Source organism: Neobacillus sp. BF23-41 (assembly GCF_041106275.1).
In genome coordinates, this window is record NZ_JBGBPR010000007.1 from 46,262 (window position 1) to 103,932 (window position 57,671).

Sequence of the window (57,671 nt, forward strand, 5' to 3'; positions counted from 1 at the left end):
AATGTTTAGTGTTGTAGTAAACGACCCCCTCATCTTTCGTGAGAAGTACGATATGATCTTCACTAGCATCCATTAACTTCCCAATTCTGGATTCTGGTCCGCCTCGATCAACCTTGATTACTTTTCCTATAAAAGATCTACTGCTGTCTTTATTCATAAAAAATTCTCCTTTTACTCCATTACTAATATTTTTAATGTGGACCATGGAAAGGCGAACAATTTCCTTATTATTGACCAAAGTAACAATATCTTTACTTACATCACAGAGTACACCTTCTAACTTCTCAGGACCGACACGATTAATTTTTACCCATTTTAATTTCAATGAGGCAAGCAGGTCATGGAAATTAGCCGCCTTCTTAAATTTTAAATCTTTAGGAACTTCAATGTTGAATTTCTTCTCCCTCTTCATATTATCTTTAAAACTTTTAAAATGTTTAGTGTTGTAGTAAACGACCCCCTCATCTTTCGTGAGAAGTACGATATGATCTTCACTAGCATCCATTAACCTCCCAATTCTGGATTCTGGTCCGCCTCGATCCACCCTAATTACTTTTCCTATAAAAGATTTTATGTTGTCTTTATTCATAAAAAATTCTCCTCTATAAATTTAATAATTATATTTACACTGCATCTATATGTATCACGGCATGATGTTGTCCTAATAAAATAGCCTGTTTATTCTTAACTTAAGAGAAAAATGGGAAATAAAAATGATATGATACAAGACAATCTACTAGTGAAGGACCTGCATATTTTAAAATTGAAGATCCAGATGGTAATCCCATTCTTGTAGATCAGCACCGCTGAAAAGGATAGCAAGACCATTTGAACCGTCCCTATGGAGTTTTGGCAACAAACTTGATCGCTAAGTATCTGGGATTTCTTGGTTTAATAAAAAAGCCCTACTATGACAAGTATTTAAAAAATACTCGTGTAGTATGGCTTTATTAATATTAAAGCCCTTTTATAGCTCTCAACATCCGTCATTCCCTTTTCATCAATTAAGCGAAGCAGCCGCTCGGAAAAAGATTCATTGAGTTGGTCCAATAGGTTTACTAGGGAATACTCTGCTTCTTTATACAGTTCCTGCTGAACAATTTCTATTTCTTGCCTTTGTTCCAATATATATCGTTCTTCTCTAATACGATTAAACGTGCTTTCTACTTCTTCTATATAATGCTCATCAATATATTGGTGTGTAGTTTCCCTAACATAAACAAAAAAAACAAAAAAAATCCCCAATCCATCAATGGATTCAGGGATTTTGCTTCCTTCAAAAAAATTTACAACCCGGTGGTAACTTTCACGCAATATTTCTATTCTCAGAAACAACTTTTTTCCTCGAAGTATTTTTTAGCTCACCGGCATTCCAATTCAGTTATATGGATTGGTATAACTTTGTGTACATCATAAGCTCTTTTATTAGTGCGTCTACATGCTCTTCACTTTCATTATTTAAGGTGTATTGTTCATAATCAAAGCTGTGAGGATCAAGGACATGCTGCTTTGGGATAACATTTGCGTATAGTCCTCTTGCTACCACACGCATATTATTTAACGCATTTATTCCGCCCTTACCACCACCAGCTACCGCTAAAAGGGCAACCGGTTTATAAGCAAATTGTTCATTGCTTAAAAAGTCTAAAGCATTTTTTAAAGCTCCACTCATAGCACTATGGTATTCCGGTGATGCTAAAATCACGGCATCCGCTTCTTTAACTATTCTTTTTAGTTCCTGAACTTGTGGCAATTCTGATTGTTCTGGTTCACCAGTATACATTGGAATGTTCGCTTCTTTTAAATCAATAATTTCTGCATTATATTTCCTTGCGATAAATTGGGCTGCAATTCCTGTTCTTCCTTTTTGTCTTGGTGAGCCATTAATGATTACTAATTTCATATTTTTCTCTCCTCGTATTTATTGCTACTCTTATTATAGAGAAAGTTAAACCAATTTAACTTACCACATTGGGAGGAGATTTTATACTATTTTAGCTCGATAAATGAAACTATCATTCTCAGACTTTCCGCAGGAATAGAAAGCCATTTTTAATTTGCGGTAAATGAAATTGCTTCTTGGTCTTTTTTCACTTTGATAACTCCTTAATCATAAAAACAGTCCCTTGAGGAATTCCCAAGAAACTGTTTTATTAGCGGTATAAAGGCCTAGGAATCCAAATTAACTTTTCTGACAAAATATCGTATGCCGTTCCCCCACTCACTTTACCAGTTGTTTTGTTATTTTCTCACGTTAGAAACTTGTTTTTTTATATTTTCTGAAGTAATTTCCTCAGGAAAATCCTTGTTTGTCATATTTTCAATTGCCTTCCCTACGGTGTTTGTAGTATTCAGTTTATGCTCTGGAATTCGTTGGTTTTTCATTGTTCATCACTCATCCTTTCCATATCTTTTTTTAACAAAACAATTATTTATTTTAGAACAGTCAATAAAAGTTTTTATATACCAGTGAAAATCCTTTGTGTTCAAAATTACTACTGGTCTTCTTCCCCTACCACGGTATTTCCTATCATAGGTTTTTTAGGTTGTTTACCTTCATCAGAATTCCAATCAAATCCAGGTTCAGTCGTCCCTGTTGTCATGAGAGGCTGTTCTATACCGCTAGGATCAGAATTAATTTCTGGTTTGGTGATGACTTCTTTTGACATTCAAACACCCCATTTATCACAAAATTTTTCTTATTTTGCTCAAAATGCGTTTCCTTATACGGAAAGAAAATCATCTACTGTTATAAAAAATTGATCCATTCCTTTGGAACTCTCTAATTATTGGATTGCAAATCCACTAAATACGTGAAAAAAGTTGCCATTGAAAATTGGCAACACATAAAAAAGTACGAAGAATATTTTCAATTGAATAAGAACGTGCGTTTCCATACAATTCTACAATACTCGAGTCGTGCCAGGCACAACCCATTCTTTCCCTTTTTCTTTTAATTCTTGCTCATTCAAGACCAAGATTAGTTTGCTTCATCTGTGTCTAGGGTACTCAGCTGGGATGCCCACTGAGCGATATTAGCTTCTGGATTGCTTCCGTCCGCAGGGTAGTCAGTAATATGGTACCAGCTAATCGTGCGTTTTTCTCCAACTTTCACACTGGCATCAAACGAGGCACCAAAAATATAACCGAAAGAACTTAATCCAGCAGGCTGGTCTTTTACCCATGCAATCCCATGGGCCGGGCTGGAAATAGCGGTTTTAGGACCGTCATAGATGAAGTTTCCAGTCCATCCGGTAGTCATGAAGCCTGGATTCACTTTCGCGATTCCTGGAACCAAGGACGTGTCATCTGGGATGTCTGGGTCAAGAAGGTATTGGAAATACCCTTTAAAATCTTTCACTCCGGTATTCTCCAATTCTAGTGTAAACTTGACCACCGGTGCATTCGGAAGTGCACGATAAGTAACCGAAGTTTTGATTGAAGGATCAATTTGTGCTTGTCCGGTGGCATGGATGGCATCACCGACCGCTTCGATATTCGGAAGCGATAGCCACTCTCCCTCGCGGTTCCATGGACGTTTTGATCGTTCATGATCGGAGAGAGAATCCATTCACTCCAATCGAGCGTCTCCATTGCATTGTTATCAAGCAAGGCAATGTCCCCAAGCCATCCTGGCTGGAATGTACCTGGCAGGTTGTTGGCAGCGATTTGGGAGGAAATCGTTGCTTGGATTCGGTTATTCATGACATAGTGAAAAGTTTTACCAGTTGTAGCATCCATTCGCGGGCTGCCCGAATTAAAGTCCGGTGCTTCCTGCGATGGGTTCTGTGATTCCACTTACTTGCAAAGCAACTGTCCGGTTTTCTCCGTTCGCAACTTCCACCGAAACAGCCGTACCGCTTTGGTAACCTCTAAATTTGGCTGTCAGCGTATAGTTACCCGGATGTACTCCTAGAAGGTATTGCCCCTCAGCATTTGCAGCGGAAAACTTGACGGTTCCCCTCGCTGTCTGTCGCAATAACAGTAGCACCTCCTATTGGTTTGCCTGTTAATTTATCTGTCACTTGTCCGGATAACCGCGGCCAGCGCTGGGCAGCCCTGCCCCCAGGAGTAAAAGCATATAGGTTCCCATCAAGCGCTCCAACCACTAGCGTATTTCCAGAAATGGCCGGTGAAGAAGCAACCCATGCTCCAATTTCATGCTGCCATAGAGGTTGTCCAGTTAAGCTGTCGAATGCGTAAAGATTTCCATCGTTCGAGCCGATAAAAACTGTTTCTCCGCTTACTGCTGCAGAGGAAATAATTCCGGCCTTCGTTCGATAACTCCATTTCTTTGTTCCGGTGGCTGCATCGAAGGAAGCAACGTTTCCATCCGGGAATCCCATATAAACGACTCATTCAAGAAATGGAAGGTGACAGTAATACTCAAATTAGATTAGCAGTTGGTGAAAATTATGATAGGCTAATGATTTAGTTTCTGTTACATGAAGACAATCTGGACGGTTCTTGTTGTCGGCACTAACCTGATTAAAAACCATGAGAACCGTCCTTGTGGAGTTATAATCCTTTTGATTCCCTCAATCCTTTTAATCTACAAAAACGCCCCAGCCGTCAGAATAACCACCGTGTGGTTTGCTTAAGTTATTTAAATTATTCTGTATTTTAATTAGTTCATTATAATTTAATAGCATTCTTTTAGAGCAACAACATGCCCACTCTTCAGTTTCGTCGTCTTGTTCTAAGAAACAACTGAATCCTTCTTCTTTTAGTACTTGTGTTAATTTTTCTCCTGTTGTTTGATCAGGCACAGCAACAAAAAATTCCACAGATTGTTGTTTTTTAAAATCTAATCCATCTTTATATAGACTACGTAAAGCATCTCCATCAGCATCATTTGGAAATTTCATTCGTTTTTCCTCCATATTCTAGTTCATTCATTGTTGTAATTATAATTCACATCTTCGTGAAAATAAAATCATTTTCATTTTCATTCTAATTCCAATAACAGGAGTTCAGGGTCTTACAATAATTTCATAATATGGTTTAATGCATTTTGGGCAATGACGCCGTCAATTACACGGTAGTCATAACTAAGAGAAAGGGGGAAGCATTTACACTGGTCCTTGGTACAGCCCAATTGATTAATCTTTCGGATTTTCGACCCATTGTTTTTCCAAATGGGTTTTTGTTAATTTTATTGGGCGTCTGGTCAGCACCTAATCTTCAGGAACTCTCTCATTTTCTAAGTACTTCAGCAGCTTTTTATTTTTTATCCATTCAAGTTGGAATTCCAAGTGTACATGTGATTTGTAAGGGGTGAAAATTGACTATTCCTGCCTACTCTTTATTCAATGATAATAGTCCCTGGCACCATCTAGAAAATATGAATTGACTAAAAAAAGTGCAAGGCACCATCCAATTACCTGGAAGGTGCCTTGCACTCAATTATTAATAAAAAAATTCTGTTTCATTACTTGCCACTGATTCTTTTTTATTGCCGGGAGTGATCGTTTGGAAGCTCGTTATATTTTCATATTCCCCTGGTTTTAGAACACTTTGGTCGCCTCTCATTAAGTAGGTGTAAGCAATAATAGAGATAAACAATCCGAAGGTCCAGGCATTATCCCATAAAAAGCGAAGTCCCGGGATGAAAAGACCAAGTACAGGAACAGCTACACCGATGATCAGGGCATAAACCCCGTTTTTATTAAAACCTGATGTATAACTATAGCGGCCGTTTACATCATATAGCTCATTAAGTGCCATTTGTCTCTTGCGCACAAGCCAGTAATCGGCAATTGCAATCCCATCAATAGGACCGAGTAATGCTCCATATGTTCCCAGCCAACCAAAAATATAGTTTCCAAAGTTCTCCATAATGTACCATGGCTGCATTAAGATTGCAAAGATCCCCGTTATTAGAGCACCTAATCCGAAAGTGATTCGCTTGGGATTTAAATTTTCAATAGCACGAGCAGGTGCGACGATGTTTGCGCCGACATTAATCGTTAAGGATGCAAGCACAATGATTAATGTTCCCAAAAAGATAACATATGGTGGGAATTTCGCAAGCAGTTGTACAGGATCCCAAAGGGCTGTTCCAAAAATCACCACAGTTGCAGATGTGACGGCGATTCCAATAAAGGAGAAGATACTCATCGTAAGTGGAAGAGAGAAGCTTTGAGCAATCATTTGTGATTTTTGACTTTTTGCATACCGACAGAAGTCAGGAATATTCAATGCAAGTGTTGCCCAGAAAGCAATGACTCCTGTTAATGCCGGAAAAAATACTTTTAAAAACGCACCTGTTGTATTGAATTCAGATGGGGTGTCCAAGATCGGGCCCCAGCCTCCGGCGTTAGTATACGCCCAAATTAGAAGAATGATCGAAGCGATTCCCACAATTGGTGTCGCTATTAAGCCTAGTACTTTCATTGCTTGAGGTCCCTTATAGGCTACAATCACATTTAAACCCCAAAACAAGGAAAATACGATGGCCGTATGTCCTGAAAAGCTTCTCCAGGCAGGAAATGAAGCCGATAAAAGTGTATCAATTGCACCCGTACCAATCCATGTGTTAATCCCGAACCAGCCAGCAGCAACAATGGCTCTTGCTAAAGCTGGGATGTGAGCCCCTTTTGAACCAAACCATAATCGTGCAAACACTGGATAGGGAATTCCAAATTTCGTACCTGCATGTGAGTTTAATAAAATGGGGATAAGGACAATAACATTCCCAAGAAAAATCGTTCCAATAGCTTGCCACCAGTTCATTCCTAAAGAAATCAAGCCACTAGCCATCGTATAAGCAGGAATACACAAACACATACCAATCCATAAAGTGGCAAAGTTCAGCCCCTTCCAGGAATGTTCCTTAATTGTCGTTGGGCGTAAATCATCATTCCACATTTCACTGTTACTTAAACCATTGGCTACTTCAGGTGTCAGGGTAACAATCCCATTTTGTTCAATTTGCGTTTTCAACAAATTTCCCCCTTATTGGTTATTTAACGAGCTATTCTTGTGAAATAATTTTGCCGTCAGAGATCAAGGATATGACAGAAATCTTTAAGTTTTAAACTTGATTGGTATCGAATTTACTTTAACACAAGATAAATTTGAAAGAATATTTAAAAAATTTAAGATAGATTTTAAAAATTAACTATAGCGTCACCACCCATTGTTCTTCAACCTCTGCAGCTAGGATCTATTTGCAATCCTCTTTGTACCAGGCAAAGCAAAAGGAAAATAAAACCTACCCCCCTATCCTATATTATATATCTTAGTTTCATTCTGTCATTGGACAAAAAGTTGAATTATTTCTATCAATTCTTTTATGTTATGTAAGATGAAACATCGGATCGATTATCTGCATCTCCGAAGTGCCAACCTTTACGTTATAATGGAGTATAATAAAGAGGAAATGATTTGTCCTATATATCGGAAGGTTCCCTGACATGATTTCTTACCAATCAGAATCTAAAAATGTATTTCTAGAATGCCTGTGGTCAAACACTCATTTAATGGACACGAATAAAATACGATTCCAGGATTAAATAAAGTAATCGGAGTGGAAATTAAGAAAAAACCGACTCTCCATTCTAAAATATAGAATGAAAGTCGGTTTTTTTTGTGTATTATCCGAAAATCTTAAAAACGGAAGTTTTTCAGTGTCCTCGTTGAATACAGAAATCATCTTCTAAAAGTGGCAAAACCTTTTTAAAATGTTCTTTACAACGGGTACACTTTACATTTATTTTTGACCATTTTTTATATAGTTTTTATATTACGATAGCAGTACTAGAACGTTCCTTTATACAGTTTTTTTGTCCTGTTAAATAAACTGTTCGCTCTATTAGGTACCCTCTTTATACCGTTAGCATGTAATGAACTGATCTATTCTACTCCCGGAAACCATCCTGGCGAATGAATAATGGCCTGCCACAGGGGATCTGGTACTTCCAGCGCGTGTTGATGATTCTTGTTTATTTTGGTGACAATTTCAGATTCTCTACCTTGTTCCACTTTTTGCACCCACTCGGGATCAATAATCAGTTCACGTCCCAATGCGATTAATGGCACTCCTGTTTCCAATGCGTTTAAGGCCTCATCAGCTGTATAAATCGAACCGACACCGATTACTGGAACACGGTCACCTACACGATCTTGAATGATTTCTATCCGTGAACGTGTATCCTCAACTCCTCGTTTAGGTGTTGACCTGAAATCCAGCAATGAAACATGAAGATAATCAAGGTCTTTTTCTGCAAGTGTATCTATTAGTGCGAGTGTGTCAGCCATAGTGATTCCAGGTGTTTCAGGTTCCTCAGGGGAAAAACGATAGCCAACCAAGAAAGGCTCCTTCCCATATTCAGCAACAACTCTCTTTACTTCATCAATAACCGCTAGAGGAAAAGTTAGACGTTTTTCAAGAGTACCACCCCATCGGTCTACACGACGATTAGAATGAGGGGAAAAGAATTGCTGAATCAGGTACCCATTGGCACCATGTAATTCAACACCATCATAACCTGCTTCAATGGCTCGTCGAGTGGTTTCTCCAAAATCGCGAATAATGGATTCGATCTCTGTTTCAGTCAATGCCCGGGGTACAGGTTTTCCTGCACCTTCTGAAGGAACTGCACTAGCACTTACCACATCACCATCTACTAATTCAGGTGGAACCTGGCGTCCGCCATGGAAGATTTGCAAAATCGCTTTTGCCCCCTTCTCTTTAATCGCTGATGCCACACGACGCAAACTTGGGATCATCTCATCTCGGTCTCCACCAAATTCACCATGAAATCCTTTACCATTCCTGGTCACATAGGTACATGCTGTAATGACCATTCCGACACCATTGGAACGTCGTTGATAATACTTGACTTCCGCATCTGAGACGGTCCCGTCAGGATTTGATGAGAAATTAGTCATCGGTGCCATGACAATGCGATTTTTTAAATGAATCCCCTTTCCTATCGTGAATGACTCAAATAATGGTGCATATTTTAAATTCATCATGTCTTTACTCCTCCACATTGTTCATTTATATAAAATACAAAAATTACTTTGCCCACTCTACAACTTTATCCTATAGTTTTACCTTTTCATTCAAAGCAAGTTCCATGCGTATTAAGAGTGCTTTACAATTAATTCTGTCAAAGCGTCTTTTGGTTGGAAGCCGATAACCTTTTCTACTTCAACACCATCTTTGAAAAGAATCAACGTTGGAATACTCATGACGCTAAATGCTCGTGTTGTTTCTGGGTTCTCATCTACATTAAGTTTGATAATCCCAACTTTATCACCGATTTCAGCATCGATTTCCTCCAACACAGGTGCAATCATTTTACAAGGGCCGCACCATGGAGCCCAAAAGTCTACTAACACCAATCCCTCTTTCATTTCTGTAGCAAAAGTTTGATCTGTTACGTGTGAAATTGCCATTATTTTTTTCCTCCAATATAATTTTTTTATTTTTAAAAAACTTAATTGTTTACTCTGACAAATATATGAAAATTATCTTTTTATATCAAATTTCCGCGTTCTGTTTCCACTGATTAGAAATTCAGATTTCTTGATAGGCACTTCTTGAATTTTTTTTATAGATACTAATTTCGCCGATAATTCCTTAAACCACTGCTCATCCTTAAATAGTAAAGCCAAATCTATTAAAGCTAAAAGCTCACTTTCATTTCTACCAGTTGTCTCGGGCAGCTTTTCAGCCCGTTTATTTACAATCCAAATCGATTTTCCAATCGCTTTTTCATTGTCACTATCGACCACTTTTACTTGTAGCATTCCTTTGTGAGTGTCTACGGTTTCTATATACCCGTGGATCAGTTTTCCATCTCTGGACCTACCCTGAACCCAATCCCCATTTTCAAATCGATATTTATCGGCCATTGTCATCTACACCCCTTAAATGTTATAAAAAAAGTTACAGTTTGGTTTTTTTAAAAGTTTATCACCAATATTCCATCATACTGTAATAAAATAATATACAGTAAAAATAAAAGAAAAAACTAAATCATGGACAATGTTTAATTTTTTCTAAAACAGTACTAAGCGTAATATTCTCTAAATATTTTTCAAAATACAATTCAGCATCATTGAAAATCTGATCCATAACCACTTGGGTATTTGACGATATCACACATTTTTGCTCCGGATCACCTGTGCACCAGTTTGGTTTTAGGCTTCCGCGTGAAACTATACGATAAATATCTGCCAATGATACCTCTTGAGAGTTACAGTCGAGAATATAGCCACCGCCAATACCTTCTTTTGTCTTAACAAATCCATGATTTCGCAAACAGCTCATGATCTTCCGAATCCGTGCGGCGTTTGTACAAACATTGGTAGCGATTGACTCACTGCTAGCCATATGATCTGGTAAATAAGCTAAATAGACTAAACTATGGACGGCTATCGTAAAATCACTATTCACTTTGATGCTTCCTCCTCAAGAAGATTAATGTAATTTTAATATTTACAGTTTATAAAGTCAACAAAAATAACTCCATATTAATAATTTCCACTATAGCCCATTAAATTCGTGAAAATTGTTCTTGGCAATCAAAAAATTTAGTTTATGCAGGATAAAATTTTACTCATTTTTTAGAAGAAGCACTCTATAGCATTTCATAAAATAATTTCCTAATGGTTACATTATAATAATAAAACTAGGGGGGGTTTAGCATGACGACTTCGAGCCAAGCACCTATTACCTCATCAGAATTAGCAAATCTGTGGATGGCTTATCAAGAACAAACCATGATGCTTAGAGTATTGGAACATTTTATCGAGCACTCCGATCCTGAAGGAAAACAACTGTTACAGTCGTATTATAATGGTGCCGCCAAAAACATTGAGATGATTAAAAGTATTTTTCAACAAGAAGGCGCAGTAATTCCAATTGGTTTTACAGAAAACGATGTATATAAAAGCGTTCCAAAGTTATTTGATTTTATGTACGATATTATGTATTTACATTTGATGACTAAAGTGGAAATGAGCCTTTATGCACTTTTCACAGGCATGTCCTATCGAAAGGATATTGAAGATTTATTTATCGGAATGACAGCTGAATCACAATCAATGAACAGCCAAGCAACTCAATTCCTTTTAGAAAAAGGGGTACTAGTACGTCCACCTTTTGTATCAATGCCAAAACAGGTAAATTTTGTACAGGATAAAAATTATATGGATGGGTTTACTTGGTTTAGTGAAACTAGATCCCTGAATACTGTTGAAGTTTCTCTTATCCATCATGCAATTGAAACTAACCTTGTAGGGATGCAATTAATGATTGGATTCGCTCAAGTCGCTGCTGATAAAGAGGTTCAAAACTATCTTACCAAAGGAATGGAATTGTCCAAAAAAATTGAAATAGATTTAGGTGAATTTTTACGCCATAGTTATATCGAGCCCCCAGCTACTCATGCTGGTAAAGCAACAACGTCAAAAACCGCACCATTTTCCAACAAATTAATGATGTACAACACCACTTTATTAGCTTCATTTGGGCTCGGAAGTAATGCATTAGGCGGTGGATTCAGTTTACGAAGTGACTTGCCGGCAAAAATGGCTTTTCTTGCAAAAGATATTTTCACTTTTGCTCAGGATGGTGGTAAGATTATGATCAAAAATGGCTGGATGGAAGAACCACCACAGATAGAGGATCGAAATCAATTAACAAAATAATTGTTTTTTAGAATAGTAAAACTAACCTTAAAAAAGGCTAGTTTTTTTCTTTCTAGAGTGCTTTTTTTAATTTATGGTTAATTAATTTAAAAATCTATACTTCGCCGTTAAATTACAATAAAAAAGAGACCTGATTCAATAATGATATGAATCAGGTCTTTGATCGAATTCGACATTTATTTTGGTAATAAGGATTTCCCCATCAAATAACGGTCCACTTCATGCGCGACCTGACGGCCTTCGTTGATAGCCCAGACAATTAGGCTTTGCCCTCTTCTTGCATCGCCCGCAGCAAATACACTTTCTACGTTTGTTCTGTACTCACCGTATGCTGCTTCAATCTTTTGATTGGCAGCTTTTACACCAAATTGGCTTAAAAGCGGCTGCTCCGTTCCCTCAAATCCAATCGCAATAAACACAAATTGAGCGGGCCATACTTTTTCTGTACCTGGTATTTCTTTAAAATAGAACCGACCTTCATCGTCTCTTAATTTTTCCATTTGAATGGTGTGAAGTTCTTTTAAGTTGCCGTTTTCATCCGCCACCATTTTCTTCGTTTGGATAGAATACTGACGTGGATCTTCACCAAACTTTGCTTCTGCCTCTTTATAGGCATAGTCCATAGTAAAAACATTAGGGTAGGCTGGCCACATATTTCCAGAATTACGAGTCACAGGTAACTGAGGATGTTTACCAAACTGTACTACACTTCGGCAGTTTTGGCGCAGCGCTGTTGCCACGCAGTCCGCTCCTGTGTCGCCACCGCCAATGACGATGACGTCTTTGCCTTCCGTATTGATGAACTGACCATCTTCAAAATTCGTATCCAAATAACTCTTTGTCACTTTAGATAGGTATTCCATTGCGAAATGAATCCCTATCGCCTCGCGACCTTCAATCACTAGTTCACGCTGTTTTTGCGCGCCTGTACATAGAATCACGGCATCGAATTGTGCTTGCAGGTCTTCAGCCGAAATATCTTTTCCAACCTCTGTATTGGTAACAAACTTGATACCTTCTTGGGTCAATAAGCTGATTCGACGCTCCACCACTTCTTTATCAAGCTTCATATTTGGAATCCCATACATGAGTAATCCACCAGCACGGTCTGAACGTTCAAAAACCGTTACCGAGTGACCTGCTTGGTTTAGTTGATCTGCACTGGCCAATCCTGCAGGGCCGGAACCGATAATCGCTACTTTCTTCCCGGTCCGTGAAACTGGAATACGAGGAGTGATCCAGCCATTTTCAAAACCTTTATCGATAATTGCCTGCTCAATATTTTTAATCGTTACCGCTGGATCAGTAATAGCCAGCGTACATGAACCTTCACACGGAGCTGGACAAACTCTCCCTGTGAACTCAGGGAAATTATTCGTTTTTAGCAAACGATCGAGTGCTTCTTTCCAACGACCGCGATAAACCAAATCATTCCACTCTGGAATAAGATTATGAATCGGACAGCCTGATGTTGCTCCTTGAATTTCCATACCTATATGGCAGAAAGGAGTGGCGCAATCCATGCACCGTGCTCCTTGTCTGCTTAAGGCTTGATCCGAGAAAGGAGCTGAATACTCTTTCCAGTCGCCTAAACGCGTAAGGGGATTTCGTTCTTTTCCTTTTTCTCGATCGTATTCCATAAATCCTGTTGCTTTTCCCATCTTCCTCTCCCCTTTCTTAGCGTATTACAGCTTCTGGCTGTTTAGGTGTATTTTTCTGTTTGGAAGAATTGGCTAAAAACGCACTCATAATCGCTTCTTCTTCAGTTAGACCTTTTTCCTTTTGCTTCTGGATTTGGTCCAACATGCGTTTATAGTCCTTTGGAATGACCTTGTTAAATTTTCTTACATGATTTTCCCAGTTTTCTAGAACACAGCCTGCTTTCACACTGTTCGTATAATAGAAATGATTTTGAATCATTTGCTTAAGTTCATTCGCATCGTTTTTCGTTAAAGTTTCAATCTCAATCATCTCTTGGTTACATAACTTCTTAAAGGCATCTTGATCGTCTGCTAATACATACGCAATTCCGCCAGACATCCCTGCCGCAAAGTTTTTGCCAACATCACCTAAAATAACAACGCGTCCGCCCGTCATATATTCGCAGCCATGGTCACCAATTCCTTCGACCACAACGTTCACACCACTATTACGGACCGCAAAACGTTCACCGGCAAGTCCATTAATATACGCTTCACCGCTTGTCGCACCATATAAAGCAACATTCCCAGCGATTACATTTTCACCTGCCGATAGTTTAGAAGATTCGTCTGCTTTCACAATCAACTTTCCGCCCGATAAGCCTTTTCCAAGGAAATCGTTTACGTCACCCGAAATCTCTAATGTCACGCCTTTCGGAACAAAGGCACCGAAGCTTTGACCTGCAGATCCAGTAAATCTTAGAGTAATCGTATTTTCAGGAAGTCCCTCTTCACCGTAACGCTTCGAAACTTCACTTCCGACGATTGTTCCAACGACACGATTCACATTTGAAATTGGGAAGCTCGCATCCACTGGAATTCGATCTTGTAATGCTTGTTGAACCGCCGGCAAGATTTTTTGAATATCAAGTGAATCATCAATTTTATGATTTTGTGGAGTCTTGAACGTACGAACTCCTTCAGGTTGATGCAGCAAAGGAGTTAAATCTAGATCCTTTGCTTTCCAGTGTGCTTTTGCACGGTCACTCATTTTCAGAACATCTGTACGCCCTACCATTTCGTCAACGGTTCTAAAGCCAAGCTCAGCCATTAGTTCACGTACTTCTTGGGCAACAAAACGCATATAGTTAACGATGTAATCAGCTTCTCCTGTGAACTTTTTACGAAGCTCCGGATTTTGTGTAGCAATTCCAACCGGGCAAGTATCTAAGTGACATACGCGCATCATCACACATCCGAGCACAACGAGCGGTGCAGTCGCAAAACCAAACTCTTCTGCCCCAAACAAGGCAGCCATTACGACATCTTTTCCCGTCATTAATTTACCGTCTGTCTCAAGGACAACACGTTCACGCAAGCCATTAAGCATTAATGTTTGGTGTGCTTCGGCAAGTCCAAGCTCCCATGGTAATCCCGTATGTTGGATACTGGTTTTTGGTGATGCTCCTGTTCCGCCGTCATAACCACTGATTACAATAACATCAGCTGCACCTTTCGCAACACCTGCCGCAATCGTTCCTACTCCGCCCTTGGATACGAGCTTAACGCTGATTCGGGCATCCCGATTGGCATTTTTTAAATCGTGAATCAGTTGTGCCAAGTCTTCAATCGAGTAGATATCATGGTGAGGCGGCGGTGATATCAGACCGACTCCTGGTGTAGAACCACGAACATCTGCCACCCATGGGTAAACTTTGTTCCCAGGCAGTTGTCCGCCTTCACCCGGCTTTGCCCCTTGTGCCATTTTAATTTGAAGCTCATCAGCATTGACAAGATAATGACTCTTCACTCCGAAACGGCCTGAAGCAATTTGCTTCACAGCACTTCGGCGGTTATCGCCATTTTCATCCAAGATAAAGCGGCTTGAATCTTCCCCGCCTTCACCCGAGTTGCTTTTTCCGCCTAAGCGATTCATCGCAATCGCCAATGTTTCATGGGCTTCCTTACTAATAGATCCAAATGACATGGCTCCTGTTTTAAAACGACGCACAATGGAATCGACTGTTTCTACTTGCTCTATTGGTAAAGACTTTCTAGTTTCGTCAAATAAGAACAAATTCCGTAAGAATCCAATTCTTTCTTCATTTGCTAGCTTGGAATACTTCTTAAATAATTCGTAATCGCCTTTACGGCAAGCCCATTGCAGGGTATGAATGGTTCCAGGGTTAAACGCGTGATGTTCCCCTGTTTTTCTCCACTGGAAATTACTTCCTGAATCTAATGTTTGATCATAAGAATCCGCAAATGCAGCAGTATGGAGCATCTTCGCTTCTTCGGCAATCGTATCTAAACTGATTCCGCCAAGCTGAGAAACTGTTCCAGTAAAGTAACGTTCAATGACATCTCCGCTAATTCCAACTGCTTCAAAAATTTGCGCACCGCGATAGCTTTGGACGGTTGAAATTCCCATTTTGGACATGACTTTTACAACGCCCTCAGTCATTCCTTTTACATACTTGCTTACTGCTTCCTCATATGTGAAAGGTAAGCTTCCATCTAAGATAGCCTGCTTATATGTTGCGAAGGCAAGATACGGATTGATGGCATCAACACCATAGCCAATTAAAGCGGCCAAATGATGAACTTCACGTACTTCCCCTGATTCAATAATGATGCTTGCTTTCGTTCTGCTGCCTTCACGAATCAGATGCTGATGAAGGGCGCTTGCAGCCAATAATGAAGGAATCGCTGCTTCCTTTTGATTCATGTTACGATCAGATAAGATTAATAGACTTACACCTTCAGAGATGGCAGCATCCGCCTCTCGGCAAATCCTATCAAGACTGCCTTCGATATCTTCAGTGAAAAGGATGTCAATTACCTTACTCTTAAAATCAACTGAATCCAATGATTTTAGCTGTTCCAGTTGACTATTGGTAATTACCGGTGTATCCAGCTGAATTCGGCGGCAGTTTAATTCTGAAGGATTCAATATATTTCCTTCCGCCCCTAATAATGTCATCGTCGATGTGACAATCTCTTCACGAAGTGAATCAATTGGCGGATTGGTTACTTGGGCAAATAGTTGCTTGAAGTAGTTAAACAAGGATTGAGCACGGTCAGATAAAACCGCTAATGGCATATCATTTCCCATTGCTCCAATTGGATCTTTCCCTTCGCTCACAACAGGAACTAGATATTTTGAAATATCTTCGTATGTGTATCCAAATGATTTCTGGCGAACTAGTAAATCCGATAGAACCTCTTCTTCGTTTTGTCCATCGTTATTTAATCGAACCAGTTGCTCATCTAACCATTGTTGATAAGGAAGAGCTTCAGCCATCTCGGATTTTACTTCTTCATCCGAAATAATTCGGCCTTCTTCTAAATCAATCAAAAGCATTTTGCCTGGGCTTAAACGTTCTTTATATATTACTTTCTCGGGTTCGACATCGATGACGCCAACCTCTGATGAAAAAATAATATAATCATCATCAGTAACGTAATAACGAGCCGGACGAAGGCCGTTACGATCTAATATTGCCCCTATTTGTTTGCCGTCCGTAAAGGAAATAGCCGTTGGACCATCCCAAGGTTCCATCAGACAGCTATGATATTCGTAAAAAGCTCTCTTTTCCTTTGTCATATGCGGGTTTTCTGACCATGGTTCAGGTATCAGCATCATCGCAGCATGAGCAGGTTTCCGGCCAGCTAACACCAAGAATTCAAGTGCGTTATCTAAAATCGAAGAGTCACTTCCATCAGTATCTAAGATTGGGAGCACCTTTTGCAGGTCCTCACCAAATGCTTCCGACACAAATTGCTTTTCACGCGCCTTCATCCAATGGACATTACCACGAAGTGTATTAATTTCCCCATTATGGATCAGGTACCGGTTTGGATGAGCTCTTTCCCAGCTAGGGAACGTATTTGTACTAAAGCGGGAATGCACTAAAGCAAAAGCCGATACAAAACTCTCATCCTGTAAATCTAGGTAAAACCTGTCTACCTGTTCCGGTGTTAATAACCCTTTGTATACAATTGTACTGCTTGAAAGGCTGGCAAAATAAAAACGTAAATCCGATGCCATTGCCCATTGTTCTGATTGTTTTCTAATGATGTATAATTTACGCTCAAAAGATAATTCATCCAACAGTCCCTCGTTTGCTCCGATAAATACTTGGCGGATGAACGGGCGGCTTTGCTTGGCTGTTTCACCTATAGTTTCAGCATTGACAGGCACTGTCCTCCAGCCGAGAACCGTCTGTCCTTCTTGTTCAATCATTTTATTAATATAAGATTCTATATTTTCTCTTTCTGAATCATTATTTGAGAAAAAAAGCATCCCTACCCCGTAGCGACCCTTTTCAGGTAATTGCACATTCTGGAGGGCTTTGCGGAAAAAGCTATCTGGAATCTGAACCATGAGCCCGGCACCATCTCCTGTGAATGGATCACTTCCTTGTCCCCCGCGGTGGTCTAGCTTACAAAGCATACTTAGTCCTTTTTTTACAATCTCATGAGTTGCATACCCTTTAATGTGGGCATATAATCCAATTCCGCATGCATCATGCTCATATTCTGGGCGGTAGAGACCTTGTGCTTTTGGTAGTTGCTGATATGTCATTATTATCTCCCCCGTTCTTAATTTTCCGATAAATCAGTATGAAGTAATTTTATGTTTAAACATACATATAAACAATATATAATTAAGATTAAATCAATCTGATATTAATATGAATGGAGGGAATTATCGTGGAATTGCGTCAATTAAGGTATTTTATGGAGGTTGCTGAACGCGAACATGTAACAGAAGCGGCTGAAAATCTAAATGTAGCCCAATCCGCGGTAAGTTTTCAGATTGCCAAGCTTGAAGATGAACTCGGTGTTCGTCTATTTGAACGAACCGGAAGGAACATTAAGTTAACCCAGATTGGAATGATCTTTTTAACTCATATAAAAAAGGCGGTAAAATTTATTGATGAGGCAAAAGAAAAGATTGATGAGTATTTAGATCCTCAATCCGGCACCATTAAAATTGGTTATCCAACAAGTTTAGCAAGCTATTGGCTTCCAACGGTGATCTCTGCTTTTAGAACAAAGCAGCCAAACGTTGTTTTCCATTTGCGTCAAGGTTCCTATCTATACTTAATTGATGCCGTTAAAAATGGAGAAATTGATCTCGCGTTTATTGGTCCTGTCCCAACAAAGGACCCTGATATTGAATCAAAAATTTTATTTACAGAAAACATTTCTGCTTTGCTTCCTGCAAACCATTCACTTGCCGACCGAAAGAGATTAGATCTAGGTGAGTTACGAAACGATTCCTTCGTTTCATTCCCAAAAGGGTATATTCTCCAGAAAATTGCTGTTGAGGCATGCAAAGAAGCAGGATTTGTACCAAATATCACCTCAGAGGGGGAGGATTTAGATGCATTAAAGGGACTAGTTTCAGCAGGCATCGGGGTATGCCTCTTACCAGAAAGCACCGTTCATGACTCCATTCCACGGTTTACAGTAAAAATACCGATTGATTCCCCTCAAGTGAAAAGAACAGTCGGCCTTATCACACCAAAATACAGGGACCTAGCACCATCCGAAAATCTCTTTTACCAATTTGCGATTGATTTTTTCCGTATATTAGAGCAATTCCAATAGATTGGATTTTCGGTGACACCGCTTCGGTGTCAGGCACCATAAAAGGACACTTTAGTTCATTTGTCCATATCGGGTGGACACTATTAAAAGACATTATTGATACAGTTGGGATTGTATTTTTTCTTAAGTACAAAAAAGCCTGTTTATAAGCAGGCTTTCCAATTTGGTAATAGAGAATAATAACGTAGAGCCTACTAGTTGCTCCGCATCAAAATAATAACTCGTGTGTCATCTCCCTTGATGTACCTCTTTAAAAGTAGATATTAGTTAACGGAATGCCTTAGATCCTATATCTGTTCTGTAATGAGCACCTATAAAAGATACTTTCTCAACTGATTGGTAAGCCAATTCTCTTGCTTGTCCAAGATTTTCTCCAATCGCAGTAATTCCTAGAACTCGTCCGCCATTTGTTACAATCGCGCCTTCCTTTTCCGTTGTACCGGCATGGAAGACGATTGTCGGATAAGCTACTTGGTCCAATCCATTAATTACTTGGCCTTTTTCGTATGGCCCCGGATAACCAGCAGAAGACATAATCACGCATATAGCGGCCTTGTCTTTCCATTTCACCTCTACCTTTTCTAATTCTCCGGTGAGACTTGCCAGCAAGATATCAAGTAAATCTGTTTCAAGCAATGGAAGAACTACCTGTGTTTCCGGATCGCCAAAGCGTGCATTATATTCAATGACCTTTGGACCTGATTTTGTCAGCATCAAACCGGTATATAGAATCCCCTCAAAAGGACAGCCTTCCGCTGCCATCGCTTTTGCCGTTGGTTCGACGATTTCATGAATAATCCGCTCAACCATTGATGAATCAATATGTGGTAACGGCGCATAAGTTCCCATTCCTCCGGTGTTTGGTCCCTGGTCACCATCATATACCGGCTTATGGTCCTGTGCAGGAACCATTGCCTTTACAATAGTCCCATTCACAAAAGCAAGCAGGGTCATTTCTTCTCCCTCAAGATATTCCTCCACTACCACCCTCGCTCCTGCCGAACCAAACGTAACTTCCTTTAGCATTCTTTTAAGTGCTTCCTCAGCTTCCTCCATTTTTTTTGCTACAACCACACCTTTTCCTGCAGCTAAGCCATCCGCTTTGATCACAATTGGTGCCCCTTCGCTGCGAACATAAGCTAGTGCGTCCTCATAGTTTGTAAACGCAGCATATTTAGCTGTTGGAATCCCATACTTGATCATTAATTCTTTAGCGAATGCCTTACTTCCCTCTATCATTGCCGCTTCCTTTGAAGGGCCATAAACCGCTAATCCCTGCTCTTTAAAATAATTAACAATACCCAATGAGAGAGGCTCTTCTGGTCCTACAAAAGTAAGATCGATTTGTTCCATTTTAGCAAAAGCGGCTAATTTCTCTATATCTGAAACCGCGATTGAAACACATGTTGCTAACTCTGCAATCCCAGGATTGCCCGGAGCACAATAAATTTGAGTAACTTTAGGACTTTGAGACAGTTTCCAAACAATCGCATGCTCACGGCCTCCCCCCCCTATGACTAACACCTTCATTTCGTCTTACCTCCAGGTCTTTCTTTTCCTTCAAAAAATCCAATGCATCTAGCCTTTCTCATCTCGCTGCCTCCCTATTCGCTAGTCTTTGGATCACTTCTGGTAATAATCTATGCTCCTGCTCTTGAATTTTTTCAATTAAGGTTTCTCTTGTCTCGTCCGAATCGATTGTGACTGCCTGTTGGGCAATTATGGGTCCTGTATCCATTCCTTCGTCGACATAATGGACCGTGACCCCAGTCACCTTTACCCCATAATCGAGCGCTTGACCAATGGCATCTTTTCCTGCGAATGCTGGTAATAAAGACGGGTGGACATTGATGATTTTCCGATCATAAACCTGGAGTAATACATTCCCCAGCAGTCTCATATAGCCAGCCAATACGATAAAATCAACCTTCCTTTGTGTTAACTCGTCAAGGATCTCTAATTCATAAGCTTGTTTGTTTGGATAGTCCTTAGCGAAAAAAGTAAACACCGGGATCCGTTCATCCCTTGCTTTCTGTACTGCAAGGGCTTCAGGACGGTCACTGACCAGTAAAACCACTTCAACGTTTTTGATTTTTTTCGAATGAATGGATTCTAGAATCGCTGAAAAATTAGAACCCGTACCAGAAGCAAAAACTGCAATCTTCATACTTACTCCTTCTTGAATACGACGTCTTCAGTACCTTTTTGCACTGTACCAATTACGTAGGCATCCTCACCCAACGTTTGCAGGTGCTCAATAATAGCTGTGGTGTCTGCAGAATCTACGACTAATATCATTCCAATTCCCATATTAAAGGTTCGGAACATATCATAATCTGAAATTTCGCCTGATTTTTGAATAAAGGAAAAAATCCCTGGGACCTTCCAAGATCCCTCCTTAATTTCAGCTTGATAACCCTTTGGAAGAATTCGTGGAATATTATCATAAAAACCTCCTCCGGTTACATGAACAAGACCATAGACAGTATATTTTCTTACAGTTGAAAGGATGGATTTTACATAAATTTTGGTTGGTTCAAGCAATACGCTTCCCAGTTCAGCCCCCAATTCATCCACATAGTCACCTAATGAGAGCTTAGCATCCTCCAAAAGAACTTTCCGGACAAGTGAAAAACCATTGCTATGTACACCACTTGAAGCTAAACCAATTAGAACTTGGCCTTCTTTTACTTTCGAACCATCAATGACATGTTTTTGATCTACCATACCAACAGTAAAGCCTGCAATATCATATTCCTCGTCCTGATACATTCCCGGCATTTCGGCAGTTTCACCGCCAATTAGGGAACACCCCGCCTGCACACATCCATCAGCAATCCCTTTAACTATGGCTTCAATTTTTTCCGGGATGATCTTACCGCAGGCTAAATAATCTAGAAAAAAAAGCGGCTCGGCTCCTTGGACGATGACGTCATTCACACACATGGCAACCGCATCGATTCCAATCGTATCATGCTTGTTTATGGCAAAAGCAATTTTCAATTTGGTCCCTACTCCATCCGTACCAGAAACAAAAACAGGTTCTTCCATCTTCGTTAAATCTGGTTTAAATAGAGCCCCAAACCCTCCTAATCCCGTTAGAACCTCTGGACGGAAGGTTTTTTTTACATGTTTTTTCATTCGTTCAACGGCTTCATTTCCCGCATCGATATTGACTCCAGCTTGGCGGTAAGCATCACTCATTCGTTTCTCTCCTTTACGGTAAACTTGCAGAGATTTCCTGCATGTTGAGCTTTTTTAATAATCCAGAACGCATTATGTTAGGAATTGCATTCTTCCAGGCTTCTTCCAATGTAGTAATCGGTTGAGAAATAACGGTCTTTCCATTATGTGTAATTGATAGTTCCTGACCTTTCACCCTACCGATTTCTTTTATGGGCACCTCCATCTGTTGTGCCATTTCTTTTATCTTCTCCGCAAGTTCCGGAGAAACGGAAAGAATAATTCGAGATTGCGTTTCACTAAAGAGGCTTAAGTCCGTTCGCAGTTCATCAGTTAACTTGATTTCTGCTCCCAACTTCCCACCAATACAGCTTTCAGCTATCGCTATTGCTAAACCGCCTTCTGCCGCATCATGAGCCGATTGGACTAATCCTTCTTGAATGATCTTAAGGGTAAAAGCTTGTATCTTCTTTTCCAAATCAAGGTTTAACTGCGGCGGGCGCCCTTCGATCTTTCCATTCATTATTTTTTGGTATTCCGACCCGCCTATTTCGGCTTTGGTTTCCCCAATTAAATAAATTACATCTCCGTCTTTTTTAAAATCCTGAGTTGTAATGTGAGCGATATCTTTAATTAACCCAACCATGCCAATGGTTGGTGTTGGAAAAATAGCTTCTCCTTTTGTTTCGTTATATAGGCTGACGTTTCCGCCAATAACCGGAGTATTGAGTTGACGGCACGCTTCACTAATCCCATCCGCTGCCTTTTCAAACTGCCAGAAGATTTCCGGCTTTTCTGGACTTCCAAAGTTCAAGTTATCTGTAATAGCTAAAGGCTCTGCACCGGAACAAACGACATTACGCGCCGCTTCTGCTACCGCGATAGCTCCTCCAACAAACGGATCAAGATAAACATACCTTCCGTTGCAATCCGTTGTCATCGCCAAGGCTTTTCGTGTTCCACGGATAGCAACTACAGCCGCATCCGATCCAGGTATGACGGCCGTATTTGTTCTAACCATATAGTCATACTGTTGATATACCCACTCTTTGCTGGCAATCGTAGGCGATGCTAACAGCTGCTGCAGTACTGAATGATAATCCTTTGGCTCTTTAATAGCTGCAGCTGTGTCTAAAGTAGAATATTTTTCATAATATGGCGCCTCTTTAGATGGCTTACAATACACTGGGGCATCTTCTGCCAGCTTGTCTGCGGGGATTTCCGCTACGATTTCTCCCTTGTGAAGTAAACGGAGTTGGTTATCATCAGTCACCCGGCCGATCACAGCGGAGTGGAGCCCCCATTTATCAAATATCTTTTTTACTTCTCCTTCTTTTCCTTTTTTCGCAACAACCAGCATTCTTTCTTGTGATTCGGAAAGCATCATTTCGTAAGCATTCATTCCTTTTTCTCGCTGTGGAACGAGATCAAGATCCAATTCAACGCCATTTCCCGCTTTACTGGCCATTTCAGAGCTTGAGCTGGTTAACCCAGCCGCCCCCATATCTTGTATCCCGACCACATGACCAGAGGCGATCAATTCAAGAGTGGCTTCCAGCAGCAATTTTTCCATAAAAGGATCGCCCACTTGGACGGCTGGACGTTTCGCTTCGGAATTTTCACTCAACTCTTCTGAAGCGAATGTAGCTCCATGTATGCCGTCTCTTCCGGTAGCAGCTCCAACATAAATGACAGGGTTACCAATCCCTTTTGCCACGCCTTTTTGAATTTCATCATGGCTGATTAAACCCACACACATGGCATTAACAAGGGGATTCCCTTCATAGGAGGAATCAAAATATATCTCTCCGCCAACCGTTGGAATGCCCATACAGTTACCATATCCGGCAATACCTGCAACCACATTTTCAAAGATATATTTGGTTTTTGGGTTATCAAGTTCGCCAAAACGAAGAGAGTTCATTAAAGCGATCGGGCGTGCACCCATGGAAAAAACATCCCGAATGATACCACCAACTCCCGTTGCAGCACCTTGATAGGGCTCAATGGCCGAAGGATGATTGTGGCTTTCAATTTTAAACACGACTGCTTGATTATCACCGATATCAACAATACCTGCTCCTTCTCCAGGGCCTTGCAAGACATGCGGGCCGGAAGTCGGAAAACGTTTGAGCACTACCTTGGAATTTTTATAGCTGCAATGCTCGGACCACATGACACTAAATATGCCCGTTTCGGTATAATTTGGTTTCCGTCCAAGAATTTCGATTACTTTATCAAATTCTTCATCGGTTAATCCCATTTCCCGATAGACCTTCTGCTGGGCGATTTGCTCAGGATTTGGTTCTTTATGCTGTACCATGTTGTTTCCTCCAGTAACTTAAAATAGATGAAAACATACGTTTTCCGTCATCAGTTCCCAGCCATTTATGAACCGCGCGTTCCGGGTGGGGCATTAAACCTAATACATTTCCTCTCTCATTGATTACCCCCGCAATCTCAGAAATCGACCCATTTGGATTCGTCCCTTTATACCTGAATACGATTTGATTGTTCTTTTCTAATTGATCCAATGTCTCTTGATCACAATAATAATTTCCGTCGCCATGGGCAATGGGAATACGTATCGTTTCACCTTCCTGATAGTCTAATGTGAACGGAGTTTGGTTGTTTTCTACTTTTAAATCAATGGTGTCACAATGAAATTTTAACCGCTGATTTCTTCTTAAAGCACCTGGCAAAAGATTAGCTTCGGTTAGTATTTGAAATCCATTACAGACACCAAGAATCAATTTCCCTTCTTCAGCCGCAATTTTCACCTGCTCCATGGCAGGAGACAAACTCGCAACAGCCCCTGGCCGCAAATAATCTCCATAGGAAAAACCACCTGGAACAAGAATCGCATCATATTTTGATAGGTCCGTTTCTAGATGCCAAACATATTCGACCGTCTGTTCAATCGTATCTAAAACAGCTTTATACATATCCACATCGCAATTTGAACCAGGAAAAACCAGCACAGCAAAGTTCAACTAATTCCCCTCCTATCCTTCCTGCTTAGTAAGATCAAACCGATAGTCTTCAATCACCGTATTGGCTAACAGCTTCTCACACATATCCTTTACTCGTTCTGCTGCCGCTTTTTGATCATCGCTATTAATTTCAAGCTCCATATATTTTCCTATTCGTACATCTCCAACCTCATCATATCCTAGTGAATGCAGCGACTCATGAACGGCATTTCCTTGTGGATCTAAAACACTTTCTCTTAAGGTTACATATACCGTTGCTTTAAACATTGACACTACCCCCAATTCTCCTTAATATTTCTTGATAGGCTTCCTCAACGTTCCCTAAATCCCGTCTAAACCGATCTTTATCTAACTTTTCCTTTGTATTGGCATCCCAAAATCGACACGTATCCGGAGAGATTTCGTCCGCTAAGATAATAGTGCCAGCAGGGGTTTTTCCAAACTCTAATTTAAAATCCACTAAGATAATATCTTTGTCTAACAGATATTCGTTCATAATATCATTGATTTTTAATGCTTCCTTTCGAATGACTGCTAAATCAGACTCTCTAGCCAGCCCAAGAATGGCAATATGATCATTGTTAATCAAAGGGTCCCCCAACTCATCATTCTTATAGTAGAATTCCACAATGGTTTTTGGGAGTTCCTTCCCTTCCTCCCATCCCAGCCTTTTTGCAAGAGAGCCCGCCGCTATATTGCGAACGACAACCTCAATCGGGATAATCACTACCTGCTGAACAATCTGCTCAATTGATGAAATCTTTTTAATAAAATGATTATCCACGCCTTTTTCTTTTAGCAAACTTAGGAAAATGGCACTAATTTCATTATTTAGAGTTCCTTTTCCTGCTATTTGACCCTTTTTCTCACCATTGAAGGCAGTGGCATCATCTTTATATTCAATCCAATACTTTCCTGGTTCTGATGTTTTAAACACTTTTTTCGCTTTACCTTCATAAAGCTGTTCTAATTTTTCCATTATTTTTCACTCTTTTCACTCGTGGGTTATGTTTTAGCCGGACGACTATAATAGCCGCGTATCCTTATGACCAAATTCCAAGATCCTTAATTTGCTTGTCTATTTGCTCGAGAGTTGAACCTAAAAAATTAATGTGACCCATTTTCCGATTTTCTACGCTTTCCTTTTTGCCGTATAAATGAAGTTTGGCTGTTGGAGGAAGCTGTTCTATTTTATCTAGCACTTTACTTAAATGCTGACCCAAAATATTAACCATTATAATCGGACTTAAAAGAGTAGTATCTCCTAATGGCAGTCCACATATTGCCCGAATATGTTGCTCAAATTGAGAAGTAATACATGCGTCCATTGAATAATGCCCGGAATTATGAGGTCTTGGTGCTAACTCGTTTACGATAATTTCACCATCATTCGTAAGGAACATCTCTATCGCAATTAATCCAACTACTTGTAAGGAGTCAGCTATTTTCAATGCTGTAGTTTCCGCTTGAATCCTTTGCTCATCGGTGAGTCTAGCAGGAACGAAAGACTGATGCAGGATATTCTTAATATGGACATTTTCAGCTATTGGGAAAGTTTTTGTTTGACCTTTTATATTTCGGGCAACAATCACTGATAATTCTTTGCTAAACGGGATAAATTGTTCGATGATCATGTCCATCCCTGCCTTATTCCAAGACTCAATGGCTATTGGAATTTCATCCCTGCTTTTTATTACCCATTGCCCTTTCCCATCGTATCCCCCTGTAGCTGTTTTCATTATGAAAGGCAATCCCAAACGATCGATAGCCGTTTCAATGTCATTTTCCGATTGTATGACCAAGAAAGGAGCTACTGGCACATTGAAGGACTTTAACGTGGATTTCTCCCGAATCCGATTTTGGGTTATTTTGAGCAGTTCGCTTCCTTGTGGGACAAAGGACGTAGTTTCTAACATGGAGGTTATATTAGAATCTACATTTTCAAATTCATAAGTAATAACATCTGAGGAATCTGCTAGTTCTTTAACTGCTTTAAGCTCAGAATAGGGAGCGGTGATTTGAAGATCTGCAACTTGTCCACAGGGTGAGTTAGGTGTCGGATCCAAAGTAATGAAGTGATATCCCATATTTCTACCAGCCATTGAAATCATTCTTCCTAGCTGGCCTCCCCCTAAGATACCAATCGTTGAGCCGGGTTTTATGACTGTCAAAGTATTTTTCCTCCCTCATCCTTTTTTAAACTTTTCATAATTTTAGGTTTTCCTGAAACACACTCCTTTACTTTTTTAATTAAAAAAATTTTGATATTTTACCAAAACCAATACAATCAACTAGACCAAGAAAGAAAAGGATAAAAATTCTGCTTTCGCCAAAAATAATGAAATGAAATCAGGGGAGGAATATAAAATGGATTCAGAAATGAAAGAGAAATGCGGTGTATTTGGAGTTTTTAATCACCCCCAAGCGGCCGATTTAACATATTATGGACTTCATGCCCTTCAACACCGTGGCCAGGAGAGTGCAGGAATTGTGGCTAGTGATGGAAAATCATTCAGACATCACAGGGGCATGGGATTAGTTACCCAAGTATTTTCACGTGAAATTCTGGATGGACTAAGCGGAAATATGGCCATCGGTCATGTACGATATTCTACTTCTGGTGCAAGTTTACTACAAAACGCACAACCTCTTGTTTTTAAGTACAGTGAGGGTGATTTGGCCGTTGCCCATAACGGGAACCTAGTGAACGCCAATATTGAACGGAAGGTTCTCCAGCAACAGGGTGCCATCTTTCAGACAACAACTGATACGGAAATTATTGCTCACCTAATAGCCCGATCCAGTAAAAAATATTTTGATGAAGCTGGCCCGGATGTCCTGAAGCGGATTGACGGTTCCTTTGCTTTGTGCATCATGACCGATAAACAAATGCTGATTGCCCTGGATCGTCATGGGTTACGTCCCCTTAGCCTTGGAAAAATTGGTGAATCCATTATCGCGTCTTCAGAAACATGTGGGCTAAATGCGGTTGATGCTAAGTTCTGGAGGGATGTTGAACCGGGCGAATGGCTTCTTGTGAACGAGAAGGGAATAAAAACAGGCAGATTTGCTGCAAAAGGTGACGTTTCCCTTTGCTCCTTTGAATTTGTTTATTTTGCTCGTCCAGATAGTGTGATTCATGGAAGAAGTGTATTAGCCATACGGAAAGAATTAGGCCAAATTTTAGCAAAAGAACATCCGACACCAGCTGATGTTGTCGTTGCTGTACCAGAATCGAGTGTCCCTGCAGCAATGGGTTATGCAGAGCAATCAGGAATTCCTTATGAAATGGGAATCATCAAAAACCCCTATGCCGGTCGTTCATTTATTGAACCAACCCAAGAATTGAGAGACTTGGCCGTTCGTCTAAAATTAAGTGCAGTGCGAGAAATTCTCGAGGATAAGCGGGTCGTGCTTGTTGATGATTCGATTGTTCGTGGAACGACAAGCAAGCGAATTGTTGAATTGATCCGTCAGGCAGGAGCCAAGGAGGTCCATGTACGAATAAGTTCCCCTATGGTAAGAAATCCTTGTTTTTATGGAGTGGATATGCCGACAAAAGAAGAACTTTTTGCTAACAAACATGAACATGAACGAGCAATGGGAAATGTGATTGGAGCAGATTCATTAGCCTTCTTAAGTACGGAAGGGTTATTAGAGGCGGTAGATGTAGATCTTGCAGAAACAAGCAGTCGCTGTATCGCATGTTTTAGCGGAGCATATCCAACTAAATTGTATTTGAAGTGATCATCTTAATTAAACTAGGACCTCCAAAAATGGAAGTCCTAGTTTATCATTATATTTATTCCCGAATAAACCCAAACTTTTGAAATTAAATTATCTTTTCATTCTTAATTGAGATTAAAATTTTTAATGTTAGTTTAGATGTTACGATAAAGAAAAACCTTCAAATTTATGAAGGTTTTAGCTTATTATTACGATATTTGATTCCAGGCTTGCAAAGAAAGAAATAGGCGTCCTATTTCCCCTGAAGATCTCTACTTAATTAATTTTTATCATTTTCGTACGCGATAACCACTACTTTTTTATGTGCTTGCTCGCTTATTTTTTCTTCTAGTGATTGAATTTCATTAATCAAATTAGGTGAAAGCGTAGCTGCAACATACTGAGTTTCATTAACCATTTTCATTACTCCTTTACGATAATTGTCTTAGGTATTATTAAAAACCTAAATTAAAGATTTTCCTGCATCAGGAGAAAGAATTGGATCCCAGCCGGTAATAATAGCACTTTTTCTGCCTGAATATCATTATTATTCAGTTCACTTCAATGTCTTATTCATTTTCTTAATTGTCTACCCCTCAATTTGAAATTCCTGTGGAGAAATTTGATTGCCTTGTGCATTATTATTATTACACCACCTTTTGAAAGGATAAATTTTTCTTTTTCTCCCAAAAATTTGAAACAAAAATGATTGGAACTCGTAGATAAAGGGAGGAAAGGATGTTGGTGCATTGAACAGATACTCAATTGAAGAATTTATCAAACAATCGGAGCAGAAGGATAAAGGCGAAGGTTTTTTTGAATTAGAGACTCCTCGGCTTTTGGAGGTAAATTTAGACGGTCAAGTTTGGGCCAAAGCTGGCTCAATGGTTGCCTATCATGGAGAAATAAAATTTGTACGTGAAGGAATATTAGAACACGGTCTAGGAACCGCGTTCAAAAAAGCATTTACAGGAGAAGGCGCTTCCTTAATGAAAGCGAATGGAAAAGGCAAGTTATATCTCGCGGATAGCGGCAAGAAGATCATCATCCTGAATTTACAAAACGAATCCATCTATATTAATGGGAATGATCTACTTGCTTTTGAACCAAGTATTAAATCGGAAATTAAATTAATGAAGAAAATTGCCGGAATGATGGCAGGCGGATTATTTAATGTTCGTTGTGAAGGAACCGGAATGATTGCTTTTACTGCGCATTACGAACCACTCACCTTAAGGGTGTCGCCTGGCAACCCTATGATAACGGATCCAAACGCAACTGTAGCCTGGTCAGGAAATCTTCAGCCTGAATTTCAAACAGATATCAGTTTAAAGACTTTTCTTGGAAGAGGAAGCGGTGAGTCCATTCAAATGAGGTTCGAAGGTGAAGGCTTTGTTGTAATCCAACCCTACGAAGAGGTTTACATGAAAGCAAAGCAAAGTTAGTTGGGTTGGTGAAAAAGGTAAACACCAAAAAAAAGTTCCTGGTACCATCCAAATTTGATGGTACCAGGAACTTTTTTTGGCTTTCTAGCGTTCACCATTTATTCCCCTCTTCTATCTCCTAAATGTAACAAAGTCTACATTAACAGGTTCGCTTTCATTAGCTCTCAGAAGTAGATTGATCTGTCCTCGGTGATATTGACCATGTAATGCAACATGGGTCAGGATATCCCTTACCGAATTTTGAAACTCTTTGCCTTTACTATTTCTGTATAAAACGATCTTTTCGAGATCAGAATTGGATAAACCAAAAAGAAATTCTTTAAAGTTTTGCAGATTTTGATTAACAAGTTCTGCACAGGCTTCTAAACTGACCTCTGCCCAAATAGGTAATTTGGAACTGTCCGATCCTTTTAACCTAGTAAACCACACATGTTCTGCCAAAAGCAGATGTGAGAATAGATTCTTAACTTGTTTGTTCTCTCCTTCCATATTTTTTAAGGTTTCTAGAATTCGATGATTAGACCAATGTAAATGCTCAAACATATTTCGAATCGTTTCCACATGACCACCTCCATGTATTTAAACAATATGTATAATCAAATAGAATTTAGAACCATTTACATTTTAGACAATACCAACATATTTTTGTTATAAATCATTACTAATTTTAGGTATTATCATCGATAGGTTTCCAACCATAACTGTAAATGTTAGAATCATATAGTTGTTATATTCTATCTACTACAGGTGGTGTGTTGTGAAAGAATCTGTACTAATACAAGAAAACAAAAGAATCAAACTGAAATTTAGTTTTCTAAAAAAAGACATTGTCTTTACCATTTCACTTATTTTAGCAGTGACAAGCTCTTTAATTTATCCTCCAAAATTGGAGTATATCAATTTTCAAGTGCTATTTATTTTATTTAGCCTGATGCTAACCATAAAGGCGTTGGAAGAACTTAGATTTCTTGATAAATTCGCAATAGCTATCATTAATAAATGTAATAATAGCCGGTCCGTTTCAGCCATATTAATTTTGTTATGTTTTTTTACTTCAATGTTTGTGACGAACGATGTGGCTCTGCTTACTTTTGTACCTTTGACTCTTGTTATTAGCAGAAAAACCAAAATTCCCATGATGGAGACAATTATCCTGCAAACTATTGCAGCCAATATTGGAAGCAGTTTAACACCAATGGGAAATCCGCAAAATTTGTTCATTTATTCTCATTATGGAATCAAGCCATTACCCTTTTTTTCGACCGTCCTATTCATGGCTGTCCTTGGGATATGTTCTATATATATCCTTATAAAAAGAATGCAAAATAGAGACTTGAAAGTAGTTCTTACTCCCATGCTATTAGACGATTGGAAAAAACCAGCTGTCTGGGGATTAATCCTAGCAATAATCATCGCATCTATTTTTGGAATGGTCAGTTACCAGGTTGCCTTCGTGGTTACATTCATATCCGTGATCATTTTGAATGTAAAATTATTGATAAAGATTGATTATCTGCTGCTGTTTACCTTTATCTGTTTTTTTATCTTTATCGGAAATATTTCCAATTCAAACACATTACAAGCATTTGCCAGTGCAAATTTGAAAGACACTACTTCCGTCTATTTTAGCTCGATATTTTTAAGCCAATTTATTAGTAACGTCCCTGCTTCTATCCTCCTGGCAGAATTCACAATAGATTGGAAACCTTTATTATTGGGAGTGAATATTGGCGGACTAGGGACCATTATTGCATCATTAGCCAGTGTGATTTCTTACAAACTATTCATTCAGGCAAATCCAACCGAGAGTAAAAAATATATTATTAAATTTAGTCTCTATAATTTTTCCCTTTTAGCGTTTTTAAGTTTGATTCAGTACTTTATCATTAAACTATTTTTAAAATGAGCTTTTTCATAAGCAGTGTATAAAAAAAGTCAGTCACCATCCAGAGAATTGGATGATGCCTGATTTTTTATTAAAAGGGAATTCCTATGATTAAGTCTCTCCAACCTGAACTAATTTTCTTTTGACCGGTCAAAGAAATATCTTACCTTCAATTCGATAACCCCAACAAATTCTCCAATCTCTTCCTTAAAGACTGTTTGCCGTCCGCTGTATCAACTTGTAGTTGTTTTTTAGAATTCTTAACATACTTCCATGCAGACTCAGCATTTTTTTCCACTTCCTGTTGTTTAAGTCCAATCATTGTTTGGTAATCATACATTCGCATTTGTATTTTCTCCTCTCAAAAATTAAAGAATAAATTCTTAGCATCATAATAAAACCCGAGTGTATAAAAGACGACCGTTCGGTTTATTTAATGGTTCAACGATTCTTAATTTGTCCCTGATATTATCAGCAGCAATTTTATAAGTGCAAAAAAACAAGCCGATTAGGTTGGGCTTGCCTTAATGTACCGATAGTTCTTTAACTCTTAGGATAAACATTTTTTTTATTTCATTTAATACCTCTTGGTATGGATAATCTTCGTATACAATGGTCTGAGAGACCACTCCATCGATCATGGACCAAAATAGATCTGCAAACACTACGGGATTCACATCTTGTTTTATTTCACCAGACTTCTGCCCTTCTTTAAGAATATCAGTTATTTGAGAAATAAAATATTTTTGCCTCCGATCCCGTAAACGTTCCGTTAATTCCTTGTTCCTTGAAGAATGAAGTTTGAACTCTAAGTGAACCGAAAAACGAGCTTTATTTTCTTCTACAAAAGGATTTATATCTAGGTAAATATCGAACAAGTAGTTTAGTTTTTCAATGGCTGATACCTTTTTAGAAATTTCCTGATTCAGTTCGTCATGTGTTTGATTCGTTTCCGTACTCATTAATTCTAGGTAAATTTCATCCTTACTTTGAAAGTAATTATAAATAGCACCTTTACTCATACCAGAATGCTCTACAATGTCATTTATCGTAGCGACTTCGAAACCTTTTTTAGCAAAGCAAACAAAAGCACTCGACAAGATTTCTTTTTTCTTTTTCTCTTTATAATCATCAGAAACAATTGGTGGCATATTGATCCCCGCCCTTATTATTAATCATTCACGATACATTATATGAAGGTAAATTAAAAAACGACCGCCCGGTTTATTTAAATTTTAGCTTATCGCCCTCGATAAAAGCAACCAAAATTTATTGTAAATAGAAATCACAACAAAAGCCATCGAGTTTTCGATGGCTTTTTGTTTATCGAACTTTTTCTAAATGACGTACCATTTGCCCGTAATGACCTGTTACGTGCTGAACGATTAAATGGTCGACTAAAAATGATAACGGTTTTCCTTCAAAGTTTGGATTATAACTTGGAGCTGTTTTTACTAGATCTTCTTCTTTAACTCTAGCAAGCGCTGCCTCAACTTTCGGTACTAAGTTTAGTAGTTTAATTATGGCATACTCTTTCTTAATACGAGATACAACGTTTTCATCTACTGCAGCTAAACGACGTACATGTTCATGATTCCGTCCCCATTTTGCACCTGGAACAACTAACAATGCTTCCAAATCGGCTACCCAAAAATCTACCGCTTCTAAAATATGAGAAACAATTTGCATGGCGGACCATTCTTTTTCAGAAGGTTTAACATAAAGTGTCGCCTCTTCCGTATTTTTCACTACCGCTACAATATCATCTACACTCTTTTTAAAAGTTTCTAATCTTTCATTCAGTACTGCTGTCGTCATCGTAATAAGCCCTCCTACAATTCACTTATTGTGAACTTTCAACACTTTCGTGCTAAATAGTATTATAAGTATAGGTTAAAAATGCGCTAGAGTTGGCTCTAACGCATTTTTGATTTGCGTAAAGTTGTAAATTAGCAATCGACATGTTGGTAATTTTTATTGAAATAGCCATATAGGAAATCAACAATCTTGTAATCTGTTGGTTTGTGTTGTTCGAAAATAAAGTTGCGAAGTGAAATGGTCGTTGGGTCCTCCGCGTGAATGATTTCTCCCCATTTACGTGCTGTTGTTTGTACCATTGCAGAACGTGGAATTCGCATTTCTTGGTATGCTTTAAATGCTTCTTCGTAAGTGCTATGTTCTTTTAATTTCGCACCTAGGACAAACGCATCTTCAAATGCTTGAACGCCGCCTTGAGCTAAATATTGAAGCATAGCATGACCAGAATCCCCTAATAGCGTAATGTTGCCTTTTGTCCAATTGTCGATTGGTTGTCGATCATACATTTGCCAACGGAATTGACGGTTAATATAAGATAAAGCATTTTGAACTTTTGGATGACTATTTTCAAAACGGCGAGTAAGTTCTTCTGGATTTCCCCAGTCTTCTACAGTAGCATCATAGGATTTAAATACTACTACTTGGTTGTAAAGCTCTCCACGACGAACTGGATATTGTACTAAGTGCAGGTTTGGCCCAATCCACATGATGACATCATCTAAGTCTAAGTTTGAGTTATTAGCCACTTCTTCAATTGGAATCGTTCCACGGTAAGCTACATACGCAGAGTTTACTGGTTCATCTTCAATCAATAGCTTACGCATGTTTGATTTTACCCCATCCGCACCTATTACTGCTTCCGCACTAAACGTTTCACCATTTTGGTTGACAACTGTTACAGTATCACCATTTTGTTCTGCGGTTTGAATGGTTTGGTTTGTAAAGAATTTGATATTGCTGCTTTTTTGACATGCTTCATAAAGAACTCTGTGTAAGTCAGAGCGATGCAATACGATATATGGCTGACCGAATTCTTTTTGGAAACCTTCCCCTAAATCAAGTGTTGCTAACTCTTCTGCAGTATAAACATCTTTTAGGACCAGACGTTTTGGTACTACCGCATGCTTTAAAATTTCTTCCTTTACTCCTAGACGGTCTAACACTTCTAACGCGTTTGGTGCTAACTGAATACCTGCACCTACTTCTCCAAATTCAGGTGCTTGCTCAAAAATTGCTACTGATTTACCAGATTCCTGGATTGATAGGGCTACGGCTAAACCACCGATTCCTCCACCTACTACAATAATATCGCTTACATTAGTCGTCATTGAAAATTCCTCCCAAATAGGTTATTATCTTCTACAAATAGTGAACAATGTTCCTAATAAGTAAACTTTAAATCATTTTTCACTATTTCGTCAACACAAAAGTTTTTAAATTCTGAAATTTCTTTTAATCAATTTATCTACTACACTATCCAAAACCACCTGAAAAGAGGGAGATCATTATGACAATTGAAACGAAAGCTACCGGTATTCAGTCATTACAAATTGGGTTAAACATATTAGAAATCTTAGCAATGGATAAAGAGCCTCTAAAGTTTACTGATATTCAAAACCGAACTTCTATGACAAAAGGTAATTTATATAAATATTTGGCAACACTATGCCCATTTGGATTAATCAATCGTAATCCTCATACAAACACGTATACGCTTGGACATAAATTAATACAGTTAGGAAATATTGCTTTAGGTCAAACTTCTTTAATTGAAGTGGTTATACCCTATTTCAAAAAGATCACCGAGCACACGAGCCTAACAGTACTACTGGCTGTTCCTTCGATAAAAGGCCCACTCATTTCATATATTTTAAGTGCAGATTATGGAATAAATATCGGAGCACAAATGGGGACACACTTGCCGCTCTCCTCCTCAACCGGCTTCGTTTTTTCTGCTTTTGAAAAAGATGTCCTCATGAAAGAATGGGAAGAAGAAGAATTATCCCAGCTCAATGAAAGTGAATTACAGCAATATCAAGATGAAAAGGAAAAAACAAGAAAGTTGTTTTTTGCATCAAAAACTGAACCGCTAATCAATCATGTCTCTTCTTTTAGTGTCCCTTTATTAAATTTCAACAATGAACTGCTCGGTGCCGTTACCATCGTTGGTATTACTGAGACAGTACCAAAATCAGCGGACCATCCGATTGGACAGTACATTCTCAAAACCGCAAAGGAAATTTCACAATATTATGGTTTTATTAAATAATCTCCTACTCTTCCATCTGCGTTTTAGCATGAAGTTCTTCTATAGAAGTTTATGCTTTTTACTTTGCAATCCTGGATATTTGGGGAGAGATGAAATGATAATAGGATTTTATTTTTTCTGAAAACAAATAATATTGACAATCTTATCAAAACCTATTAATATTTTTTATAAATAGTGAACTAGTTTCACAATTAGTGAAAACGAGGAGGACAACAATGAAACTTATTAATTTTACTGTCGCTGGGCATACTCGTGCAGGGGCAATCGTGGACAACCAAGTAATCGACTTAAACTATGCGTACCAAGCACAGTTAAAAGCAGAAGGAAAATACCGTTTCGAAGCCATCGCAAAAGCATATGTGCCAGAAAATACAGACGAGTTATACCAAGGTGGTAAAGAATCACTGCAACTAGCGCAAAATGCAATCGATTTCATATTAGCTAATCCTGAAAGCTTTGATAAAAAAGTGATTTACAATCTCGAGGATGTTAAGGTAGAAGCACCTGTTCAACGGCCAGGCAAAATTATTTGTGTTGGTCACAACTACCGCGAGCACATTCTAGAAATGGGTCGTGAACTCCCAACCCACCCAGTTATTTTTGCAAAATTCGCTAATACCATTTTAGGACCCGAGGACGATATTCCACACTATCCAATTTCAGACCAACTTGACTATGAAGCCGAGTTTACTTTTGTTGTTGGCAAACAAGCACGCAATGTTTCCGAAGAAGATGCATTAGACTATGTAGCAGGTTATACCATTACAAACGACGTCACCTATCGTGATATTCAACGGCGCACTCTTCAATGGTTACAAGGAAAAACAGTTGAAGGTAGTGCACCGATTGGACCCTATTTAGTAACTTCCGATGAGTTACAAAATCCATCTGGCTTAGATGTTGTTCTAAAAGTAAATGGGGAAATACGTCAAAAAACAAATACTGCGAATCTAGTATTCTCCGTTCAAAAATTAGTAGCTTTCTTATCCAATTTAATGACATTAGAGCCAGGGGATGTTGTTTTAACAGGAACTCCTGGGGGTGTTGGAGTTGCGATGAATCCTCCGCAATTCTTAAAAGATGGAGACGTCGTTCGGATTGAGATCGACCAACTTGGTGCGCTTGAAAATAAGGTAAAGGCGACAGATGTCTTAGCCACTGTATAATTAGGATTTGCATGGGGTCTAGCAGCATACGCTGCCCCCCCTTTTCGATATAAATTTGAATAATAAAGGAGAATGTGAAATGGCTGAAGTAAATCCAGAAGTTCAGGAGTTTATGAAAAGCTCAATTGTAACCGATTACACAAGAGATATTCAACAATACAACTTAGGACCTCTTTGGGAAGCAATTCCAGCAATTATGCACAAAACGCCAAAGCCTCAGGCACAAGCATATCTTTGGAGCGATGAATTACTCAAAAAGAAAATGGCTGAAGCCGCTCAAATCTTCACACCAGAACGCGGTGGGGAACGTCGTGCGATTTATTTCCAAAATCCAGGCTTAACTTATCGTGAACCTTGGGGATGGGGATCTACTACTCAAACGATTTATGCAGCTATTCAAATGTTATTGCCTGGTGAGCAAGCTCCCTCTCACCGTCACTCACAAAGTGCCTTGCGCTTCATTTCTGAAGGATCAGGTGCATACACAATCGTACAAGGTCAGCGTATTTTCATGGAAGAAGGCGACTTTTTAATTACTCCAAAGGGCTTATGGCATGGGCATGCCCATTTAGGTACAGAGCCGATGTATTGGATGGATGCTTTAGATATCCCTACTCTTTACGCAATCGGTGGTACCTTCTTTGAACCTTATGAAGATGGTTTACAACAACCAGATATTCCAGATAACTTTTCAGAGATCCGTTATCGTGGCGGCATGGTTCGTCCTGTTGGTGATGAAAAATTCACAGTTGCTCCACTTGCTAATTATAAATGGGATCGAACGGTAGAAGGAATTAAAGGCTTGATGGAATTCGATCCAAATCCAAACCATGGATATGCAGTAGATTACATTAACCCATCTACAGGTAAATCGGCGAACCCGACGCTTGGCACTCGAATGCAGCATTTACCACATGGGTTCCATACCAAGGCATTACGCCATACACACTCAACTGTTTACCAAGTACACAAAGGTTCAGGTCACACAGTCATTAATGGCATTCGCTTCGATTGGAAAAAAGGTGATTACTTCGTTGTTCCAAACTGGGCTTGGTATGAACACTTTGCATCAGAAGACTCTTACCTCTTCTCAGTAAACGATTTACCAATTATGAACCGTTTCGACTTAGAACAAGAGCAATTGTTTGAAGAAAACAACGGCCACCAAAAAATGACTGGCGAATTTAAAGCGGACTTCCGTTAATAGAATGATTAAAAAAAACGCTCACATTGAGCGTTTTTTTGATTATTTGCTAATTTGAAACTTCCCTAACCTATTGAAGGTATGACCACTTCACTAATGAATTAAGTAATATACCCACGGCAAAAAGCAGCAGCATGATATGTGAGTAGTTTACCGTACGCTTTCGTTTATTTTGAAGAAAAATCAATATCCAAAGAATAGCTAAAACGATATGAATAAAGTCCAGTACATGTTCATCTCCTGCCATTAGCACCATCTCCTAGGATCTTCGTTTACATGTGTTTCCGAAAGTCCCCCGATATCCCATCTTCCTTATCTTTTCAGCCATTTTTAGGCTCCTATCAATCGATACCAAATGATCATTTAAACAGGGCCTTATGAAATCAACTCATGCAAATACAATCGTTTTATTACCATGAACAAGTACTTTATCTTCAACATGCCAGGAAACGGCTTCGGCGAGAACTCTTTTTTCCACATGACGTCCCGCAGTCTTTAAATCCGCTACTGTATAGCGATGATTAATACGCTGTACATCTTGTTCAATAATTGGTCCTTCATCAAGATCATTTGTTACATAATGGGCAGTTGCTCCTATTAACTTCACCCCTCGGTTAAACGCTCTTACATAAGGATTTGCCCCAACAAAAGCCGGTAAGAATGAGTGATGGATGTTAATGATTTGTTTAGGATAATGCGAAATGAAATTAGGAGAAAGAATTTGCATATACCTGGCCAGAACAATAAAATCTACTTTCCCTTTCAATAGTTCAAGTGCTTTCTGTTCGGCATCTCCTTTCGTTTCTTGAGACAGCGGGATATGATAAAAAGGGATGCCATAACCCTCCACCAATTCTTTTAAATCAGTATGATTACTGATCACCATAGGGATATCCACAGGAATTTCATTAGATTTCCACCGCCATAAAAGCTCACTGAGACAGTGGTCCGCTTTGGAAACAAAGATGGCCATTCGCTTTCTTCTTTCATTACTGCTCAATTGCCAATCCAAAGAATAATCCCGCGCCATCACATGTAGATCTTTTTCAAGTTTTTCAAATGTAGAATCAAATTCTTCCAAATCAAACTCGATCCGCATAAAGAATATTCCTGCTTGTGGATCCGTTGTATGTTGGTCAAAATGTACAATATTCGCTTTGTGTTCTAATAAAAAATTCGTTACCGTAGAGATAATCCCCGGCTTTTCCGGACAAGAAATTAATAATTTTGCACGGTTCAGCTTTACCTTTGTGTTCATTGCTCTTCCACCATCCTTAAGATTTTGATTGATATTATTTTATGCATGAATTGCCTTTCCATATACGGCAAGAGCAGCTTCACCAATTGCTTCAGCCAATGTCGGGTGGGGATGGATCGTATGAGCAATATCCATGGCGGTTGCGTTTAATACACGAGCGAGGCCTATTTCTGTAATCATATCGGTTACATGTGGACCTACCATATGGGCTCCTAACAGCTTATTCGTTCCTTCTTCAACAACCAGTTTGACAAAACCATCTGATTCACCAAAAACCAATGCTTTTCCGATGGCACGGAATGAAAATTTACCAGTTTTTACTTGATACCCTTTTCCCTTTGCTTCTCCTTCTGTGAGCCCAACACTGGCTACTTCTGGGCTGCTGTATACACATTTTGAAACAAGAGTCGGATCAAGTGGTGCAGGGTTTTCACCTGACATATGTTCAATCGCGATGATCCCTTCATGTGAGGCAACATGGGCAAGCTGCAGGCCGCCAATCACATCACCTATAGCGTAAATGTTTGGTTCATTCGTTTGATAAAATTCATTTGTTTTAATAAAATCACGATCCAGATCAATGGTAGTATTTTCAAGCCCAAGGCCTTCCGTATTTGGTAATCGCCCTACGGAAACTAAAAGCTTATCAGCAGAAAATGGCATTTCTTTTCCTTTATGCTCCGCTTTAATCGAAACACCCTCACCTTTTTCAAGTGTCTCAGGGAGCACTTTTGCACTAGTGACGATTTTCACACCTTTTTTCTTCATTAAACGCTGGATTTCCTTTGATACATCTTGATCTTCTGTTGGTAATATACGATCGGCATATTCAAGTACGGTTACTTGTAATCCGAAGTCCACGAGCATCGATGCCCATTCGATTCCAATTACTCCGCCCCCAACAATAATAATCGAATTTGGAAGCGTCTCCATTTTCAAGGCTTCATCCGATGTCATCACATAGCTTTCATCTACTTCTAGGCCATGGAGTGTTCTTGGACGAGAGCCTGTTGCAATCAAAATATTCCTGGGGCTTAAAATGATTTCCTCTTCTTGATTATTCAATTCCACTAGAACATCGTTTGACTGCAAGATACTACCTTTCCCATCATAAACATCGATCTTTCCTTTTTTCATTAAATGTTGGACACCTTTAAATAGCTGAGCCGTAATTTCTTCTTTCCGAGCCTGTACTTTTGAGAAATCAAGTCCAACTTCTGAGGCAATGACACCATACTTATCTACATTTTTTGTTTGAGCGTACACTTCTGCGCTTCTTAATAAAGCCTTACTAGGGATACAACCAGCATGAAGGCATGTTCCACCGATTTTTCCTTTTTCAATTACCGCCGCTTTTAAACCTAATTGTGAAGCTCGAATGGCAGCAACGTACCCTCCTGTTCCACCGCCGATAATAACAACATCATATTCTTTTGTCATCTTCGTGTCTCCTTTAATAAAAATATGTATTCATATCTATAGGAAAACTTGGTTTAATATCATCATAAAACAGTTCAAAACTCCAATCCGTATTCCCCATCAACAATGTACCTATTAAACAATTTCAATTGCACATGCACTAGAGGCAAAGCTTTCTCCAACTAGAAAACCGTGTTCGGCGCTATAATCGATTTGTGTTTCTTCATTAATATAGCGTCTTGTAAAACGATCCAGCCTAATTTGAATCCCATCCATCTCAATGGTTAAATCGTTTCGTCGTGGTTCATCAAATACAATGGAAAACTTAACAGTCATTCCGCATCCGCCAGCGACTTCGGCGTCAATCCGGGGAGTCTGGTCTCCATTGACTACCATTTCCTTTAGCTTGTTCATGGCTTCATTTGTCATTTTTATCATAGTTGGACCTCTCTCCCCTTATTTTAAGTGATTAAGCATTCACTTTTGCTGCATTAACCTGTTCGTCTGCATGATAAGAAGAGCGAACCAGCGGACCTGCTTCGCAATGACTAAAGCCTTTTGACATGGCAATCATCTTTAGTTCTTCAAACTCTTGTGGACTCCAATATTTTTGGACTTTAAGATGATGTTTGGTTGGTTGCAAATATTGACCGATTGTCATAATATCTACATTGTTTGCACGAAGATCGTCCATCGTTTCTATAATTTCTTCTTTTGTTTCTCCTAGACCAATCATAATGCTTGATTTTGTTGGAATAGTAGCATTCATTTCTTTTGCTCGTCTCAAAAACTCAAGGGAACGTTCGTAAGTTGCCCGTGAACGAATTCTAGGTGATAAACGTTTCACTGTCTCAATATTGTGATTTAAAATGGCTGGCCTGGCATCCATTAATGTTTTTAAGTTGTCATATTCACCCTTCATATCGGACGGGAGGACTTCAATGCTACAGAATGGATTGCGACGTCTTACTGCCCGTACCGTTTCAGCAAATACCCCGGCTCCTCCATCTTTTAAATCATCACGAGCAACCGCTGTAATCACGACATGCTTTAAGCCCATCTGCTCCACTGATTCAGCAACACGTTCTGGCTCTTCCCAATCAAGCTCTGTCGGCAGCCCTGTTTGAACCGCACAGAATCGGCAGGCACGCGTGCATACACTTCCTAAAATCATAAAGGTTGCGGTTTTACGTTCAGCCCAGCATTCATGAATGTTTGGGCATTTCGCTTCTTCACAGACCGTATGTAGCTTTTTTTCACGCATCATTTTTTTTAGGCCAGTATATTGTTCATTCGTATTTAATTTTATTTTTAGCCATTCCGGTTTGCGAACATAATCAATAGACATATCTTCCACTCCTATGAACAGTCATGAAGTTTTTGGTTTATATTAAACCACCGAGAATGACATCGTGAGAAAATTTATTTTCTTCTTTATCTTCATTCTCAGTGGTTCATGTTTACCCATTCGTTTAAGACATTACGGTTTCTCTTTTTACTGTTTCTTCTTTTGTATAACGTAAGATTGGTGTTCTAGCTGCCTGTACTTCATCCAATCGGCCAATAACCGTAGTATGTGGTGCGTCTAATACGACACCTGGATTTTCTTCCACTTCTCTTGCAATTTGAATCATGACATCCGCAAAAGCATCTAGTGTTTCTTTTGTCTCTGTTTCTGTCGGTTCAATCATCAAACATTCCTCTACATTTAGTGGGAAGTAGATGGTAGGTGGATGGTAGCCAAAATCAAGCAGACGTTTGGCCATATCAAGTGTTCTTACACCAAGCTTTTTCTGTCTTGTTCCAGATAACACAAATTCATGCTTACAAATTTGTGAATACGGTGCCTCAAAATACGGCTCAAGTTTTTTGCGCAGATAATTCGCATGAAGTACTGCACTTTCCGACACTTGACGTAACCCCTCAGGTCCCATTGTACGAATATAGGTGTACGCACGTAATAGAATACCGAAGTTTCCATAATATCCTTTCACTCGACCGATCGATAGCGGTTGGTTCGAGTCTAGCACATATACCTCATTCACTTTCTCAACACGCGGTACTGGTAAAAACGGAATCAGTTTCTCTTTCACACCGACTGGACCTGCACCTGGGCCGCCGCCGCCATGAGGTGTAGTAAATGTTTTATGAAGATTTAAGTGCACAATGTCAAAGCCCATTTGTCCCGGAGTTGATTTCCCTAAGATGGCATTAGCATTGGCTCCATCATAGTATAATAAGCCGCCTGCTTCGTGAACAACCTTGGAGATTTCTACGATTTCTTTTTCAAACAGGCCGAGAGTATTAGGATTTGTTAACATCAGTGCGGCTGTATGATCATTTACATGCTTCTTTAATTCTTCGATGTCGACTAACCCATGCTCATTGGATGGAATCGTTATCGTTTCAAAACCGGCAACCGATGCACTTGCAGGGTTTGTTCCGTGTGCAGAGTCTGGTACAAGGACTTTCGTTCTTACCTCTCCTTTTTGCTTATGGTAGGCTTTGACCATCATTAACCCTGTCCACTCACCCTGTGCTCCTGCTGAAGGCTGTAATGTCACTGCATCCATTCCTGTGATGACAGCTAACTCTTCCTGTAATTCATATAAGACCTCTAGTGCGCCTTGTACTGTTTCCGTTGGCTGGTATGGATGAATGCGGCTAAACCCTTCCAAACGTGCTACATCTTCATTAATTTTCGGATTGTACTTCATCGTACAGGAACCAAGTGGATAGAAGCCATTATCGATCCCATGGTTTTTATTCGAAAGCGCTGTGTAATGGCGAACAAGCTGCAACTCTGATACTTCCGGGAGTTCTGCTGGCAGGTCACGAATCAAATGCTTGGGAAGTTTATCATTTAGATCAACAGGATCAACGTCACTTTCCGGAAGGCTTGATCCAACACGTCCTTGACGACTGATTTCAAAAATTAGGTCATTATATTCAACCATTAACAACTGCCTCCAATACCTCGATAAATTGGTCAATCTCTTCTTTTGTCCTCTGCTCTGTTACTGCTAGCAGCATTTGATTTTCTAAACCGTAATCCGTTCCTAAATCAAACCCACCGATGATACCTGCCTCAAGAAGTTTGGCATTGACTTCCTTTACCGGACGAGGAAGCTTGACAACAAATTCATTAAAGAATGGCGCTTTATTCATAATGGTAAAGCCTTTTTTATTTAAAGATTTTGCCATGTAATCGGCTTTTTCAAAGTTTAATTGGGCCATATGACGAATTCCTTGCTTTCCAAGTGCACTCATGCAAACCGCAGAAGCAAGTGCATTTAATGCTTGGTTTGAACAAATATTAGATGATGCTTTATCACGGCGAATATGTTGTTCGCGTGCTTGCAGGGTTAATACAAATCCGCGTTGTCCTTTTTCATCTTTCGTTTGCCCGACAATTCGTCCTGGGATTTTTCGCATGAATTTCTTACTTACCGTAAAATAACCGCAATGTGGGCCGCCGAAGGACATCGGAATTCCTAATGGTTGCATATCCCCAATCACAATGTCTGCTCCAAGTTTACCAGGAGCCTGCAAGAGTGCCAGTGCCAATGGATTGGCGCTTACAACTAAAAGCGCTCCTTTTGTATCCGCGATATTCTTAATTTCTGCTAGATCCTCAATGGAACCGAAAAAGTTAGGGTATTGAACAATAACAGCAGCAGTGTTTTTATCTATTTGTCCTTGCAGCTTCACTAAGCTTGTCTCATCATCAGTAAGATTGACGTATTCAACTATATAACCTTGGCCATCTGCCACCGTATTTAAGATGGCACGTGATTCAGGATGAACTGCCTTTGACACAAGTACTTTGGAACGTCGTGTTGATGTAACAGCAAGTGATGCAGCTTCCGCAAGAGATGTAAAGCCATCGTACATCGAAGAATTGGCGACATCCATTCCTGTCAGCTCACAAACCATGGTTTGGAATTCAAAAATCGCCTGTAATTCACCTTGGCTGATTTCCGGTTGGTATGGTGTATAGGCGGTGTAAAATTCGGACCGTGAAATCATATGATTGACCACACTTGGAATATAGTGATCATAAGTTCCTGCACCAAGAAAGGTTGGGTAATGATTAGCATTTTTATTTTTGGAAGCAAGTTGATTCATTTTTTTCAAAAGGAGCGGCTCAGGCACTGCCTCTGGAATAGGCAGCTCACCGTTTAGTTGAATTTCAGCTGGAATATCTTCAAATAACTCATCTATCGAAGAAATATTTAAAAAAGCAAGCATTTCCTCTTGATCCTGTTTCGTATCAGGGAGGTATCGATAAGTGGAAGTCATTTTATTCCTCTCCTTCATTAATAAATGCTTGGTACGCATCTTCATTTAAAAGTGATTCCAATTCATCAGGATTGGACATTTCCACTTCTACTAACCAACCTGCTTCAAATGGATGTTCGTTAATCGTCTCAGGAGCATCTCCTAACTCTTCGTTTACAGTAACAACCGTACCTGATACAGGAGAGTATAGGTCAGAAACTGCTTTTACTGATTCGATGGTACCCATTGAATCATTCGCTGTTACTTCATCATCCACTTCTAAGGTTTCAACAAAGACAATATCTCCTAATTGCTTTTGTGCAAAATCAGAGATTCCAATACGTACCCGATTTCCGTCTAATTGTAATACCCACTCATGTTCTTTGCTATATAGTAAATTTGCTGTCGCTTTAGTCATTGTTTCTCTTCCTTCCGATTGTAAATTCAAGTTTGATCCTTCAGATCTTGATTTCATGTAAGTTTACGTAATAGTCGGCCTGCCTATCATCTTTATACAAGTTAACCAGAGAACTCTATCACTCTATTAACTCTTTTTATAGAAAGGTGTTTTAACAACAACGGCATCAATCTGCTTATTTCGGATTTCCACTTTTAATGGTGTCCCCACTTCTGCATGTTCTGCGGATATTAGTGCAAGGCCTATGCTTTTCTTTAAAGATGGTGATTGGGTTCCCGATGTAACAACACCAATTGCCTCTCCACCTTCCGAAACTACTTGATAACCGTGGCGTGGAATCCCCCGGCCTGTTACCTCAATTCCTACTAATCTTCGTTTTAATCCGGCCTCTTTTTGTGCTAATAGTGCGGATTTACCGATAAAATCACTTTCTTTTTTCGTTTTTACGGCAAAGCCGATTCCTGCTTCAAGAGGACTAATATCACTTAATAACTCTTGACCATAAAGTGCAAGACGTGCTTCTAAACGAAGCGTGTCACGTGCACCGAGGCCACATGGCTTTAAGCCATCCTCCCTTCCTACTTCTAAAAGCTTTACCCAAAGTGCTTCGACTTGTTCAGCGGCTAAATAAAGCTCAAAACCATCTTCTCCTGTATAACCTGTACGAGATACGAGCACATCTGTAATTCCGTCCAGGTTGACATGTTGAGCAAATTTAAATGAGCCAATTTCTGATAGATCTGTTTCCGTTAACTTTTGTAAAACACCTTCAGCCTTTGGACCTTGGATGGCAAGCTGAGCTACTGTCTTCGAAATATTTTGGAGCGTCACATCTCCTTTTACATGCTGCTTCATCCATTCATAATCTTTCTCAATGTTTGAGGCATTAATGACGAGTAAATATTTTTCATCTGCTAATTTGTACACTAATAAATCATCGACTGTCCCGCCGTCTGGATAGCACATTGCTGTATACTGCGCTTGATCGATACTAAGCTTTGTTACATCGTTAGTGACAAGGTAGTTAATGTAACTCTCTGCATCTTTGCCTTCAACAAGCACTTCACCCATATGTGAGACATCAAAAAGACCTGCTTTTGATCGAACCGCCTCATGCTCATCTAAAATGCTGGAAAACTGTACTGGCAATGCCCAGCCTCCAAAATCAATGACCTTCGCACCTGATTTTCCATAAACTTCAAAAAGCGGTGTTTGCTTTAATGCTGTTTCTGTCCCCATTGATAGACCCCCTACCTAAGATTTCCGACAAAATAGTCGTTCCTTTACCTGTTTACCTGTTTCTGTTATTGCTAGACCTCCAAGCGCAGTTTCCCTAAGTGTCCGAGGCATATCTTTTCCGACCCTATACATCGCTTCAATCACTTCATCACACGGAATGCGGCTTTCAATCCCCGCAAGAGACATATCAGCCGCTGAAAATGCGATGGAGGTTCCAATCACATTTCGCTTTATGCAAGGCACTTCAACAAGACCCGCGACTGGATCACAAACTAAACCCAAGAGTGACTTCATGGCAATGGCCGTCGCATTTACTGCTTGCTGTGGCGTGCCCCCTTTTAACTCAACGATTGTTCCTGCTGCCATGGCTGTTGCGGATCCTACCTCTGCTTGGCAGCCTCCAGCCGCCCCCGAAATGAACGAACGGTTTGCAATGACAAACCCAAGCATACTTGCCGTAAACAATCCCATGACTAAATCTTTATAGGGTGTGCCATCATTTTTATGAAGCGAAAACAATATTCCCGGCAAAATACCGGCTGCTCCTGCAGTTGGCGTGGCCACAATAACCCCCATCCGTGCATTGCTTTCTGAAGTTGCCAATGAAAAGCTCATTGCATTGCTTACATATTTTCCTGAAAGCGATTTACCTTCATGTACATAATCATACATTTTCACGGCATCCCCGCCAGAAATTCCACTCGGTGCAGTCGAAGCATCTTTTATACCGCTATCAACGGCCTCTTTCATTTTGATCAATCGCTCTTCCATCATGCTAATAATGGTTTCTTTGTCTCTTCCTGATTTTTCTGTTTCCATCATCAACATGATTTCACCAATGGTTTTTTGTTCTCTTTCACAAGCTTCAATCAGCTCTTTCATCGACCGAATCTCCATCATATTGCCTCCACAAGTACTTTCTCTCTTGGTTGATAATAACTAGCAAGGGCTGAAAAGTCATCGCCTGCGCTTAAACGAATATCTACCTTCGCCTCGTTAATCATAAAGATCTTGGATAAGCCCCCACCAAGTGATGCACCGCCAACCTTTACAACACGATCACCGTGTTTCACTGTCACGATTGTTGTATTTGGATGGTCATAATGGTCACAGATATCTCCAAATTCGAAATGGTACTGCATGCCAACCTCTTTTGCCCACTCCAATGAATGTTTAATGCGTATATCATCGGTATCCATCCCAATCAATCCGCCAAGAAGTGCTTTATCTGTTCCATGTCCTTGATAGGTTTCAGCAAAGGAATCATAAAATACAATCTTGGCCTCTTGTGGACAATCTCCTAACAGTTCATAAATAAATTTCCCGATAGATACGACACCTGCTGTATGAGAACTCGACGGTCCCACCATAATAGGGCCTATAATGTCAAAACAACTCTGAAATTCCATCCTCATACCCCCTCTTATACTGTGATTGCCTGTTGAAATAACGGATAGACTCCACAAATTGCTTTGGTTGTTTCTTTTGCTTTTTCAAGAACGGCTTTGTCCCCATTGCTCTTCAAAACAGATGCGATTACTTCCCCGATTTTCACCATTTCATCCTGTTTCATACCTCGAGTCGTTAAAGCCGCCGTCCCCATGCGAATACCACTCGTAACAAAAGGCTTTTGTGGATCAAATGGAATGGTATTTTTATTTACAGTAATGCCAGCTTCTTCTAATAATTTTTCTGCTTCTTTTCCAGTTAAATTCCACGGACGTAAATCTAAAAGGACGATATGATTATCCGTTCCACCAGAAACAAGGGCTGCACCTTCATTTTTTAATGTTTTGCCTAGTGTGTCGGCATTTAGAATGATTTGTTTCGCATATTCCTTAAAGCTTGGCTGCAATGCTTCATTGAATGCAACCGCCTTAGCTGCAATAATATGCATTAACGGGCCGCCTTGAATCCCTGGGAACACCGATTTATTAATGGCTTTTATCATCTCATCATCATTTGTTAAAATAATGCCGCCGCGCGGTCCTCGCAACGTTTTATGCGTAGTGCTCGTTACAACATCTGCGTATGGAACCGGCGATGGATGAAGACCTGCTGCAACAAGTCCTGCAATATGCGCCATATCTACCATGAATTTTGCGCCAACTTGATCTGCAATTTGTCTAAACCGTGCAAAATCAATCGTTCTAGTGTAAGCACTTGTACCAGCAATGATCAATTTCGGTTTTTCTTTTTTCGCGATCGCTTCCAGTTCATCATAATCAATCAATTGAGTATCTTCTCTCACACCATAGGACACTACCTCAAACCATTTTCCTGAAACACTGACAGGACTTCCGTGCGTTAAGTGCCCGCCATGAGAGAGGTTCATCCCCATCACTTTATCACCAGGTTGAAGCAGTGCGAAAAATACAGCAAAATTTGCTTGTGCACCTGAGTGAGGCTGAACATTGGCATATCTAGCACCAAACAACTGAGTTAGTCGGTCAATTGCAATTTGTTCTGCCACATCGACAAATTCACATCCGCCATAGTAACGCTTCCCTGGATAGCCTTCTGCATATTTGTTCGTCATCACACTTCCCATTGCTTCTAAAACATCTGAGCTTACGAAGTTTTCAGATGCGATCAACTCCAATGTTTGATGCTGACGATGTTGCTCTTTCCTAATTGCTTCAAAAATAGTTGAATCATTTTGTTGTAAACTCAAACCGTTTCCCCTCGATTCGTTGTATTAGCTACCTCTATCTGTGTTTAACCTCAGATTTTATCTGTTTATTCCCAAGATAAAGTCTGAAGCGAAACCATATTTTTTTGCACGCAAAAAAGGACAGAAAAGGGTAGCACATGGCTTTCTTCTACCCTTCTCTGTCCTTTTACCTGAGAGTTTAAGTTCGATTAAGAACCTTCCCCTTTGGTGGCGTAAACTGTCTACGCGCTCTCCAGAGTTGCGTCCAATTGTGGTTCCATCTACCTGAGAGATTTGTTCCAAGGGTCTTTTTGGAACTTGCTCCTTCGGTGGCGTGTAAACTTGCACTCTCCCACAACCATCTTCCGCATATTCATTTTTATTATTTTCAGAATAATAGTTAATGGAATCTAAGTCAAGCTTTTTTGAAAGCGGAAACAATAATTATTAATAAATGTTATTTTTTTGGGTTGCCGCTTAATTTTCTGCTACTTTTTGTTGATTCTCCTGATCCGCATAATTCTCCTGATCCGCATAATCCGCCTTCTTTATCAACATCTTATAAATCGCAATCAGCATGATAAACCAGACAGGTGTTACAAACAAAGCAACACGAGTGTCTTCCGCAAGTGCTAGTACGACAAGGACGAACGCTAGGAAGACAAGGATTAAGTAATTGGAAAATGGATAAAGCGGCAATTTAAATTTGTTCACTTTCGCTAGATCTGGTCTGGTTTTGCGGTATTTCAAATGGCTGACGACAGTAATACCCCAAATAAAGATGAAACATACTGTAGAAATACTTGTAATCAGCGTAAATACTCCTTCTGGCATTACATAGTTCAACACAACGGCAATTAAAATAACAACAGTGGAGAAGAACAATGCATTGGAAGGTACTTGACGAGAAGTAAGTTTTGCAAATGGTACTGGTGCATTTTTATCTCTGGCAAGTGAGTATACCATCCGGCTTGTACTGAAAATGGCGCTGTTACATGCCGAGGCTGCAGAGGTTAGAACGACAAAATTGACGATACCAGCAGCTGCAGCGATACCAACCGCCACGAATACTTGAACGAATGGGCTTTTCGCTGGATTGATGGCGTTCCACGGATAAATACTCATAATGACAATAAGGGCGCCAATGTAGAAAATTAATACCCGAATAGGAATATTATTGATGGCCTTTGGGATAACTTTTTCCGGGTCTTCTGTTTCACCTGCAGTAAGTCCTACAAGTTCAATGCCAACAAACGCAAACACGACCATCTGGAATGAGAGGATAAAGCCATTTATGCCATTTGGGAACATGCCGCCGTGGCTCCATAGATTTGTGAAACTGGATGCGCCTGAATTTGTGGAAAAGCCTTTAATAATCATGAAAATTCCGATAACAATTAATGCAAGAATCGCAATAACTTTAATTAATGCGAACCAGAATTCCATTTCGCCAAAAAGCTTTACAGTTGCAAGGTTCATGATTAGCAAAACGACTAATGCAATTAATCCTGGCATCCACTGTGGTACATTTGGAAACCAAAACTGAGTATAGAGACCAACTGCTGTTAAATCGGCCATTGCAATTGAAATCCAGCAAAACCAGTAGGTCCAGCCTGTAATAAATGCTGCCATATTACCTAAATAGTCTCTTACAAAGTCAACAAAAGAATGGTATTTCAAATTAGATAAAAGCAGTTCACCAAGGGCGCGCATGATTAAAAAGCAAATGACCCCTGTAATCAAGTAAGCAAATAAAATCGATGGTCCTGCTAAATGAATTGATTTTCCTGCTCCAAGAAATAATCCTGTTCCGATAGCACCCCCAATAGCGATAAGTTGAACGTGCCTGTTTTTTAAACCTCTTGACAATGTTTGTTCCTGCATATGAATTCCCTCTCTCTACTTTTCAAGGATGTTTGCAGTTTTTTTGATGGCTTTAAATAATATGTAATATCAATAATTGCAAATTGATCCCAATGAAAGTTTAATATTTATTTAGTCAATTCGGCATAAATAAGCGCTTACATTTTTCTAAGAAATAAATATTCAACAGGTCAATCATGATGCGCCTCTCCAATTATTCGTTTTGACTTTAACTCCTCCTTTTTTTGTTTATTACTATTTTTCTCCACACAAAAAAGGACAGAGAAAAATAGGCGTTCCCCATTTTCCTCTGTCCTTTTACCTGAGAGTATAACTCCTTTGGTGGCACATGGCGCTCTCCAGAGACGCGTCCTATTGTAGTCCTTTTACCTGAGAGATTGAGCCCAATTTTTGGGACTTGCTCCTTCGGTGCTAAACAATGTGTTTAGTCTCTCCCACAATACTCATCCGCAATTATGAATATAATTAAATCCTAATCTATCGAATGAATGATGTCAAATGAATTTTCTGAATTTAATTATTATTATAATTTTTTAGAAATACAGAGGGCATTGTTAACAGAAACTTTTCCATTACTTTTTAACAGTGAATGGTGCCTGTTGATTGAGCCATTATTTATCACCATATTGGATGGTCCTGGCAATGTCTTCCCTTCAGTTCCGCTTTACTGCAAGCACGATTGTTTTGGAAAGCAACTTGTTATTCGGTTCATCTTGTAGGAGTATATTTTGGAAAAAGCATATATCTTCACATTGATGACAATCGACACATTTATATGGTTGAAGTGGGATGGTTATGGAGCCATCCTTTTCCTCCTTCGATAATGCATTCGTCGGACAAAGGGTTGTACAGGCTCCGCAAAAATTACAATCTGGTAAAATAGTCGGAAGCCGATAATCTTTCCGTTTTTTTAACCATTCACTTTTCTGTATTTCCTCTAAAATTAGTTTTCGTTTATTCATATATGGAAAAGCTGATTCATTGATCACCCTTTCCACAATACTATTGGATACTGCAGTCATTTCTTTTTTCACTTTAAAAAGGGGATCATCCTGCAGCTTTTCCCAGTACGATTGAACTTCTGAACCGCCTAAACACTTCCAGAATTGCAAGCTTATTCGTTGCTTTGATTTCACTAAATAATGACGTAAAGAATGCTCGCCGTTTAAGATCATACTGAGGTTGTTGTTTAGATTTTTGAATCCTCGCAGTGATCAAAAACTTATTCCCTGACATTGCTTCTCCTGCACCCAACTCTTTCCTCCATACCTCTTCCCCCTGTGATACTTCACAATGGTGGCAACTCTCATCAGGGTGATAGACAAAAAGATTATCACACACCCTGCTTATCGCCACCCATACCTCCCTTGGAATCATGCCTAAGCAAGGAATGGAGACCGAAGAAATCTCTGAATGGGCATTAGACATCCTCTTACAGTGCAGGTACACTGTTTAGTAATCTCCCAAACTCGATAATAAAAGGGTTTAGCAAAGGTCTTTTTTCCCCCTGTTTCTTCGTCTTCTTTCTCTTTCCAAAGCCAGTAGACAATGATATGAGAATTTTTCAGTTCCTCTTTTTTAATTCGTTCACCCGCTTCTAAAATCTGTTTTTTGGAAGCATATTCCCCTGGCTCCACTAGGAAAATGTTGATTCCCCGGTATGGTTTTTGTGTTTTCCAATTGATCGCATTTGAATTGGTCCATGGCTGGCGCCACGGTACAACGCCCTTTTCTAATTTTCCGATGATTTTTTCTGTAATGATTTCATACACGCTTTTTGTCATCTTGTTTTTCCTCCTTTGATTTGCTATTGATTTTAGATTTTTGATGTTTGGTCTAATGATTTTCTTTTCCATTTTGATTTGCGATGCGAGTAAGTTCCCCAAAGGGGGATGATTTTCCCCTTTTGCAAGTAGAACGAAAAACACGCATAGGCAATGGGTCAAGGGTGCTCTTCGCACAAAAAGTTTTTTGCTGTTGTGATAACGCCTTTAAGCAAAAAAGTTTTTTGCCCCTTGACCGATTGACTAGCCTTCTTAGCTTCTAGCCGGAAAGGTTCGGGTGTCCTGCCGGCTGGAAGCTTAGAAGGCTTGCGTTGTTTTACGATTCGGAAGGCAAAAGGGAAAAATAAACAAGAAAAGCAGCCGTTTCGGCTGCTCTCCTTTTGTCATTTATTCTCTTGATCTTTTAATCTTTTGATTTTCCGGTTTTCCGATTTTCGGCTCGTTCGGTATGGCGGTGTAAGCCGTAAATGGAACAGGAACCAACGGAATGTAGGCGTAAGCCGTACAGACCGTGGTTATCGGTCCATTTAATGCCGAAGCGACACGTACGGACTGACAGAAAGGGTTTTATCCTTTCTGTTCAGTCCGTAGTGCTGCTGCCCAAAGTCGTTCTGTATGCTTCTAACCTTAAGATTATATTTTCCATTGCTATCATATTTAAATACCATAATACGCATTAATAGGAAGCTCGCTTTCTCCTAAAAGTCTTTTTTATTCGTATATTACATTGAATGGTTTTCATCATGGACAAAACAGGCTCCTTCCTCTTTGAAGATATATATGATGAACTTTGAATCCCACTAGAAATTCAAGAGGCTAGTTTTTAGTATCATTATCTTTGCACCGGAACCTTCCTTTATTCAAATGTTCCCTTCATTATTGGAACTTTGTTTTCTACCATAAGCTTACCTTTTGCAATGACACTGTGAATGTCCAACGTTTCTTTTTCCAACAATACTATATCAGCATCCTTCCCGGTTTGGATGCTGCCTTTACTTGAAAGCTTTAGCACATGTGCAGGATTCGTGGTGATGACCTCCAATGCCGTTTCCAGCGGGATGTCATCCTCTAAAACAGAATCGCGCACTTCGTGATATAGAGATGATACTTTTCCGACTTGAAGGCCTACGCACTCCCCATTGCTGTCAAAGCAGGGAAGGCTGGCCTGCCCGTCTGAAGAGAAGGTGATGCGTCCAATTGGAACCCCTTCTTTAAGCATCATACTTAATGCCTTGCTACACTTCACTTCGCCTTCTTCCAAAAACTGAGGAATGGTACTTGTGGTAAAGTCTACGTATCCTCCTCGTTTCGCATAATCAATACCTGCCCTGAATAATTCTTCATTTCGGTTGATATGTGTAGGATGGAGCTGCCGAATCGGAATGTTGGTTTTTTCTGCAATTTCATGCAGTAATGAAAGCTTTTCATCTCCGTCCCCTACATGAACTTCTAATATGCCAGCTTTTCCTGACAGGATACCGCCATTGCGTGCCGCAGCGGCGACTTTAGCCAGTTCCTCAAATGTGGGTTCTGATGATCTATGGTCGGAGATTGCAATCTCTCCAACACCGATAATTTTGTCGATTAAAATAATATCGTCTTCGATTTTTCCCGTCAGTGTTTTTACTGGCACTTGATAGGAGCCTGTATGAATGAAGCAGGAAACACCCTCTTCTTCAAGCGCCCGCGCCTTGGCAAGTAGACTTTCCATTTTACGAGTTGTCCCGTCCGTACCAAGCAAGCCGACTAGTGTTGTAATACCTGCAGTTGTAATATCAGTGAGCATCAGCTCGGGAGTGCGGGTTTTGAATCCGCCCTCGCCGCCTCCACCAATAATATGGACATGTGAATCTATAAATCCCGGAACAACCAAAAGATTTGCCGCATCAATGATTTGAATAGGAGCAAAGTGGTCAGGAATCGCGATTCTGTCATCTATGAATGCGATTTTATCGTCTGCAATTAATATGTCTTTCCGTCCTAGGTAATTGGGTGCGTATACTTCGCCATTTTTGATTAAGGTAAGCAATTCGTTTTTCCTCCTGTCAATACTTTTTGTCATCTATTAGAATGGACCATATCCGATGAAGTGAGCTGTGATAACAGCTATTAATCCGATGAGATATTGAATGAGCACCAGCGGCAGAATCCACTTCGCCCACTTTGTCCAAGGAATGCCTGCAATTGCCAAGCTCGCCATTAAGGTGGTAGCGGTCGGGAAAATCATATTTCCAATACCATCCGCGAATGAAAATGATAATACTGCTGTTTGGCGTGTAATGTGCAATAAATCTGCAAGCGGCGCCATTATAGGCATTGTCAGCATCGCATGACCGCTGCCGGAAGCTAGAACAAAATGTATAAGAGCTTGGAAGCTGTACATACCGGCGACACTTAAATAACTTGGAAAATTCTGGATGGATTCGGATACTTGATGCAGGAGAGGGTCAACGATATGTCCCTCATTCAATATAACAAGAATGGCGCGTGATACGCCGATTATTAAAGCTCCGCTAATCAAGGAAGCAGAGCCTTTGGTAAAGGAGTTGACAATATGATCTGCTGACAGTTTTCCGATGATTCCAATTACGATTGTTAATATAACGAATAAGGCTGCAATTTCTGTAATGTACCATTGGAACTTGATGACACCAAACGCCAAGACGATGTAGTTAATTAAAAAAGCACCCAGGATAAGCTTATGTCTAGTTGTTAACTTCGCACTTGATTGCAGTAGATGGCTTGCTTCTTCTTTTGTATATTTTCCGTAGATGCCTATAGAAGGATTGTTCTTTACCTTCATTGCGTGACGATAGACAAATAAAACAGAAACAAGATAGACGATAACAAATAAAACAAGGCGGTACCCCATCCCTGAGAACATCGGTAATTCTGCGACCCCTTGGGCGATTCCTACTGTGAAGGGATTCATTATGGCAGTCGTAAACCCTGACAATGCTCCTACTATGACGATGGCAGTTCCTGTAATTGTATCAAATCCCAGTGCCAACGCTAGCGGAATAACAAGAGGAACATAGGCCAGCGTTTCTTCCGCCATCCCCATTAAGGAACCACCTGCGGCGAAAACCAGCATCACGACAGGAATTAAAAGCTTTTCACGCGTCGACAACTTTCGAGCCATTGTGGCGATCAGCCCGTCAACCGTACCGGTTGCTCTTAAAACACCGAAAAATCCTCCAATAATTAATAAGAAAAAGATAATATTGCCGGCATCTACCATTCCTGTATGAACAGCTTTTATCATATCGAACAATCCGACCGGTGCCGATTTTATCCATTTAAAAGAATTGGGGTCTACAGTTGTCCGTCCATCCGCATCAATTCGTGTATATTCTCCTGCCGGCAAAATATAAGTTAATAGAGTTGATATTGCTAGAATGGCGAATAGCAATACAAAAATATTGATTTTTCTCTCTTTTTTTCCAAGCGAAACAACCTTTTCTTGTAGCTGGCTCATGTATGTCTCTCCTTTGTATTTAATATAAATGGATAAAACTAAAACGCTTACAAAATAAACACCTCATATAGACTATCTTCTTTTTTTCTCGTATTCTGCTGTTTCCCTCCTTTTCTAATCCTCGAGGCATTCATTGATTTAAACATGCAAGAACTGTGCCAAAATGGGTATATTGATGTATAAGTAAATTTTTATGGTTAGATTAGATTTTTGGGTTTTTATCGGTCTTTTTTGGTGATATAATAGAACCAATTTAAAGGCGAGTAGGTGTTTTTATGTCAAAATCCTCACTTACACTTATAGCGGGAAGTGCAAAAACAAGGCAAGCCTTGCAGGAACAAATGGAACAATTAATTGGAGACTATATTCATATTAGAAGCCATGCTGTGGATGATGGATTACCGCAGTATCTAGAAGATACAATTATCTTGTATTCATCAGATATTGCTTATAATAGAACAAACTGTATTTCTAACGTGAATGCCAATAAAATAATTGTAGGAAAGAGAACAGTTCATCATGATCATATTGACAAACTTTTAAGAATACCAGAAGGTTCAGCAGTTCTGCTGGTGAATGATGATGATGATACAACTACCATGCTTATTGAATCCTTATATCAACTTGGTATCAATCATGTTC

Annotated in this window: 57 protein-coding genes and 2 riboswitches (1 of these 59 cut by a window edge); of the genes, 9 read left to right on the forward strand and 48 right to left on the reverse strand. The window is 39.6% G+C overall.

Features of this window, described 5'->3' with window-relative positions; all coding sequences use genetic code 11:
• The 14 genes from AB7942_RS12880 to AB7942_RS12945 all read right to left on the reverse strand — a co-directional run.
• Positions 1-589, reverse strand: a 589-nt coding sequence (locus AB7942_RS12880; RefSeq protein ID WP_369447142.1) for a hypothetical protein, incomplete at its 3' end; no start/stop codon positions are given.
• A gap of 332 nt (positions 590-921) precedes the next feature.
• Entirely contained in the window at positions 922-1,335 is a 414-nt protein-coding gene (locus tag AB7942_RS12885; protein WP_369447143.1) for a hypothetical protein, read from the reverse strand.
• A gap of 46 nt (positions 1,336-1,381) precedes the next feature.
• Positions 1,382-1,903, reverse strand: a complete 522-nt coding sequence (locus AB7942_RS12890) for an NADPH-dependent FMN reductase (RefSeq protein ID WP_369447144.1) — start codon at positions 1,901-1,903, stop codon at positions 1,382-1,384.
• Between the two features lie 338 nt (positions 1,904-2,241).
• Positions 2,242-2,385 carry a hypothetical protein gene (locus AB7942_RS12895; RefSeq protein WP_369447145.1) on the reverse strand — a complete coding sequence of 48 codons (144 nt, stop codon included), beginning with the start codon at positions 2,383-2,385 and terminating at the stop codon, positions 2,242-2,244.
• A 110-nt stretch (positions 2,386-2,495) separates the two neighbouring features.
• On the reverse strand, positions 2,496-2,669 hold the full coding sequence (locus AB7942_RS12900) for a hypothetical protein (RefSeq protein ID WP_369447146.1): 174 nt from the start codon (positions 2,667-2,669) through the stop codon (positions 2,496-2,498).
• 311 nt (positions 2,670-2,980) lie between these two features.
• Positions 2,981-3,571, reverse strand: coding sequence for a hypothetical protein (locus AB7942_RS12905; protein WP_369447147.1), 591 nt, complete (start codon positions 3,569-3,571; stop codon positions 2,981-2,983).
• A gap of 186 nt (positions 3,572-3,757) precedes the next feature.
• Positions 3,758-3,979 carry a carboxypeptidase-like regulatory domain-containing protein gene (locus tag AB7942_RS12910; RefSeq protein ID WP_369447148.1) on the reverse strand — a complete coding sequence of 74 codons (222 nt, stop codon included), beginning with the start codon at positions 3,977-3,979 and terminating at the stop codon, positions 3,758-3,760.
• On the reverse strand, positions 3,930-4,346 hold the full coding sequence (locus tag AB7942_RS12915; protein ID WP_369447149.1) for an outer membrane protein assembly factor BamB family protein: 417 nt from the start codon (positions 4,344-4,346) through the stop codon (positions 3,930-3,932). Before AB7942_RS12915 ends, AB7942_RS12910 begins: the two co-directional genes overlap by 50 nt.
• Before the next feature lie 201 nt (positions 4,347-4,547).
• Positions 4,548-4,868, reverse strand: a complete 321-nt coding sequence (locus AB7942_RS12920) for a ribonuclease E inhibitor RraB (protein ID WP_369447150.1) — start codon at positions 4,866-4,868, stop codon at positions 4,548-4,550.
• A 541-nt stretch (positions 4,869-5,409) separates the two neighbouring features.
• Complete coding sequence (locus AB7942_RS12925; protein WP_369447151.1) at positions 5,410-6,945, reverse strand: NCS1 family nucleobase:cation symporter-1; 1,536 nt, start codon at positions 6,943-6,945, stop codon at positions 5,410-5,412.
• A gap of 912 nt (positions 6,946-7,857) precedes the next feature.
• Positions 7,858-8,982, reverse strand: coding sequence for an NADH-dependent flavin oxidoreductase (locus AB7942_RS12930; RefSeq protein WP_369447152.1), 1,125 nt, complete (start codon positions 8,980-8,982; stop codon positions 7,858-7,860).
• A 111-nt stretch (positions 8,983-9,093) separates the two neighbouring features.
• Positions 9,094-9,408, reverse strand: a complete 315-nt coding sequence (gene trxA / locus AB7942_RS12935; protein WP_335400861.1) for a thioredoxin — start codon at positions 9,406-9,408, stop codon at positions 9,094-9,096.
• A 72-nt stretch (positions 9,409-9,480) separates the two neighbouring features.
• The gene (locus AB7942_RS12940) at positions 9,481-9,873 is read right to left on the reverse strand and encodes an IDEAL domain-containing protein (RefSeq protein WP_369447153.1); all 393 of its coding nucleotides are present in this window, start codon (positions 9,871-9,873) and stop codon (positions 9,481-9,483) included.
• A gap of 118 nt (positions 9,874-9,991) precedes the next feature.
• Complete coding sequence (locus AB7942_RS12945) at positions 9,992-10,411, reverse strand: RrF2 family transcriptional regulator (protein ID WP_088088185.1); 420 nt, start codon at positions 10,409-10,411, stop codon at positions 9,992-9,994.
• A gap of 251 nt (positions 10,412-10,662) precedes the next feature.
• Here AB7942_RS12945 and AB7942_RS12950 point away from each other — a divergent pair, with 251 nt between their 5' ends.
• Positions 10,663-11,667 (forward strand): DUF3231 family protein, encoded by a 1,005-nt coding sequence (locus tag AB7942_RS12950; protein WP_369447154.1) that lies wholly within the window; start codon positions 10,663-10,665, stop codon positions 11,665-11,667.
• Positions 11,668-11,843: 176 nt separating this feature from the next.
• Here AB7942_RS12950 and gltD read toward each other — a convergent pair whose 3' ends face one another.
• Positions 11,844-13,328 carry a glutamate synthase small subunit gene (gene gltD, locus AB7942_RS12955; protein WP_369447155.1) on the reverse strand — a complete coding sequence of 495 codons (1,485 nt, stop codon included), beginning with the start codon at positions 13,326-13,328 and terminating at the stop codon, positions 11,844-11,846.
• 16 nt (positions 13,329-13,344) lie between these two features.
• Positions 13,345-17,895: a glutamate synthase large subunit gene (gltB, locus tag AB7942_RS12960; protein WP_369447156.1), complete on the reverse strand. Its 4,551-nt coding sequence runs from the start codon at positions 17,893-17,895 to the stop codon at positions 13,345-13,347.
• 128 nt (positions 17,896-18,023) lie between these two features.
• Between gltB and gltC the strand changes: the two genes are divergently transcribed.
• Positions 18,024-18,926, forward strand: a complete 903-nt coding sequence (gene gltC / locus AB7942_RS12965) for a glutamate biosynthesis transcriptional regulator GltC (protein WP_369447157.1) — start codon at positions 18,024-18,026, stop codon at positions 18,924-18,926.
• Positions 18,927-19,193: 267 nt separating this feature from the next.
• Here the strand turns inward: gltC and purD are convergent, their stop codons facing one another.
• The 8 genes from purD to purK form a co-directional block, all read right to left on the reverse strand.
• On the reverse strand, positions 19,194-20,456 hold the full coding sequence (gene purD / locus AB7942_RS12970) for a phosphoribosylamine--glycine ligase (RefSeq protein ID WP_369447158.1): 1,263 nt from the start codon (positions 20,454-20,456) through the stop codon (positions 19,194-19,196).
• A 58-nt stretch (positions 20,457-20,514) separates the two neighbouring features.
• Positions 20,515-21,093 (reverse strand): phosphoribosylglycinamide formyltransferase, encoded by a 579-nt coding sequence (gene purN / locus AB7942_RS12975; protein WP_369447159.1) that lies wholly within the window; start codon positions 21,091-21,093, stop codon positions 20,515-20,517.
• Positions 21,094-21,095: 2 nt separating this feature from the next.
• Positions 21,096-22,130, reverse strand: coding sequence for a phosphoribosylformylglycinamidine cyclo-ligase (gene purM, locus AB7942_RS12980; protein WP_369447160.1), 1,035 nt, complete (start codon positions 22,128-22,130; stop codon positions 21,096-21,098).
• Between the two features lie 13 nt (positions 22,131-22,143).
• Entirely contained in the window at positions 22,144-24,432 is a 2,289-nt protein-coding gene (purL, locus tag AB7942_RS12985; protein WP_369447161.1) for a phosphoribosylformylglycinamidine synthase subunit PurL, read from the reverse strand.
• The gene (gene purQ / locus AB7942_RS12990; protein WP_335400842.1) at positions 24,419-25,102 is read right to left on the reverse strand and encodes a phosphoribosylformylglycinamidine synthase subunit PurQ; all 684 of its coding nucleotides are present in this window, start codon (positions 25,100-25,102) and stop codon (positions 24,419-24,421) included. Before purQ ends, purL begins: the two co-directional genes overlap by 14 nt.
• 12 nt (positions 25,103-25,114) lie before the next feature.
• Positions 25,115-25,369: a phosphoribosylformylglycinamidine synthase subunit PurS gene (gene purS / locus AB7942_RS12995; protein WP_088088195.1), complete on the reverse strand. Its 255-nt coding sequence runs from the start codon at positions 25,367-25,369 to the stop codon at positions 25,115-25,117.
• Complete coding sequence (purC, locus tag AB7942_RS13000; protein ID WP_369447162.1) at positions 25,362-26,081, reverse strand: phosphoribosylaminoimidazolesuccinocarboxamide synthase; 720 nt, start codon at positions 26,079-26,081, stop codon at positions 25,362-25,364. The genes purS and purC overlap by 8 nt, the downstream gene beginning before the upstream one ends.
• A gap of 64 nt (positions 26,082-26,145) precedes the next feature.
• Entirely contained in the window at positions 26,146-27,273 is a 1,128-nt protein-coding gene (gene purK / locus AB7942_RS13005) for a 5-(carboxyamino)imidazole ribonucleotide synthase (RefSeq protein ID WP_369447163.1), read from the reverse strand.
• 196 nt (positions 27,274-27,469) lie between these two features.
• On the opposite strand from purK, the gene purF reads away from it, so the two are divergent.
• Complete coding sequence (gene purF, locus AB7942_RS13010; RefSeq protein WP_369447164.1) at positions 27,470-28,849, forward strand: amidophosphoribosyltransferase; 1,380 nt, start codon at positions 27,470-27,472, stop codon at positions 28,847-28,849.
• Between the two features lie 259 nt (positions 28,850-29,108).
• Here purF and AB7942_RS13015 read toward each other — a convergent pair whose 3' ends face one another.
• Positions 29,109-29,246, reverse strand: a complete 138-nt coding sequence (locus AB7942_RS13015; RefSeq protein WP_180247566.1) for a hypothetical protein — start codon at positions 29,244-29,246, stop codon at positions 29,109-29,111.
• A 331-nt stretch (positions 29,247-29,577) separates the two neighbouring features.
• On the opposite strand from AB7942_RS13015, the gene AB7942_RS13020 reads away from it, so the two are divergent.
• On the forward strand, positions 29,578-30,273 hold the full coding sequence (locus AB7942_RS13020; RefSeq protein ID WP_214732084.1) for an AIM24 family protein: 696 nt from the start codon (positions 29,578-29,580) through the stop codon (positions 30,271-30,273).
• A gap of 111 nt (positions 30,274-30,384) precedes the next feature.
• Here the strand turns inward: AB7942_RS13020 and AB7942_RS13025 are convergent, their stop codons facing one another.
• Entirely contained in the window at positions 30,385-30,834 is a 450-nt protein-coding gene (locus AB7942_RS13025; protein WP_369447165.1) for a DinB family protein, read from the reverse strand.
• 196 nt (positions 30,835-31,030) lie between these two features.
• On the opposite strand from AB7942_RS13025, the gene AB7942_RS13030 reads away from it, so the two are divergent.
• The gene (locus tag AB7942_RS13030; RefSeq protein WP_369447166.1) at positions 31,031-32,179 is read left to right on the forward strand and encodes an SLC13 family permease; all 1,149 of its coding nucleotides are present in this window, start codon (positions 31,031-31,033) and stop codon (positions 32,177-32,179) included.
• A gap of 148 nt (positions 32,180-32,327) precedes the next feature.
• On the opposite strand, the gene AB7942_RS13035 is transcribed toward AB7942_RS13030, so the two are convergent.
• The 4 genes from AB7942_RS13035 to AB7942_RS13050 form a co-directional block, all read right to left on the reverse strand.
• Positions 32,328-32,504, reverse strand: a complete 177-nt coding sequence (locus AB7942_RS13035; protein WP_369447167.1) for a hypothetical protein — start codon at positions 32,502-32,504, stop codon at positions 32,328-32,330.
• A 178-nt stretch (positions 32,505-32,682) separates the two neighbouring features.
• Complete coding sequence (locus tag AB7942_RS13040; protein ID WP_369447168.1) at positions 32,683-33,309, reverse strand: TetR/AcrR family transcriptional regulator; 627 nt, start codon at positions 33,307-33,309, stop codon at positions 32,683-32,685.
• 172 nt (positions 33,310-33,481) lie between these two features.
• Positions 33,482-33,976, reverse strand: a complete 495-nt coding sequence (locus tag AB7942_RS13045) for a DinB family protein (RefSeq protein ID WP_369447169.1) — start codon at positions 33,974-33,976, stop codon at positions 33,482-33,484.
• Positions 33,977-34,107: 131 nt separating this feature from the next.
• Positions 34,108-35,304 carry an FAD-dependent monooxygenase gene (locus AB7942_RS13050; protein WP_369447170.1) on the reverse strand — a complete coding sequence of 399 codons (1,197 nt, stop codon included), beginning with the start codon at positions 35,302-35,304 and terminating at the stop codon, positions 34,108-34,110.
• A gap of 179 nt (positions 35,305-35,483) precedes the next feature.
• Here AB7942_RS13050 and AB7942_RS13055 point away from each other — a divergent pair, with 179 nt between their 5' ends.
• The 3 genes from AB7942_RS13055 (at position 35,484) to AB7942_RS13065 (ending at position 38,615) form a co-directional block, all read left to right on the forward strand.
• On the forward strand, positions 35,484-36,245 hold the full coding sequence (locus AB7942_RS13055) for an IclR family transcriptional regulator (RefSeq protein WP_369447171.1): 762 nt from the start codon (positions 35,484-35,486) through the stop codon (positions 36,243-36,245).
• Between the two features lie 215 nt (positions 36,246-36,460).
• Positions 36,461-37,411: a fumarylacetoacetate hydrolase family protein gene (locus tag AB7942_RS13060; RefSeq protein ID WP_369447172.1), complete on the forward strand. Its 951-nt coding sequence runs from the start codon at positions 36,461-36,463 to the stop codon at positions 37,409-37,411.
• A 79-nt stretch (positions 37,412-37,490) separates the two neighbouring features.
• Entirely contained in the window at positions 37,491-38,615 is a 1,125-nt protein-coding gene (locus AB7942_RS13065) for a cupin domain-containing protein (RefSeq protein WP_369447275.1), read from the forward strand.
• A gap of 70 nt (positions 38,616-38,685) precedes the next feature.
• Here the strand turns inward: AB7942_RS13065 and AB7942_RS13070 are convergent, their stop codons facing one another.
• From AB7942_RS13070 to AB7942_RS13155, 18 genes are all read right to left on the reverse strand, one after another.
• Positions 38,686-38,862 carry a hypothetical protein gene (locus AB7942_RS13070; protein ID WP_369447173.1) on the reverse strand — a complete coding sequence of 59 codons (177 nt, stop codon included), beginning with the start codon at positions 38,860-38,862 and terminating at the stop codon, positions 38,686-38,688.
• Between the two features lie 141 nt (positions 38,863-39,003).
• Positions 39,004-39,873 carry a formyltetrahydrofolate deformylase gene (gene purU / locus AB7942_RS13075; protein ID WP_369447174.1) on the reverse strand — a complete coding sequence of 290 codons (870 nt, stop codon included), beginning with the start codon at positions 39,871-39,873 and terminating at the stop codon, positions 39,004-39,006.
• Positions 39,874-39,912: 39 nt separating this feature from the next.
• The gene (lpdA, locus tag AB7942_RS13080) at positions 39,913-41,313 is read right to left on the reverse strand and encodes a dihydrolipoyl dehydrogenase (protein WP_369447175.1); all 1,401 of its coding nucleotides are present in this window, start codon (positions 41,311-41,313) and stop codon (positions 39,913-39,915) included.
• A gap of 114 nt (positions 41,314-41,427) precedes the next feature.
• Positions 41,428-41,730: an iron-sulfur cluster biosynthesis family protein gene (locus tag AB7942_RS13085; protein ID WP_335438527.1), complete on the reverse strand. Its 303-nt coding sequence runs from the start codon at positions 41,728-41,730 to the stop codon at positions 41,428-41,430.
• Between the two features lie 31 nt (positions 41,731-41,761).
• The gene (gene lipA, locus AB7942_RS13090) at positions 41,762-42,640 is read right to left on the reverse strand and encodes a lipoyl synthase (protein WP_335438528.1); all 879 of its coding nucleotides are present in this window, start codon (positions 42,638-42,640) and stop codon (positions 41,762-41,764) included.
• 124 nt (positions 42,641-42,764) lie between these two features.
• A complete protein-coding gene (gene gcvPB / locus AB7942_RS13095) occupies positions 42,765-44,249 on the reverse strand; it encodes an aminomethyl-transferring glycine dehydrogenase subunit GcvPB (protein ID WP_369447176.1) in 1,485 nt (494 codons plus the stop codon).
• The gene (gene gcvPA / locus AB7942_RS13100; protein ID WP_369447177.1) at positions 44,242-45,594 is read right to left on the reverse strand and encodes an aminomethyl-transferring glycine dehydrogenase subunit GcvPA; all 1,353 of its coding nucleotides are present in this window, start codon (positions 45,592-45,594) and stop codon (positions 44,242-44,244) included. Before gcvPA ends, gcvPB begins: the two co-directional genes overlap by 8 nt.
• 1 nt (position 45,595) lies before the next feature.
• Positions 45,596-45,991 (reverse strand): glycine cleavage system protein GcvH, encoded by a 396-nt coding sequence (gene gcvH, locus AB7942_RS13105; protein ID WP_369447276.1) that lies wholly within the window; start codon positions 45,989-45,991, stop codon positions 45,596-45,598.
• Positions 45,992-46,117: 126 nt separating this feature from the next.
• Positions 46,118-47,230, reverse strand: a complete 1,113-nt coding sequence (gene gcvT, locus AB7942_RS13110) for a glycine cleavage system aminomethyltransferase GcvT (RefSeq protein WP_369447178.1) — start codon at positions 47,228-47,230, stop codon at positions 46,118-46,120.
• Between the two features lie 15 nt (positions 47,231-47,245).
• The gene (gene sdaAA / locus AB7942_RS13115) at positions 47,246-48,127 is read right to left on the reverse strand and encodes an L-serine ammonia-lyase, iron-sulfur-dependent, subunit alpha (protein ID WP_369447277.1); all 882 of its coding nucleotides are present in this window, start codon (positions 48,125-48,127) and stop codon (positions 47,246-47,248) included.
• On the reverse strand, positions 48,127-48,639 hold the full coding sequence (locus tag AB7942_RS13120) for a serine dehydratase beta chain (protein ID WP_369447179.1): 513 nt from the start codon (positions 48,637-48,639) through the stop codon (positions 48,127-48,129). The genes sdaAA and AB7942_RS13120 overlap by 1 nt, the downstream gene beginning before the upstream one ends.
• A 14-nt stretch (positions 48,640-48,653) precedes the next feature.
• A complete protein-coding gene (glyA, locus tag AB7942_RS13125; RefSeq protein WP_369447180.1) occupies positions 48,654-49,904 on the reverse strand; it encodes a serine hydroxymethyltransferase in 1,251 nt (416 codons plus the stop codon).
• A gap of 148 nt (positions 49,905-50,052) precedes the next feature.
• Positions 50,053-50,150, reverse strand: a riboswitch (glycine riboswitch).
• A 210-nt stretch (positions 50,151-50,360) separates the two neighbouring features.
• On the reverse strand, positions 50,361-51,767 hold the full coding sequence (locus AB7942_RS13130) for an amino acid permease (RefSeq protein WP_369447181.1): 1,407 nt from the start codon (positions 51,765-51,767) through the stop codon (positions 50,361-50,363).
• 347 nt (positions 51,768-52,114) lie between these two features.
• Positions 52,115-52,214: riboswitch (glycine riboswitch) on the reverse strand.
• Between the two features lie 206 nt (positions 52,215-52,420).
• Positions 52,421-52,801 (reverse strand): NADH-quinone oxidoreductase subunit I, encoded by a 381-nt coding sequence (locus tag AB7942_RS13135; RefSeq protein WP_369447182.1) that lies wholly within the window; start codon positions 52,799-52,801, stop codon positions 52,421-52,423.
• A gap of 13 nt (positions 52,802-52,814) precedes the next feature.
• Entirely contained in the window at positions 52,815-53,123 is a 309-nt protein-coding gene (locus tag AB7942_RS13140) for a hypothetical protein (RefSeq protein WP_369447183.1), read from the reverse strand.
• A gap of 23 nt (positions 53,124-53,146) precedes the next feature.
• A complete protein-coding gene (locus tag AB7942_RS13145) occupies positions 53,147-53,551 on the reverse strand; it encodes an ArdC-like ssDNA-binding domain-containing protein (RefSeq protein ID WP_369447184.1) in 405 nt (134 codons plus the stop codon).
• An 856-nt stretch (positions 53,552-54,407) separates the two neighbouring features.
• Positions 54,408-55,580, reverse strand: a complete 1,173-nt coding sequence (gene iadA, locus AB7942_RS13150; protein WP_369447185.1) for a beta-aspartyl-peptidase — start codon at positions 55,578-55,580, stop codon at positions 54,408-54,410.
• A 36-nt stretch (positions 55,581-55,616) separates the two neighbouring features.
• Positions 55,617-57,029, reverse strand: a complete 1,413-nt coding sequence (locus tag AB7942_RS13155; RefSeq protein ID WP_369447186.1) for a YfcC family protein — start codon at positions 57,027-57,029, stop codon at positions 55,617-55,619.
• A 275-nt stretch (positions 57,030-57,304) separates the two neighbouring features.
• Here AB7942_RS13155 and AB7942_RS13160 point away from each other — a divergent pair, with 275 nt between their 5' ends.
• On the forward strand, positions 57,305-57,671 hold the 5' portion of the coding sequence (locus tag AB7942_RS13160; protein ID WP_369447187.1) for a sigma-54 interaction domain-containing protein. 1,679 nt of this gene lie beyond the right edge of the window; 367 of the gene's 2,046 nt are visible here — the first part of the coding sequence; its start codon is at positions 57,305-57,307; its stop codon lies beyond the right edge, outside the window.

What these genes read in the sequence shown, in the direction of transcription:
- AB7942_RS12920 (WP_369447150.1), bottom strand. Translation starts at nt 4,868, where the DNA reads ATGAAATTTCCAAATGATGCTGATGGAGATGCTTTACGTAGTCTATAT.
- purD (WP_369447158.1), bottom strand. Translation starts at nt 20,456, where the DNA reads ATGAAGGTGTTAGTCATAGGGGGGGGAGGCCGTGAGCATGCGATTGTT.
- AB7942_RS12940 (WP_369447153.1), bottom strand. Translation starts at nt 9,873, where the DNA reads ATGACAATGGCCGATAAATATCGATTTGAAAATGGGGATTGGGTTCAG.
- gcvPA (WP_369447177.1), bottom strand. Translation starts at nt 45,594, where the DNA reads ATGACTTCCACTTATCGATACCTCCCTGATACGAAACAGGATCAAGAG.
- purN (WP_369447159.1), bottom strand. Translation starts at nt 21,093, where the DNA reads ATGAAGATTGCAGTTTTTGCTTCTGGTACGGGTTCTAATTTTTCAGCG.
- AB7942_RS13050 (WP_369447170.1), bottom strand. Translation starts at nt 35,304, where the DNA reads ATGACGACTAATGTAAGCGATATTATTGTAGTAGGTGGAGGAATCGGT.
- AB7942_RS12950 (WP_369447154.1), top strand. Translation starts at nt 10,663, where the DNA reads ATGACGACTTCGAGCCAAGCACCTATTACCTCATCAGAATTAGCAAAT.
- AB7942_RS13065 (WP_369447275.1), top strand. Translation starts at nt 37,491, where the DNA reads ATGGCTGAAGTAAATCCAGAAGTTCAGGAGTTTATGAAAAGCTCAATT.
- AB7942_RS13015 (WP_180247566.1), bottom strand. Translation starts at nt 29,246, where the DNA reads ATGGTTAATGAAACTCAGTATGTTGCAGCTACGCTTTCACCTAATTTG.
- AB7942_RS13085 (WP_335438527.1), bottom strand. Translation starts at nt 41,730, where the DNA reads ATGATAAAAATGACAAATGAAGCCATGAACAAGCTAAAGGAAATGGTA.
- lipA (WP_335438528.1), bottom strand. Translation starts at nt 42,640, where the DNA reads ATGTCTATTGATTATGTTCGCAAACCGGAATGGCTAAAAATAAAATTA.
- gltD (WP_369447155.1), bottom strand. Translation starts at nt 13,328, where the DNA reads ATGGGAAAAGCAACAGGATTTATGGAATACGATCGAGAAAAAGGAAAA.
- purF (WP_369447164.1), top strand. Translation starts at nt 27,470, where the DNA reads ATGGATTCAGAAATGAAAGAGAAATGCGGTGTATTTGGAGTTTTTAAT.
- AB7942_RS13130 (WP_369447181.1), bottom strand. Translation starts at nt 51,767, where the DNA reads ATGCAGGAACAAACATTGTCAAGAGGTTTAAAAAACAGGCACGTTCAA.
- gltB (WP_369447156.1), bottom strand. Translation starts at nt 17,895, where the DNA reads ATGACATATCAGCAACTACCAAAAGCACAAGGTCTCTACCGCCCAGAA.
- purS (WP_088088195.1), bottom strand. Translation starts at nt 25,369, where the DNA reads ATGTTTAAAGCAACGGTATATGTAACCTTAAGAGAAAGTGTTTTAGAT.
- AB7942_RS13035 (WP_369447167.1), bottom strand. Translation starts at nt 32,504, where the DNA reads ATGCGAATGTATGATTACCAAACAATGATTGGACTTAAACAACAGGAA.
- gcvT (WP_369447178.1), bottom strand. Translation starts at nt 47,230, where the DNA reads ATGGGGACAGAAACAGCATTAAAGCAAACACCGCTTTTTGAAGTTTAT.
- AB7942_RS13120 (WP_369447179.1), bottom strand. Translation starts at nt 48,639, where the DNA reads ATGGAATTTCAGAGTTGTTTTGACATTATAGGCCCTATTATGGTGGGA.
- AB7942_RS13055 (WP_369447171.1), top strand. Translation starts at nt 35,484, where the DNA reads ATGACAATTGAAACGAAAGCTACCGGTATTCAGTCATTACAAATTGGG.
- AB7942_RS12890 (WP_369447144.1), bottom strand. Translation starts at nt 1,903, where the DNA reads ATGAAATTAGTAATCATTAATGGCTCACCAAGACAAAAAGGAAGAACA.
- trxA (WP_335400861.1), bottom strand. Translation starts at nt 9,408, where the DNA reads ATGGCAATTTCACACGTAACAGATCAAACTTTTGCTACAGAAATGAAA.
- AB7942_RS13155 (WP_369447186.1), bottom strand. Translation starts at nt 57,029, where the DNA reads ATGAGCCAGCTACAAGAAAAGGTTGTTTCGCTTGGAAAAAAAGAGAGA.
- AB7942_RS13045 (WP_369447169.1), bottom strand. Translation starts at nt 33,976, where the DNA reads ATGACGACAGCAGTACTGAATGAAAGATTAGAAACTTTTAAAAAGAGT.
- AB7942_RS12905 (WP_369447147.1), bottom strand. Translation starts at nt 3,571, where the DNA reads ATGGATTCTCTCTCCGATCATGAACGATCAAAACGTCCATGGAACCGC.
- AB7942_RS12895 (WP_369447145.1), bottom strand. Translation starts at nt 2,385, where the DNA reads ATGAAAAACCAACGAATTCCAGAGCATAAACTGAATACTACAAACACC.
- AB7942_RS12930 (WP_369447152.1), bottom strand. Translation starts at nt 8,982, where the DNA reads ATGATGAATTTAAAATATGCACCATTATTTGAGTCATTCACGATAGGA.
- purL (WP_369447161.1), bottom strand. Translation starts at nt 24,432, where the DNA reads ATGGTACAGCATAAAGAACCAAATCCTGAGCAAATCGCCCAGCAGAAG.
- AB7942_RS13040 (WP_369447168.1), bottom strand. Translation starts at nt 33,309, where the DNA reads ATGCCACCAATTGTTTCTGATGATTATAAAGAGAAAAAGAAAAAAGAA.
- sdaAA (WP_369447277.1), bottom strand. Translation starts at nt 48,127, where the DNA reads ATGGAGATTCGGTCGATGAAAGAGCTGATTGAAGCTTGTGAAAGAGAA.
- purM (WP_369447160.1), bottom strand. Translation starts at nt 22,130, where the DNA reads ATGAGTGATGCTTACCGCCAAGCTGGAGTCAATATCGATGCGGGAAAT.
- AB7942_RS13070 (WP_369447173.1), bottom strand. Translation starts at nt 38,862, where the DNA reads ATGGCAGGAGATGAACATGTACTGGACTTTATTCATATCGTTTTAGCT.
- AB7942_RS12915 (WP_369447149.1), bottom strand. Translation starts at nt 4,346, where the DNA reads ATGGGATTCCCGGATGGAAACGTTGCTTCCTTCGATGCAGCCACCGGA.
- lpdA (WP_369447175.1), bottom strand. Translation starts at nt 41,313, where the DNA reads ATGACAAAAGAATATGATGTTGTTATTATCGGCGGTGGAACAGGAGGG.
- purC (WP_369447162.1), bottom strand. Translation starts at nt 26,081, where the DNA reads ATGGAAAAATTAGAACAGCTTTATGAAGGTAAAGCGAAAAAAGTGTTT.
- gcvH (WP_369447276.1), bottom strand. Translation starts at nt 45,991, where the DNA reads ATGACTAAAGCGACAGCAAATTTACTATATAGCAAAGAACATGAGTGG.
- AB7942_RS12900 (WP_369447146.1), bottom strand. Translation starts at nt 2,669, where the DNA reads ATGTCAAAAGAAGTCATCACCAAACCAGAAATTAATTCTGATCCTAGC.
- gcvPB (WP_369447176.1), bottom strand. Translation starts at nt 44,249, where the DNA reads ATGGTTGAATATAATGACCTAATTTTTGAAATCAGTCGTCAAGGACGT.
- AB7942_RS13060 (WP_369447172.1), top strand. Translation starts at nt 36,461, where the DNA reads ATGAAACTTATTAATTTTACTGTCGCTGGGCATACTCGTGCAGGGGCA.
- AB7942_RS13145 (WP_369447184.1), bottom strand. Translation starts at nt 53,551, where the DNA reads ATGACAAAAAGCGTGTATGAAATCATTACAGAAAAAATCATCGGAAAA.
- purU (WP_369447174.1), bottom strand. Translation starts at nt 39,873, where the DNA reads ATGAACACAAAGGTAAAGCTGAACCGTGCAAAATTATTAATTTCTTGT.